48 protein-coding genes, 3 pseudogenes and 1 riboswitch (2 of these 52 only partly in view) are annotated in these 57,503 nt (G+C 65.6%); of the genes and pseudogenes, 25 read left to right on the top strand and 26 right to left on the bottom strand.

Annotated elements, in window-relative coordinates:
* The 3 genes from C380_RS01285 to C380_RS24200 form a co-directional block, all read right to left on the bottom strand.
* Positions 1-1,111, bottom strand: partial view of an HlyD family type I secretion periplasmic adaptor subunit gene (locus C380_RS01285; protein ID WP_015012085.1) — the 5' portion only. Its footprint begins 218 nt before the window's first position; 1,111 of the gene's 1,329 nt are visible here — the first part of the coding sequence; it begins with the start codon at positions 1,109-1,111; its stop codon lies off the left edge, out of view.
* 137 nt (positions 1,112-1,248) lie between these two features.
* Positions 1,249-3,438, bottom strand: a complete 2,190-nt coding sequence (locus C380_RS01280) for a type I secretion system permease/ATPase (RefSeq protein ID WP_051022623.1) — start codon at positions 3,436-3,438, stop codon at positions 1,249-1,251.
* 64 nt (positions 3,439-3,502) lie between these two features.
* On the bottom strand, positions 3,503-3,835 hold the full coding sequence (locus C380_RS24200) for a hypothetical protein (protein ID WP_083871643.1): 333 nt from the start codon (positions 3,833-3,835) through the stop codon (positions 3,503-3,505).
* Between the two features lie 290 nt (positions 3,836-4,125).
* Here C380_RS24200 and C380_RS24195 point away from each other — a divergent pair.
* The 3 genes and pseudogenes from C380_RS24195 to C380_RS01260 all read left to right on the top strand — a co-directional run.
* A pseudogene (locus C380_RS24195) lies at positions 4,126-4,577 on the top strand (ATP-binding protein); the annotation flags it as partial.
* Positions 4,578-4,760: 183 nt separating this feature from the next.
* Entirely contained in the window at positions 4,761-5,261 is a 501-nt protein-coding gene (locus C380_RS01265) for a MarR family winged helix-turn-helix transcriptional regulator (RefSeq protein WP_015012081.1), read from the top strand.
* A 204-nt stretch (positions 5,262-5,465) separates the two neighbouring features.
* Complete coding sequence (locus C380_RS01260; RefSeq protein WP_015012080.1) at positions 5,466-6,542, top strand: hypothetical protein; 1,077 nt, start codon at positions 5,466-5,468, stop codon at positions 6,540-6,542.
* Between the two features lie 42 nt (positions 6,543-6,584).
* On the opposite strand, the gene C380_RS01255 is transcribed toward C380_RS01260, so the two are convergent.
* On the bottom strand, positions 6,585-7,469 hold the full coding sequence (locus C380_RS01255) for a 4-hydroxyphenyl-beta-ketoacyl-CoA hydrolase (RefSeq protein WP_015012079.1): 885 nt from the start codon (positions 7,467-7,469) through the stop codon (positions 6,585-6,587).
* Between the two features lie 159 nt (positions 7,470-7,628).
* On the opposite strand from C380_RS01255, the gene C380_RS01250 reads away from it, so the two are divergent.
* The 6 genes from C380_RS01250 (at position 7,629) to C380_RS01225 (ending at position 15,926) form a co-directional block, all read left to right on the top strand.
* Positions 7,629-8,411, top strand: a complete 783-nt coding sequence (locus tag C380_RS01250; RefSeq protein WP_015012078.1) for a crotonase/enoyl-CoA hydratase family protein — start codon at positions 7,629-7,631, stop codon at positions 8,409-8,411.
* Positions 8,412-8,450: 39 nt separating this feature from the next.
* The gene (locus tag C380_RS01245) at positions 8,451-10,328 is read left to right on the top strand and encodes a feruloyl-CoA synthase (RefSeq protein WP_015012077.1); all 1,878 of its coding nucleotides are present in this window, start codon (positions 8,451-8,453) and stop codon (positions 10,326-10,328) included.
* A gap of 25 nt (positions 10,329-10,353) precedes the next feature.
* The gene (locus C380_RS01240; RefSeq protein ID WP_015012076.1) at positions 10,354-11,118 is read left to right on the top strand and encodes an SDR family NAD(P)-dependent oxidoreductase; all 765 of its coding nucleotides are present in this window, start codon (positions 10,354-10,356) and stop codon (positions 11,116-11,118) included.
* A 101-nt stretch (positions 11,119-11,219) separates the two neighbouring features.
* Positions 11,220-12,209, top strand: a complete 990-nt coding sequence (locus C380_RS01235) for a Bug family tripartite tricarboxylate transporter substrate binding protein (protein ID WP_015012075.1) — start codon at positions 11,220-11,222, stop codon at positions 12,207-12,209.
* A 122-nt stretch (positions 12,210-12,331) separates the two neighbouring features.
* On the top strand, positions 12,332-14,059 hold the full coding sequence (locus tag C380_RS01230) for an acyl-CoA dehydrogenase family protein (RefSeq protein ID WP_015012074.1): 1,728 nt from the start codon (positions 12,332-12,334) through the stop codon (positions 14,057-14,059).
* 151 nt (positions 14,060-14,210) lie between these two features.
* Positions 14,211-15,926 carry a tannase/feruloyl esterase family alpha/beta hydrolase gene (locus C380_RS01225; protein WP_015012073.1) on the top strand — a complete coding sequence of 572 codons (1,716 nt, stop codon included), beginning with the start codon at positions 14,211-14,213 and terminating at the stop codon, positions 15,924-15,926.
* Positions 15,927-15,991: 65 nt separating this feature from the next.
* Here the strand turns inward: C380_RS01225 and C380_RS01220 are convergent, their stop codons facing one another.
* Positions 15,992-16,441, bottom strand: a complete 450-nt coding sequence (locus tag C380_RS01220; RefSeq protein ID WP_015012072.1) for a carboxymuconolactone decarboxylase family protein — start codon at positions 16,439-16,441, stop codon at positions 15,992-15,994.
* A 755-nt stretch (positions 16,442-17,196) separates the two neighbouring features.
* On the opposite strand from C380_RS01220, the gene C380_RS23915 reads away from it, so the two are divergent.
* On the top strand, positions 17,197-19,041 hold the full coding sequence (locus tag C380_RS23915) for an AAA family ATPase (protein WP_015012071.1): 1,845 nt from the start codon (positions 17,197-17,199) through the stop codon (positions 19,039-19,041).
* Positions 19,042-19,262: 221 nt separating this feature from the next.
* On the opposite strand, the gene C380_RS25205 is transcribed toward C380_RS23915, so the two are convergent.
* Positions 19,263-19,424 carry a hypothetical protein gene (locus tag C380_RS25205; protein ID WP_015012070.1) on the bottom strand — a complete coding sequence of 54 codons (162 nt, stop codon included), beginning with the start codon at positions 19,422-19,424 and terminating at the stop codon, positions 19,263-19,265.
* Between the two features lie 417 nt (positions 19,425-19,841).
* Complete coding sequence (gene pobA / locus C380_RS01210; RefSeq protein WP_015012069.1) at positions 19,842-21,014, bottom strand: 4-hydroxybenzoate 3-monooxygenase; 1,173 nt, start codon at positions 21,012-21,014, stop codon at positions 19,842-19,844.
* Positions 21,015-21,117: 103 nt separating this feature from the next.
* Here pobA and C380_RS01205 point away from each other — a divergent pair, with 103 nt between their 5' ends.
* The 3 genes from C380_RS01205 to C380_RS01195 all read left to right on the top strand — a co-directional run bounded on the left by C380_RS01205 (position 21,118) and on the right by C380_RS01195 (position 22,938).
* The gene (locus C380_RS01205) at positions 21,118-21,999 is read left to right on the top strand and encodes a helix-turn-helix domain-containing protein (protein WP_015012068.1); all 882 of its coding nucleotides are present in this window, start codon (positions 21,118-21,120) and stop codon (positions 21,997-21,999) included.
* A 94-nt stretch (positions 22,000-22,093) separates the two neighbouring features.
* On the top strand, positions 22,094-22,471 hold the full coding sequence (locus tag C380_RS01200) for a VOC family protein (protein WP_015012067.1): 378 nt from the start codon (positions 22,094-22,096) through the stop codon (positions 22,469-22,471).
* 38 nt (positions 22,472-22,509) lie between these two features.
* Positions 22,510-22,938 carry a VOC family protein gene (locus C380_RS01195; protein WP_015012066.1) on the top strand — a complete coding sequence of 143 codons (429 nt, stop codon included), beginning with the start codon at positions 22,510-22,512 and terminating at the stop codon, positions 22,936-22,938.
* 8 nt (positions 22,939-22,946) lie between these two features.
* On the opposite strand, the gene C380_RS01190 is transcribed toward C380_RS01195, so the two are convergent.
* Positions 22,947-23,396, bottom strand: coding sequence for an Lrp/AsnC family transcriptional regulator (locus C380_RS01190; RefSeq protein ID WP_015012065.1), 450 nt, complete (start codon positions 23,394-23,396; stop codon positions 22,947-22,949).
* Between the two features lie 101 nt (positions 23,397-23,497).
* Between C380_RS01190 and C380_RS01185 the strand changes: the two genes are divergently transcribed.
* Entirely contained in the window at positions 23,498-24,118 is a 621-nt protein-coding gene (locus C380_RS01185) for a LysE family translocator (protein ID WP_015012064.1), read from the top strand.
* Positions 24,119-24,217: 99 nt separating this feature from the next.
* Complete coding sequence (locus C380_RS01180; protein ID WP_015012063.1) at positions 24,218-24,760, top strand: EVE domain-containing protein; 543 nt, start codon at positions 24,218-24,220, stop codon at positions 24,758-24,760.
* A gap of 424 nt (positions 24,761-25,184) precedes the next feature.
* Here C380_RS01180 and C380_RS01170 read toward each other — a convergent pair whose 3' ends face one another.
* The 12 genes from C380_RS01170 to C380_RS01115 all read right to left on the bottom strand — a co-directional run bounded on the left by C380_RS01170 (position 25,185) and on the right by C380_RS01115 (position 40,423).
* Positions 25,185-25,895: a hypothetical protein gene (locus tag C380_RS01170; RefSeq protein ID WP_238544064.1), complete on the bottom strand. Its 711-nt coding sequence runs from the start codon at positions 25,893-25,895 to the stop codon at positions 25,185-25,187.
* Between the two features lie 187 nt (positions 25,896-26,082).
* Positions 26,083-29,847: a molybdopterin cofactor-binding domain-containing protein gene (locus C380_RS01165; protein WP_015012060.1), complete on the bottom strand. Its 3,765-nt coding sequence runs from the start codon at positions 29,845-29,847 to the stop codon at positions 26,083-26,085.
* A complete protein-coding gene (locus C380_RS01160) occupies positions 29,844-30,350 on the bottom strand; it encodes a (2Fe-2S)-binding protein (RefSeq protein WP_015012059.1) in 507 nt (168 codons plus the stop codon). The genes C380_RS01165 and C380_RS01160 overlap by 4 nt, the downstream gene beginning before the upstream one ends.
* 21 nt (positions 30,351-30,371) lie before the next feature.
* Entirely contained in the window at positions 30,372-31,544 is a 1,173-nt protein-coding gene (locus C380_RS01155; RefSeq protein ID WP_015012058.1) for an ABC transporter substrate-binding protein, read from the bottom strand.
* Between the two features lie 131 nt (positions 31,545-31,675).
* A complete protein-coding gene (locus tag C380_RS01150) occupies positions 31,676-32,419 on the bottom strand; it encodes an ABC transporter ATP-binding protein (protein WP_043565892.1) in 744 nt (247 codons plus the stop codon).
* Between the two features lie 2 nt (positions 32,420-32,421).
* Positions 32,422-33,204 carry an ABC transporter ATP-binding protein gene (locus C380_RS01145; protein ID WP_015012056.1) on the bottom strand — a complete coding sequence of 261 codons (783 nt, stop codon included), beginning with the start codon at positions 33,202-33,204 and terminating at the stop codon, positions 32,422-32,424.
* Positions 33,201-35,108, bottom strand: a complete 1,908-nt coding sequence (locus C380_RS01140) for an ABC transporter permease (RefSeq protein WP_015012055.1) — start codon at positions 35,106-35,108, stop codon at positions 33,201-33,203. Before C380_RS01140 ends, C380_RS01145 begins: the two co-directional genes overlap by 4 nt.
* 167 nt (positions 35,109-35,275) lie before the next feature.
* Positions 35,276-36,487, bottom strand: coding sequence for an ABC transporter substrate-binding protein (locus C380_RS01135; protein WP_015012054.1), 1,212 nt, complete (start codon positions 36,485-36,487; stop codon positions 35,276-35,278).
* A gap of 80 nt (positions 36,488-36,567) precedes the next feature.
* On the bottom strand, positions 36,568-37,152 hold the full coding sequence (locus C380_RS01130; RefSeq protein ID WP_015012053.1) for an amino acid synthesis family protein: 585 nt from the start codon (positions 37,150-37,152) through the stop codon (positions 36,568-36,570).
* A gap of 55 nt (positions 37,153-37,207) precedes the next feature.
* On the bottom strand, positions 37,208-37,849 hold the full coding sequence (locus C380_RS01125) for an amino acid synthesis family protein (RefSeq protein ID WP_015012052.1): 642 nt from the start codon (positions 37,847-37,849) through the stop codon (positions 37,208-37,210).
* A 21-nt stretch (positions 37,850-37,870) separates the two neighbouring features.
* A complete protein-coding gene (locus tag C380_RS01120) occupies positions 37,871-38,791 on the bottom strand; it encodes a UPF0280 family protein (RefSeq protein ID WP_015012051.1) in 921 nt (306 codons plus the stop codon).
* A 12-nt stretch (positions 38,792-38,803) separates the two neighbouring features.
* Complete coding sequence (locus C380_RS01115) at positions 38,804-40,423, bottom strand: hypothetical protein (RefSeq protein WP_043565889.1); 1,620 nt, start codon at positions 40,421-40,423, stop codon at positions 38,804-38,806.
* A 175-nt stretch (positions 40,424-40,598) separates the two neighbouring features.
* Between C380_RS01115 and C380_RS24190 the strand changes: the two are divergent.
* From C380_RS24190 to C380_RS01095, 5 genes and pseudogenes are all read left to right on the top strand, one after another.
* Positions 40,599-40,691: pseudogene (locus tag C380_RS24190) on the top strand (ferredoxin); the annotation flags it as partial.
* A gap of 270 nt (positions 40,692-40,961) precedes the next feature.
* A pseudogene (locus C380_RS24180) lies at positions 40,962-41,198 on the top strand (ferredoxin family protein); the annotation flags it as partial.
* A gap of 66 nt (positions 41,199-41,264) precedes the next feature.
* Positions 41,265-42,041, top strand: coding sequence for a ferredoxin--NADP reductase (locus C380_RS01105; protein ID WP_015012048.1), 777 nt, complete (start codon positions 41,265-41,267; stop codon positions 42,039-42,041).
* A gap of 50 nt (positions 42,042-42,091) precedes the next feature.
* On the top strand, positions 42,092-42,808 hold the full coding sequence (locus C380_RS01100) for a TetR/AcrR family transcriptional regulator (protein WP_015012047.1): 717 nt from the start codon (positions 42,092-42,094) through the stop codon (positions 42,806-42,808).
* A 68-nt stretch (positions 42,809-42,876) separates the two neighbouring features.
* Entirely contained in the window at positions 42,877-44,064 is a 1,188-nt protein-coding gene (locus tag C380_RS01095; protein WP_015012046.1) for an amidohydrolase family protein, read from the top strand.
* An 84-nt stretch (positions 44,065-44,148) separates the two neighbouring features.
* On the opposite strand, the gene C380_RS01090 is transcribed toward C380_RS01095, so the two are convergent.
* A complete protein-coding gene (locus C380_RS01090; protein ID WP_015012045.1) occupies positions 44,149-44,934 on the bottom strand; it encodes a glycine zipper 2TM domain-containing protein in 786 nt (261 codons plus the stop codon).
* A 318-nt stretch (positions 44,935-45,252) separates the two neighbouring features.
* Entirely contained in the window at positions 45,253-46,254 is a 1,002-nt protein-coding gene (locus tag C380_RS01085; protein WP_015012044.1) for a YihY/virulence factor BrkB family protein, read from the bottom strand.
* Positions 46,255-46,554: 300 nt separating this feature from the next.
* On the opposite strand from C380_RS01085, the gene C380_RS01080 reads away from it, so the two are divergent.
* The 4 genes from C380_RS01080 (at position 46,555) to C380_RS01060 (ending at position 51,241) form a co-directional block, all read left to right on the top strand.
* Positions 46,555-47,328, top strand: coding sequence for an SDR family oxidoreductase (locus C380_RS01080; protein ID WP_015012043.1), 774 nt, complete (start codon positions 46,555-46,557; stop codon positions 47,326-47,328).
* Between the two features lie 70 nt (positions 47,329-47,398).
* Entirely contained in the window at positions 47,399-49,090 is a 1,692-nt protein-coding gene (locus C380_RS01075; protein ID WP_015012042.1) for a long-chain fatty acid--CoA ligase, read from the top strand.
* 107 nt (positions 49,091-49,197) lie between these two features.
* Complete coding sequence (locus tag C380_RS01070; RefSeq protein WP_015012041.1) at positions 49,198-50,367, top strand: serine hydrolase; 1,170 nt, start codon at positions 49,198-49,200, stop codon at positions 50,365-50,367.
* Positions 50,368-50,686: 319 nt separating this feature from the next.
* Entirely contained in the window at positions 50,687-51,241 is a 555-nt protein-coding gene (locus C380_RS01060; protein WP_015012040.1) for a shikimate kinase, read from the top strand.
* 28 nt (positions 51,242-51,269) lie between these two features.
* Here the strand turns inward: C380_RS01060 and C380_RS01055 are convergent, their stop codons facing one another.
* Positions 51,270-52,454: a GGDEF domain-containing protein gene (locus C380_RS01055; protein WP_043565038.1), complete on the bottom strand. Its 1,185-nt coding sequence runs from the start codon at positions 52,452-52,454 to the stop codon at positions 51,270-51,272.
* A 207-nt stretch (positions 52,455-52,661) separates the two neighbouring features.
* Complete coding sequence (locus C380_RS01050; protein ID WP_015012038.1) at positions 52,662-53,609, bottom strand: LysR family transcriptional regulator; 948 nt, start codon at positions 53,607-53,609, stop codon at positions 52,662-52,664.
* A 158-nt stretch (positions 53,610-53,767) separates the two neighbouring features.
* Here C380_RS01050 and C380_RS01045 point away from each other — a divergent pair, with 158 nt between their 5' ends.
* Positions 53,768-54,169 (top strand): RidA family protein, encoded by a 402-nt coding sequence (locus C380_RS01045; RefSeq protein ID WP_015012037.1) that lies wholly within the window; start codon positions 53,768-53,770, stop codon positions 54,167-54,169.
* Positions 54,170-54,241: 72 nt separating this feature from the next.
* Here the strand turns inward: C380_RS01045 and metH are convergent, their stop codons facing one another.
* Complete coding sequence (metH, locus tag C380_RS01040) at positions 54,242-56,992, bottom strand: methionine synthase (protein WP_369750477.1); 2,751 nt, start codon at positions 56,990-56,992, stop codon at positions 54,242-54,244.
* A gap of 20 nt (positions 56,993-57,012) precedes the next feature.
* A riboswitch (S-adenosyl-L-homocysteine riboswitch) is annotated at positions 57,013-57,114 on the bottom strand.
* A 42-nt stretch (positions 57,115-57,156) separates the two neighbouring features.
* Positions 57,157-57,503, bottom strand: partial view of a hypothetical protein gene (locus C380_RS01035; RefSeq protein WP_043565037.1) — the 3' portion only. It continues 418 nt past the right edge of the window; only the last 347 of its 765 coding nucleotides appear in the window; the start codon falls outside the window, past its right edge; its stop codon occupies positions 57,157-57,159.

Genomic DNA, 57,503 nt, shown 5'->3' with positions numbered 1-57,503 from the left:
CCTTGCCTTCCAAGGCACCATAGGTCGCAAATTCGTAGGCTGTGAATTTCACCACGGCTGGCTGCCCAGGCACGAGGAAGGCAATGTCGCGAGGAGACACTTTGGTTTCCAGCAATAGTGTGTCGTCACTGGGCACAACTTCCAGGATCTGCTTGCCCGGCTGGACCACACCACCCACGGTATTGGCCAGAAGCTGCTTGACGATCCCACGCACCGGAGATCGGATTTCTGCCTGCCGAACCTTGTCCGCCAGGCCTTCGCTGCCTGCATTGAGGGCACTGAGTTTTCCTCGGGTTTCCGACAGTTCGCTGCGCGCCTGGTTACGAATGGCCAAATCCACTTCCTCCAGCTTGCGCTGGGCTTCCAGGATTGCGGACTGGATTCGCGGGATCTGCGCACTGGCCATGTCACGTTCACCGCGAAAACGCGATACGTCGCGCTCCAGCCGAAGCAGCTCGACCTCGGATACAGCCCCAGTACGCGCCAAAGGCCGGGTGACTTCGAGCTCCTTGGCCGTGAGCTGGTAGCTCTGGGCAGCCTGCTGCTGCTTGGATTGGACTTCTGCGAGTTCCTGGCGCCGTTGTGCCAGTTGCTGCCTGGCCACGCCCACCGTTGCATCTAATTCGGCCCGGCGCGATTCATACGCCGCACGCTCTTGCTCGACCAAGTCTGGCGCCACCTGTTTCAGCTCGTCCGACACAGAAAAGGGTTTGCCCGAGGCCAGTGCTTCCAAACGCGCAGCGCGTGCCTGGAGTGCATAGGCCTGCGCCTGGTTTTCACGCAACGACGATGCAAACCGGATCGGGTCAATCCGCAGCAAGACCTGACCCGCCTCGACACGCTGGCCCTCACGCACCAGGATTTCTGAAACGATACCGCCGTCCAGGCTCTGTATCTGCTGCACCTGCTTCGACGGGATCACCCGGCCTTCGCCACGCGCCACCTCGTCGATGCGCGCCAGCGCAGCCCAGACAAGCAGCAGGATCAGCACCAGCAGCGTGACCCACACGGCCAGACGGGCACCCCGCGCACGCTGCTCATGGATCGCCCAGGCAGCATCTGCGTCAAAGTCACGGTCATCGTGCAACTCGGAGCGCTCCGCTCCGTCCATCCATCGATCAAATGCCCGGCCCACACGATCCGCAACGCGTCCCCACCAGCGGCTCAAGCGACGGCTGAACGCGCCTCTCCCCTGAGGGGCGCCTGCAGCAGTCGGGGGGGCAACTGGGTTTGGTGTCATATCCTGCATCACGATGCCTTGCCGATACGGCCCCGCTGGAGTGCCTCGACGACCTGCGCCTTGGGCCCGTCAGCGACGATCTGACCCGCGTCCAGCACGATGAGACGATCGACCAGGTCCAGCAAGGACGTTCGATGGGTGACCAGGAGCATCGTCTTGTGCCGCGCATACGCCGCCAGGCGGCTCTTGAGGCGCTCCTCGCTTTGGTGGTCCATGCTGGACGAAGGCTCATCCAGCAACAGAATAGGCGGGTCTCCCAGCAAGGCGCGTGCGATGGCAACAGCCTGGCGCTGGCCGCCGGACAATGACTCGCCACGTTCACTAATCAACATGTCGTACCCCTGCGGGTGGCTGTTGGCGAACTCGTCCACGCCAGCGACGTCGGCAGCGGCAAGGATTGCGGCGTCATCCATGAAGGCGGTGCCCAAGGTGATGTTGTGCCTCAAGCTGCCATAAAACAAGCTGATGTCCTGGGGCACAAACCCGATGGCGCGGCGCAATTCCGCCGGGTCCAGCTGACGCGTATCAATGCCGTCCACCAAGACCTGCCCACGCGTGGGTTGCCACAAGCCCAGCACGAGCTTTTCCAGTGTGGTCTTGCCCGAGCCCACGCGGCCAATGACTCCGACTTTTTCGCCGGGCTGGATTTTCAGAGTAATGCCCTGGAGCACCGACTGTTCACGCTCCGGGTAGCCGAAATGCACATCCTTGAACTCAATTCCTCCCCGGAAATGCGCACGATGCACAAAAGGTGCATCGACAGGGCGCTCCACGGGCATGTTCATGGTCTGCTCCACCGACTCCAGCGAGGTGCGCGCCTGGTGGTATTGGGTCAGCAGGGCGGCAACTTGCCCAAGTGGCGCCAACGCACGCCCTGAAAGCATGGAGGCGGCGATGATGCCCCCCATGGAGATGCCAGCATCCTGCAACTGGTACACCCCAACGATGATGACCGCCACGGACACCAGCTGCAGCACGAACTGTGCAAAGTTGACATTGCCGGACGAGAGCAGCTTCAGGCGGGACCCCACCTGTGCCAAAAACATCGTTGCCCGCTCCCACTGGCGCTGAACGGCGCCTTCGGCGCCCAGCGTCTTGACTGTTTCAAGGCTCACCAGACTTTCCACCAGCACAGCATTGCGCTGCGCTGCGGCGCGGTAGGTAGTCTGGGTCAGGTCGTGCATCTTGTGCTGCACCAGCAGCGACACCACCACCACAATCACGATGCCGAAGAGCGGGGGGACCACGACCCAGGGAGAAATCCACAGCATCGCTGCAAGGAACAGCACGACAAACGGCAAATCGACCAAGGTGGTCAGCGTGGCCGACGCTATGAAATCGCGCACGGATTCGAAACTGCGCAGATTGGAGGCAAAGGAACCCGCAGAGGCAGGGCGCGCGTCCATGCGCACCCCCAGCACCTTTTCCATGAGCTGGGAAGACAGCTGGATATCCACGCGCTTGCTGGCCGAATCCACGATGTAGGCACGGATGGTGCGCAGCACGAAATCGAACACCAGAATCAGGAAGACCCCGACCGCCAGCACCCACAGTGTCTCTACAGCACGGTTCGGTACGACCCGGTCATAGACATTCATGGAAAAGAGAGGAATCGCCAGCGCGAACAGATTGACCGCAAGCGCGGCCAGCAATGCATCGCGATACAGGCGCCAGTTCTGCAAAATGGCACCCCAAAACCAGTGGCGCTCACGCAAGGCCCGCACCTGGGGCGCCCGGGCCTCGAAGCGAAACCGTGGACGAACCAGCACCGTCACGCCTGTGTACTCGGCAGCAAGGTCCTCGACGGCGATCTCCTGCGCCGACTCCCCGAACTCAGGGCGGCGAATACGCAGACGGTCGCCAGGCAACCGCTCCAGCACCAGGCACGCCTGACCATCGCGCAACAGCGCAATCGCTGGAAGCTGTGCGGCGCCGAGTTGTTCGAGCTTGCGACGGACCAGCCGGGTGGCGAGGTGGGCACGCGCAGCGGCACGGGGCAATAGGGACGGGGAAAGTCGGTTGTCCACCAAGGGAAGACCTGCGGTCAGGGCCTCAGCAGTCCAGGGCTGGCTGTGGATCTTCGTCAACGCCACTAGGCAATCGAGCAGCGGGTCTTCGTGAAGCAAACGCTCATCAGCAAATCGGACCGGGGGTGCCGTGGAAGAGCCGGCAGAAGCAAACGCGTGAGAGAAATCCATGTCGGGCAGCAAGCCCCCGGTCTGCCCGGGTTTATCGTGAAAGTAATCGGAAAGGCGATGCGCGCTAAATAACGTCGTCACCCGATAGCAAATCGAGTCCGTCGCGCAAGCGACCGCGCAGACCTTTTCGGGCAAGCAGCTTGCGCTGCGCTTCGTGAGGAAGATCTGTCAACCGCAGCACGTTTTTAGCAATGAGTGTATCGATCACATCTTCAAGTACCCGGATGAATTCAATATCCAAACCATCAAAACTAGGTGTACGCTCAGAAGCAGGCGATCCCGCAAGAAATTCACGAATCTGCAGATCGTCTGCATCCCGCCACTCATTCGCAGAAAAGCGGGCAGTACCAAAAATTGCAATAATGGCGCCGGAACTATTGCGCTCGACAAAAGGCATGAGGGTCGGGATCAAAAAAAGAATGCCACAACAGCTTTCTATAGACCAAAGACTGTACACACTTTCCAAAACTCCAATCTAGGGAAGGTGTGCAAAAACGCGTCTACGCTGCCTTCCAATCCGGTGTGAGCATGGCCCACCTCCAACTGATCTTGCGTCGGACCACGTAGAACAGCTTGGTTGGAGCCTCATCCCCAAGAAATAGCCCCTCGTTTTTGATCAGCTTCCTCAGCCCCATGCTCGCCAACTCGACAGCATGGGTAGCGTAGATGACCTATGACAGCGCCAGCGCCCATCAGGGTGTGCTCTTCCTCGATGAACTCCCCGAATTACCTCGCGCTGCGCTCGAAGCCCTGCGCGAGCCGCTGGAGACCGGCCACATCACCATCGCCCGGGCGGCGCAACGTGCGGAGTTTCCGGCCCGGGTCCAGATGATCGCGGTGATAAATCCGTGCCCCTGCGGCTTTCTGGGCTCCACACAGCGTGCCGAGCGCTGGCGCGCCAGGGCTGTACCAACCAGGCGCTGCAGGGCCAGGCCATCGACGCCCGCCTGCACCTGGACGATACGGCTGCCAAGTTCCTCAACACCGCTGCCGCGCGCCTGGGCTGGTCGGCCCGCAGCACGCACCGGGCGCTGAAGGTGGCGCGCACCATCGCCGACCTGGCGGGCGCGCCCACCACCGAGGTCAGCCACGTCGCCGAGGCCGTGCAATACCGCCGCGTGCTGCGCAGCCCGGCGTGAGCGGCGCTGGCGGCGTGGCACGCCCAACCGGAGCGGTGGTGCGGGCAGATATCAATTTGATAGCACCTAGCGCATGTTTCACTAGCGCCTGCGGCTGATTTCGATCAAAAAGAGGCGCTGCAGCACCTAGCGGGCACTGCGGGCCGGTCGCGGGGGCCCGGGCGCCCGGCACAATCTCCCCCCATGTCCAGCGTCCGTTCCTCCAAAAAATCCCCCTCGGTTCCCGCCCCCGCAGACACCGCAGCGCCCGCCAGCGAGCCCGTGGACACCGGCTTTTTGCGCACGCTGGTGGGCTACAACACGCGGCGCGCGGCGCTGTCCATCATTGCCGTGTTCATGGAACGCATGGCCGTGTACGACCTGAAGGTGGTGGATTTCTCGGTGCTGTCGCTGGTGGCGCACAACCCGGGCATCACCTCGCGCCAGCTGTGCGCCACGCTCAGCGTGCTGCCGCCCAACATGGTGGGCTTGATTGCGGCGCTGGAGCGGCGCGGCCTGATCGAGCGCCGCCCACACCCCAGCGACGGGCGTGCCATGGGCGTGCACCTGACGCCTGCCGGGGTGGAATTGACCGCGCAGGCCGAGCAGACGGCCGCGCAACTGGAAGAAGACGCTACCAACCGCCTGACGACGGCCGAGCGCAAGACGCTGATCCGGCTGCTGCAGAAAGTCTATGACGTGTGAGGCTCCTGCCACAACGCCGTCTTTTCCATGAGAACTCCGCTGCACTGACTGGGATGGCCCATGCATATACCGAGGACACGCTTTCTTTTGCCAGGATGCCGGTTGACGAGATGGCTTTCGGCGGCAGCGTGGTGGGCGGCTGGTTGCCTCATCGCCGCCCATGCGGGCACCCATCCACCCACCGGTACGTCCCGGGTCGTATCGATGCTGCCAAGCACCAGCTACGTCCTCCAGGCGGGGGATTTCGGGTTCAGCGATACCGGTGATTCGCCAGCCGATGCCTTTATTGCCGTCAAGATCAACACCCTGCCCTCTTTGGGCACTCTGACGCTGGATGGTGTCGCAGCCGTCGCCGGACAGTTGGTGGCCGTCAGTGACATCACCGCAGGAAAACTGGTCTACACCCCCTTGGCGGGCGCTACTGGAACGCCTTACGCGAGTCTGGACTTCCAGGTTCAGGACAACGGCTCCGGCAACAGCAATTCCGTCACGCTGCTCACCAATCAGGCGGTGATCGCGACAGCGCTGAACACGACCCAGACCGCCACTGTGGCATTACCCACACCCACCTATCCCGCCTTGCAGGTGCAGGGGCAATATTTGTCCGGCACCAACTCCTGGGGAACGTTTCAGCCGGGTGTAGTCACGGCGACTTCCACATTGTTCGGTGCGAGCGTGACTTTTCCGACGCGATACCTGGACGCCGTGGGGTCACCTTCAGCGCGCACTTCGCGATGGACATTCCAGACGGCATCCGGCCCCACTGCGGCCGCCGCTTTGGCCACCACCAACCGCACATTCACCTACGTGGTGGGTGTCGCGGGCCTGGGCGGGGCCGCCTGGGAAGACTTGAGCATCACCTCGGATGTCATGCTGACGGTGGTAGGAAACGGAGACGCGTTCAACACGAACGCCTATTCCCTGCTGGACGGCGTAGATACCAATGACGCCCTGGGCCTGACAGGCCATGTGATCTCCACCGCCACACCAAAAACTACCTCGCAGGGCTACACGTTCTTCTCACTGCCAGCGAATGTGTCCAGCGTTACGCTGACGGAGGCTGGCGACGACCCCCATGGCGTGGTTTTGGGGGTCGTGGAAACCACGTTGGTCACGCTGGACCCAGCGCCCAAGAATTTGGCATTCCACGTGGCGGCTGCGGCGCCGGCCGGACAAGCAGCCGCCATCCCGAGCTTGTCCCATGGGGGTTGGTTGCTGCTTTCGGTGGCGCTCGCGGCAATATCTGCACGGCGTGTCGGACGGCTGCACAAGCGCCACTGACACGCCCAACCGGTACTGCGTCGGACTCAGGCAGCGCCCGCGTCAGACGGGCGCAGGCGCCGGCTTGTCCAGCCCCAGCAAGCGCACCGCGTTGCCCTTCAGGATGCCGGGCATCACCTCGGGCTTGAAGCCCGCTTCCTGGAAGTCCTTCATCCAGCGCTCGGGCGTGATCAGCGGGTAGTCGCTGCCGAACAGCACGCGGTCCTTCAGCAGCGTGTTGGCGTACTGCACCAGCTGCTTCGGAAAATACTTGGGACTCCAGCCCGACAGGTCGATCCAGACATTGGGCTTGTGCGTGGCGACCGACAGCGCCTCGTCCTGCCACGGAAAGCTGGGGTGGGCCATGACGATCTGCATGTCGGGGAAGTCGATGGCCACGTCGTCCAGGTGCATGGGGTTGCTGTACTCCAGCCGCAGGCCGCCGCCGCAGCGCATGCCGCTGCCAATGCCGCTGTGGCCGGTGTGGAAGATGGCGGGCATGCCGTATTCGGCAATCACCTCGTAGATGGGCCAGGCCATCTTGTCGTAGGGGTGGTAGGCCTGCACCGTGGGGTGGAACTTGAAGCCCTTGATGCCGAACTCTTCAATCAGGCGGCGGGCTTCGCGCGCGCCCATCTTGCCCTTGTGCGGGTCGATGCTGGCGAAGGCCGTCATCATGTCGCTGTTGGCCTTGGCGGCCTCGGCGATCTCTTCGTTGGGGATGCGGCGGCGGCCCATCTTGGACTCAGCGTCCACCGTGAACATCACCAGGCCAATCTTCTGCTCGCGGTAGTAGGCCACCGTTTCGGCAATGGTGGGGCGGCGGCCGTTCTTGAAGTATTTGTCGGCGGCGCGGTCGTATTCCTCGCCGTAGTTGTCAAACGGGTTCCAGCAGCTCACCTCGGCGTGGGTGTGGATGTCGATGGCGATCAGATTGGCGTGGTCCATGCGTGTCTCCTGGGTTGGCGCCCGCCAGTGCGGCGTCAGACCCCAGCATGCGCCACGGCGCGTGACGCAGATCAAGGGTAAACACCAATAAAAAACGGGCTTGGCTTGCTTGAATTGGTTATGAACTATAACCACAATTCAACCAACACGAAAGCCTCTATGACCCATCCAGACATCCATTTCGAGCTGCGCGGCGACCACCAGGAAGTGGCCGTGATCCGCCTGACCCGCGCGGCCAAGCGCAACGCGCTGAACGACGGCCTGATCCTCGCGCTGCGCGACCTGTTCGAAAAAATGCCCAGCACAGTGCGCGCGGCCGTCATTGATGGCGACGGCCCCCATTTCTGCGCCGGTCTAGACCTGTCGGAACTCAAAGAACGCGACGCCGGCCAGGGCCTGCACCACTCGCGCATGTGGCACGCCGCGCTGGAGCGTGTGCAGTACGGCCCCGTGCCGGTCATCGCTGCGCTGCATGGCGCCGTGGTGGGCGGCGGGCTGGAGCTGGCCAGCGCCTGCCACATCCGTGTGGCCGACGAGTCCACCTTCTACGCGCTGCCCGAAGGCTCGCGCGGCATCTTCGTGGGCGGCGGCGGCGCGGTGCGCATCCCCAAGCTCATCGGCGCTGCGCGCATGACGGACATGATGCTCACCGGCCGCGTCTACAACGCGCAGGACGGCGAAAAGGTCGGCTTTGCGCAGTACCTCGTGCCCGAAGGCCAGGCCTTTGCCAAGGCCTTCGAGCTGGCCGTGCGCGTGTCGCAGAACGCCCCGCTGACCAACTACGCGCTGATGCACGCTCTGCCCCGCATTTCCGAGCAGCCCGCCGACCAAGGCTTCTTCACCGAAGCCATGATGGCGGCCATCGCCCAGAGCGCACCCGAAGCCAAGTCCCGCCTCGCCGACTTCCTGGAAGGCCGCGCCGCCAAGGTCCGCAAGGACTGAGCCCGCCCCCAGTCACCCCTTGCCCCTGCTGGAACCCCTATGAGCGACCTCTCCACCCCCACCGCCCCGGCCCGCTACCGCCCCGTGACCTTCGGCGTGACCCGCGTCAGCCTGCGTGAAGGTGCGCCGGGCGTGCGTTACCTGCAGGCGGACCTGCCCCTGGGCGCCTTTGCCCGCCGCGTGACGGACTACCTGGTGCACTGGGCCGAGACCACGCCCGACCACAGCTTTCTGGCACGCCGCGAGCAACTGCCCGGCGGCAAGACGGGTGACTGGCAGCATGTGAGCTACGCCCAGGCGCTCGACGCCGCGCGCAGCATCGGCCAGGCCCTGCTGGACCGCGGCCTGAACGCCGAGCGCCCCGTGGTGGTGCTGAGCGAGAACACCATCGAGCACGCGCTGCTGGCGCTAGGCTGCATCTACGCCGGAGTGCCCTACTGCCCCGTGTCGCCCGCCTACGCCACCGTGAGCCAGGACTACGACAAGCTGCGCCACGTCATCGACACCCTCACCCCCGGCCTGGTGTTTGCCGCCGACGGCGCGCGCTACGGCAAGGCCATTGCGGCCACCGTGGCGGCCGATGTCGAAGTGATCCTGGCCCAGGGCGCGCTGGAGGGCCGCAAGGCCGGCACCTTCCAGAGCCTGCGCCACACCACCGCCACCCCGGCGGTGGACGCCGCCATGCACGCAACCGGCCCCGGCACCATCGTGAAGTTCCTGTTCACCAGCGGCTCCACCAAGATGCCCAAGCCGGTCATCAACACCCAGCGCATGTGGTGCGCCAATCTGCAGCAGATCTCGCTGTCGCTGCCCGTGCTGGCCGAGGCATCGCCCGTGCTGGTGGACTGGCTGCCATGGAACCACACCTTTGGCAGCAACCACAACTTCGGCCTCACGATGATGCACGGCGGCACGCTGTACATCGACGACGGCAAGCCCACCGCTGCGCTGATTGGCGAGACCCTGCGCAACCTGCGCGAGATCGCGCCCACGGTGTACTTCAACGTGCCCACCGGTTTTGAAATGATTGCCGAGGCGATGAAGACCGACGCCCAGCTGCGCGCCAACCTGCTGTCGCGTGTGCGCCTGTTCTTCTACTCCGGCGCCGGCCTGGCCCAGCCCGTGTGGGACAGTCTGCACGCCACGCAAGAGGCCGCCATTGGCGAGCGCATCGTGATGTGCACGGGCCTGGGCATGACCGAATCCGCCCCCTCGGCCATGTTCTGCAACAGCCCAGACGTGCGCTCCGGCCACATCGGCGCGCCCGTGCCTGGCATGGTGCTCAAGCTGGTGGAGGTGGACGGCAAGACCGAGGTGCGCTACCGCGGCCCCAACGTTACGCCCGGCTACTGGCGCTCCGATGCCGCCACACGCGACGCGTTTGACGACGAAGGCTACCTGTGCACCGGCGACGCCGTGAAGTGGATCGACGAGAACAACATCCACCGCGGACTGGCGTTTGACGGCCGCATTGCCGAAGACTTCAAGCTCTCCACCGGCACCTTCGTGAGCGTGGGCCCCATGCGCGCCAAGATCATCGTGGCGGGCGCGCCTTACATCCAGGACGTGGTGCTCACCGGCCTGAACATGAAGGAAGTCGGCGCCCTGCTGTTCCCCTCCTCCGCCTGCCGCGAAGTGGCCGGCCTGGGCCCGGACGCCCCCTGGGCCGACGTGGTGGCCCACCCCGCTGTGCGCCAGCGCATCGAGGCGGTGCTGGACGGGCTGGCCCGCGAGGCCACCGGCAGCGCCAGCCGCGTGGCCCGTGCGCTGCTGATGGCCGAGCCACCGTCCATCGACAAGGGCGAGATCACCGACAAGGGCTCCGTCAACCAGCGTGCCGTGCTCAAGCACCGCGATGCGCTGGTTACGGCCCTGCACGACGGCACGGCCCCGCACATCCTCAAGCCCGGCGTTTGACACCCAGCACCCAAGGACACACACCATGCAGATTCAAGGACAAGCCGCCCTCGTGACCGGCGGCGCATCGGGCCTCGGCGAGGCCACCGCACGCGAACTGGCCCGCCTGGGCGCCAAGGTGGCTGTGCTAGACCGCAACGCCGAGCTGGCCGAAAAAGTTGCTGCTGAAATTGGCGGCGTAGCCTGCACCTGCGACATCACCGACGCCGCCAGCGTGACCGCCGCGCTGGAGAAGGCTGCCGCCGCCCACGGCCCTGCCCGCATCCTCATGAACGTGGCGGGCGTCGGCAGCGCCAAGCGTGTGGTGCAGCGCGACGGCAGCGCCGCGCCGCTGGAAGACTTTGTGCGCGTGATCAACATCAACCTCATTGGCAGCTACAACGTGAGCCGCCTGTTTGCCGCTGCCTGCAGCAAGCTGCCCACGCTGGACAACGGCGAGCGTGGCGTGATGATGTTCACCGCATCCGTCGCCGCCTTTGATGGCCAGGTGGGTCAGCAGGCCTACAGCGCCTCCAAGGCGGGTCTGGCCGGCATGACGCTGCCCATGGCGCGCGACCTGGCGCAGCACGCCATCCGCGTGTGCACCGTGGCGCCCGGCCTGTTTGCCACGCCGCTGATGAAGGAGCTGCCCGAGGCCGTGCAACAGTCGCTGGCGGCCAGCATCCCCTTCCCACCACGCCTGGGCAAACCCGAAGAGTTTGCCGAGCTGGCTTGCCATATCGTGACCAACGGCCACCTGAACGGCGAAGTCATTCGCCTGGACGGTGCCCTGCGCATGGCGCCCCGGTAAACAAAGAGCGCCCCACGTCAACCATCAATAACAAGAGGGCGCGCAAGCGCCCCAGCTTGACCCCCGAGATTTCCGTCAGACACACACCAGGAGACATCAGCATGACCACCACCCGCCGTCAATTTGTTCAGGCCCTTGGCGCCAGCGCCGCGCTGGGCGCCTTCCACCCCTTTGCCGCCAACGCCCAGGTGGACCAGGTGAAGGTGTACTTCGGCTTCCCCGCCGGCAGCTCGGGCGACACCGTGGCCCGCCGCGTGGCCGAGAAGTGGGCTGGCAGCGCGTTCAGCAAGAACCCGGGCGTGGTGGAAAACAAGCCCGGCGCGGGCGGCCGCATTGCGCTGGAGACGCTCAAAGCTGCGCCCGCAGACGGCTCAGTGCTGGCCGTGGCGCAAGTATCGGCCCTGGCCAACTACCCGCACATCTACAGCAAGATGAACTACACCGACAAGGACTTCGCGCCCGTGTCGATCGCAGCCATCATGCACCACGGCCTGGCTGTGGGCCCCATGGTGCCCGCCAGCGTGAAGAACGTGAAGGACTTCCTGGCCTGGGCCAAGGCCAACCCCAAGGACGCCAGCTACGGCTCGCCCGGCGCGGGCTCCACGCCCCACTTCCTGGGCGCACTGCTGGGCATCAACAGCGGTGTGGACCTGCGCCATGTGCCTTACCGTGGCTCCATCCCTGGCGTGACGGACGTGGTAGGCGGCCAGGTGGCGGCCATGGTCACACCGCATGGTGACTTCATCGCCAACTACAAGGCCGGCAAGCTGCGCATCCTGGCCACCTCGGGCCCCAAGCGCTCGCAGTACGTGCCCGACGTGCCCACGTTTGCCGAACAAGGCTTCCCTGAGCTGACCACCGAAGAGTGGTTTGGCTTCTACGCCCCGGCCGCCACGCCCAAGCCGGTGATCGCTGCTGCCAACGCCGCCATCAACGCCGCGCTGAAGGAAAAGTCGGTCATCGACAGCCTGGCCATCGTGGGCCTGATGCCCCACGGCTCCACCCCTGAAGAACAGGCCCGCTGGCAAAAGGCCGAGTACGACAGCTGGGGTCCGCTGATCAAGAAGATCGGCTTCACCGCAGAGTCCTGATCCCTCCTGCGCCGCAGGTCCGGACTGACCCCAGTCCGGGCTGCCGCATGGCAAAAATACAAGAAATCAGCCGCTAGCGCCCATTCAACGAGCGCAGACAGCTACCAATAAGAGAGCAAACCATGCAAGCCCGCAAGACCCTTGCCGACATCCAGCACCTGCTGACCACCGTGCTGAAGGCGCCCACGCGCTGGCAGGGCCTGGCGCCGTTTGCGGATACCGATGGCGACCTGGCGGCCCAGGTGCTGGACGAAGCGGCCAAGTTTGTAGACAGCGCCATCGCCCCGCTGCAGCGCAGCGGCGACGAAGAAGGCTGCCGCTTTGACGGTGGACGCGTGCACACCCCCGCAGGTTTTCGCGATGCGTACCAGGCCTTTTGGCAAGCCGGCTGGCCGTCGCTGTCTTGCGCGCCCGACGATGGCGGCCAGGGCCTGCCTGCGGTGCTGGAGTGTGTGCTGTTTGAATGGCTGGCCGGTGCCAACCACGGCTGGACCATGGCCCCTGGCCTGCTGCACGGCGCGTACGAATGCATCAAGCACCACGCCAGCGACGAACTCAAGGCGCAGTACCTGGAGAAGGTCGCCACCGGCGAATGGCTGGCCACCATGTGTCTGACCGAAGCCCATGCGGGTAGCGACCTGGGGCTGGTGCGCACACGCGGCGTGCCCCAGCCCGACGGCAGCGCGCGGGTCAACGGCAGCAAGATTTTTATCTCTGGCGGCGAACACGACCTGACGGACAACATCGTGCACCTGGTGCTGGCGCGCCTGCCCGATGCACCGGCAGGGCCCAAGGGCCTGTCGCTGTTCCTGGTGCCCAAGGTGTTGCCCGATGGCAGCCGCAACGCCGTGGTCTGCGAGCGCATCGAAGAAAAGATGGGCCTGCACGGCAGCCCCACCTGCGTGATGCGCTTTGACGACGCCACCGGCTGGCTGGTGGGCGAGCCCAACAAGGGCCTGAACGCCATGTTCGTGATGATGAACGCCGCCCGCCTGCACGTGGGCCTGCAAGGCATTGGCCTGCTGGAGGCCGCGTGGCAAAAGGCCAGCGCCTACGCCGCCGAGCGACGCCAGATGCGCGCCCCCGGCGCCAAGGACACCAGCCTCATTCAGGACCACCCCGCCATCCGCCGCATCCTGCACACACAGCGCGCCTGGATCGACGGTGGCCGCGTGCTGGCCTACCACACGGCCCTGCAGCTCGATGTGGCCAAGCACGGCACCGACGCGGGTGAACGCGCCGCCGCGCAGCGCTGGTGTGCGCTGGTCACGCCCGTGCTCAAGGCCGCGCTCACCGACCAGGCCTTCCACGGCGCCAGCGCCTGCCTACAGGTGTTTGGCGGCCACGGCTATGTGCGCGAATGGGGCATCGAGCAGATCGTGCGCGACGCGCGTGTGGCCATGATCTACGAGGGCACCAACGAAATCCAGGCCATCGACCTGCTGGTGCGCAAGGTGCTGGCCGATGGCGGCCAGGGCCTGGGCGCCCTGCTGGGCAGCCTGCCCGGTGCAGCGCCCAGCCCCGCCGCCAGCACGCGCCGCCATGCCCTGGTGGAAATCACGCAGACCCTGGCAATTGCCGCCCAGTCCGACCCCGAACTGCCCTACTGGGTGGCCGACGATTACCTGCGCGCCGTGGCGCTGGTGCTGCTGGAATGGGCCTGGGCCCAGATCAGCGCCGCCCGTCCCCACCGCACCGAGCAGTCCACTGCCGCCACAGACCGCTGGACCCCACCCGCCCAGGCCTTCGCCCAGTGGGTGCTGCCCGAATTCGACCTGCGCACCACCATCCTGCGCCAGCGCATTGCCCACGCGTTTGAGCTCAGGCCCCAGGAGGCCGCAAGCGCATGATTTACATGCGCCAGCAGCTCCTGATTCAGTAGCAAAACACCTTCCATCGATCTCCCTCCCACAGCGTGTTGAGGCCACGTTGCGGGGTTCCTTGCGCCTCAAAAAAACCACTGGAGACAACACCATGCGCTTGAAGATGAGAAGAAACCGGATGCGTGCCCACCAACCCCTGGCGCTCTCGGCCGCAGCCGCCGCCTTGCTCATGGGCTGTGGCGGCTCGTCCGATGCCGCCCTGCCCCAGCTCTCCGCCGCCACACCGGCCACCCTGCAGTCCTGCGTGACGCTCGCCAGCAGCTTGGCGTTGCCCGACACGCGCATCACCTCGGCCGAGCAAGTGCCCGCAGGCCCCATCACCGTGCAGGGCGTGACCACCCAAGCGCCTGCGCACTGCCTCGTCAAAGGCAAGATGAAAGAGCGCACCGGCCCCATGGACGGCGCCAGCTACGCCATCGGCTTTGAAATGCGCCTGCCCGTGGAGTGGAACGGCCGCTTTCTCCACCAGGCCAACGGCGGCCTGGACGGCAGCGTGGTCACCGCGCTAGGTTCGGTGAGCGGTGGTGCCCCCGTGGCACCCGCCCTGGTGCAAGGCTTTGCGGTGCTCAGCTCTGACGCAGGCCACAGCGCGCCCACGCCCTTCTTTGGCGTGGACCCGCAGGCCCGTCTGGACTACGGCTACCAGGCCGTGGGCACCCTTACCCCCATGGCCAAGAACCTGATTAAGAGCGCTTACGGCAAGGCGCCCGACCGCTCGTACCTGGCCGGCTGCTCCAATGGCGGCCGCCACGCCATGGTCGGCGCGTCGCGCTATGCCGAGCAGTACGACGGCATCCTGGCGGGCAACCCCGGCTTTCACCTGCCCAAGGCCGCCACCACGCAACTGTGGAAGGCCCAGCAATACGCCAAGGTGTCAACCAAAGACGCCACCACCGGCCTGCCAGACCTGACCACCGCCGTGAGCCCGGCCGAGTTCAAGCTCATCAGCAGCAAGATCGTCGCCAAGTGCGACGCACTGGACGGCGTGGCCGACGGCCAGGTCAACGACGTGGCCGCCTGCCAGGCCGCCTTCAACCTGCAGACCGACGTGCCCACCTGCACCGGCGCACGCGACGGCAGCTGCATCACCAGCGAGCAAAAGGGCGTGCTGGCCAGCATCTTTTCCGGCCCCAAGAACAGCAAGGGCGAAGCGCTGTACACCGGCACCTGGTGGGACCCTGGCGTTGCGGGCGCCAACTTTGCGTCGTGGCACTTTGGCTCGCCCGCCACGCGTGATGCCGGAGCGGTGGCCTTCATCTTCACCTCGCCCCCATCCACCGTGGCAGCGTTCACCGCCATCCCCGGCATGCAGTACGCGCTGAACTTCAGCATGGAGACCGACTACCCCAAGATGTTCGCCACCACGGCGCAATACACCGAGTCGCCCTGGTCGTACATGACCCCGCCCAATGAGACGGACCTGAGCACCCTGAAGAACCGGGGCGCCAAGATGATCGTCTTCCACGGCGTGGCCGACGGCGTGTTCTCGCCCATGGACACCGCCCACTGGATGGACCGCCTGCAGGCCAACCACAGCGGCAAGGCCGACGCCTTTGCCCGCCTGTTCCTGGTGCCCGGCATGAATCACTGCTCCGGCGGCCCCGCCACCGACCAGTTCGACATGCTGTCCCCGCTGGTCGCCTGGGTGGAACAAGGCAAGGCCCCCGACAGCGTGACCGCCAAGGCACGCGGCGCAGGCGCCAACGTGGTCAACACCGAGCTGCCCGCCAGCTGGTCCGCCAACCGCACCCGGCCACTGTGCGTGTACCCGAAGGTGGCGCGCTACAACGGCACGGGGGATGTGGAGAGTGCAAGCAGCTTTAGCTGCAAGTGATCCATTCAGCGCTTGAAAAGCGGGAAGCCCGGCGCAAGCCGGGCTTCCCTTTTTTTCTTTTCCTTCTACGCCTTGGCGCGAGGCTTCATGCGAAAACTGACACCCATGCGGTTGATGGCATTCATGGTGGCAATCGTGAGCGTCAGATCCACCAGGTCCTTCTCGCCAAACACGGCCAGCGCGGCCGCATGGGCCTCATCAGAAGCATGGGTCTCGCTCACACGCGTCACCTCCTCGGCCCAGGCCAGCGCGGCGCGCTCCTGCTCGGAGAACAGATACGCCGCCTCATGCCACACAGGAACCAGCACCACCTTCTCCACCGACATGCCTTCGGCCAGCAAGTCGCGCGTGTGGATGTCGATGCAGTGCGCGCACCCGTTGATCTGCGACACGCGCAGAAAGACCAGGTGCGTCAGCAAGCTGGGCAGGCCCGTGCCCTGGGTGACGAAGTGGTGCAGCGTCCCGATGGCCTTGGCACCCTCGGGCGATACGTTGAACCAGACAGCGCGATTCATACAGCAGTTCCTTTACGTTGAATGTTGGGCGGAGGGCGTTATCGGCCTCCTGCTACCAAGACGTGTGACGTGAGGGTGCTGTGACAGATGCGGGAGAAATAGCAGGCCGAGGCATGCGGAGCAGGTGCCAATGTGTTCAACACCGAGCGCCCCACGAGCTGATCCGCATCCGAACTCGTCCGCTGTGTGCATCCGAATCTGGCACTCACAACGGGCCGGGTGACTTAGAGAGTGCGAGCAGCTTTCGCTGCAAGTGATCGTGGGATTCGCGCGGCGCTGCAGTTTTTAGACTTTACTGCCCGGGTTACACGCTATCTAAAAGCGATTCGCGCAGATTCGCCACCTGCTCTGCAGCGGTTGCAGTCGGTCGCAACTCTGCAGCGGTTGCAGTCGTTGAATGCAGAACCAAAAAATTGAAGTTGATGACACAACGCAGACGCTGGGCCCAGTAGTTTGCGATAACTCGGGAGGCCAAAGAGTGCCGACCTGGCTTCGCCGGGCGCGAATTCGGGTGTCGTTCATTCCGCTAAACCTTCAAGGATCTGACGCGTCAAGGCACATTCTTTTGTGCCGTCTAGCTGGTGATCCGTGGCAGTATCTAGTTCGACCACTATCATGCGGGTTCCTGTGCGAGCAGGCGGACTGGGCCCAGTGATTGTTCCTGCGGGTTGCGGGTTTGACGATCACGAGTGCGATGTTCTTCACCAGATCGTACATGCGGCAATACCGATACGACAACAAGGCGGGAGCAGTGGATGGCGAAGATTGCGAAGGTGACTCTGAAGAGGTTCAAGCAGTTGAAGGAGTTTGAACTTGATCTCACTGAAACCACCGTCCTCATCGGCGCCAACAACTCAGGAAAGAGTAGCGCCCTTCAGGCACTGCACTTTGCCGTCTCAGTCGCGCAGACCGCGAAGCTAGTTGGCGACGGAGTCAAGTGGGGTGCAGACAAGTTTGAGCTGTCGTTTAACCCGTCGCAATTGCTCTATTCACCCATCGCGGACGTTCTGTCTCTTGCTCATGGCGGACAGCTTTATGAAAACGCCAACGGGCAGATCGAAGTCGAAGTGATGATGTCCGACGGCAACGCATGTCGCATCGCTGTCAGGCGAGGTCGGAACCGGAATATTGCGGTATCCCTTACCGGGAAGCTTGTGGGCGAGCGGCTCATGAATCTTGACCGCCCTTTTACGGTATATGCGCCAGGACTAGCGGGAATAGCTAAGGAGGAGCGCTATATGTCGCCCGGCGTCGTCAGACGTATCGTGGCGCGCGGCGACGCCAATCTGGTGCTGCGAAACGTACTCTTGATGATCGCTGATGCTCATTCACGAGAACAAGCCGAAATTCAGCGCAGATTGAGGGATAGCCACGACAAGTTGAAGGCCGAAGGGAAAAACGCCCCGCATTGGCTCATCGAGTTCAACAAGTGGCGCGGTCCCCTCCACCGTTTTCAGACCGATATGGGGGCGCTCTTTCCTGGCATACAGGTTGAGGTCGAGTTCGACAAGGAGAGGGACGAGAATATCCAGGTTTACTTCACACGTCCTGGAATGCCTCGCCTGCCTATCGACGCGGCAGGAACGTCAATCTTGCAAGCGAGTCAAATCCTTGCCTACATCGCTCTCTTCCAGCCCGAAGTCCTCATTCTCGACGAGCCTGACTCGCACCTTCATCCGAACAACCAACGTGCGCTGTGTGAGCTGATTACAAGCTTGGCAGAGACGCGCGGCTTCCGTGCTCTGTTCAGCACGCACTCACGCCACGTTTTAGACGCATTGCGAGATTGCGCCCAGGTTGTGTGGGTCAGCGAGGGGAAGAAGGTTGACTACGACTCTGTGTCTACGCCTGCAATGCTGATGGAGCTCGGCGCACTTGACACAGTGGATTACTTCGCAAAAGGGCACTTCACATGTCTGGTGGCGACGGAAGACAGCAAGAAAGAATCATTGGACGCCCTGAAGGCTTTGCTGAGCAGCAATGGGTTCCCCGTTCAGGAGCTTGATGTCCGACCCTACGCTGGTTGCTCGAAGCTAGATGCTGCCAAGGTGCTCCGGAATTTCCTGCTCGACAAGGCGCCGAACGTGAGCTTCCTGCTGCACAGGGACCGAGACTATCTTGAAGACGACACGGTTGCCAAGCTGGAAGGTGCCCTTGCGAACATGAACGCGAACGCCTTTGTAACTGCTCACAGCGACGTGGAGGGCTACTTCCTGAATGCCGCGCACGTCGCGCACCTCAATCCAGCGCTAACGGTGGAGAGAGCGCAACAGCTTATCGACGAGGCCACAGCTAACACGCGCGAGAAATCGATCAACGCGCTAATAAACATCAGGACGCAGATTGCCATCGCCAACCGCAACGGGGGACCGGCACACAACGCGGGCGAACTTGCGATGAAAGCGATCGCAGACTATGACGGAAACTCTACCAAGTGGCGTCGAGGCAAGATCGTTCTTGGAGAACTGAAATCCCTACTTCACAAGGAGCTAAAGGCGCATGCCGTTCTGCTAGCTTCTTCGAATCACCTCAGCTGCCCAGAGTTACAAGCTATCAAGTCTGCGATATGGCCGGAACCTGCTTTTGCAGCGGCTCAGTGAGGCTTGGACTGCCGGCTATTCATTGGTACGGCAACGCCCCCAGAAGACTGCTTGCAGTCGATCGGTTTCGTAAGCTCAGTGGCGGCTTTCAGCCTCAAGCAGCCAGACCACAGTGCGGAGGTCCCGAAAAATCGTGGACTGAGTTGGGATCAACTCAGAGCCGGAGTGGCTGAAATTTAGTTGGGTTGATGCAGCCACGACCTTCCCAGCAATCAGCGCGCCTACTCCGGCGCGTTCAGTGCCCGTCCAGGCACGCCGTGACGCTTGCTGGCTTCTTCTTTCGCCTTCTTCCCTTGGTCGTAATGCCACTTGATGGCAAAGAACATGCCGGTGCCGAACACGGCAACCTTGAACACAATGAAGACTATCGGGACCCAATCCATCTTGGAGATTTTCCTGGCTGTTGATCGGCACTCTTTTACGCGAAGTGCACTGCCTAAAACGCTGCGTCAGCAGCTTCTTCGTGTTCAAGCCATCGTCGAATTGCACATCGACAGCACTGGGCAAATGATCTGAAAACTTGGTGTGATGCTATCGGGCCTGGTATGCGGGCGTAAGCATCAGTTCCGCCTAAATTTTGCGTAGCAGATGGAGATTGCCGTGCAGGGCGGTTGCATGGAAAGCGGCTTTGTCATTGGGTCCCGCAAGGGGGCCGCAGTGCGCAGGCCGTAGGGCGCGCCGCGTGAGCAGACGGAGCGCCGGTTGCACGCAACGCCTACCGGGCACACACAAAAGAAGAAGCCTGCATGAGAGAACCCCATGCAGGCCTTTGATTGGGTGTCAGTGCTATTGCTGGGTGACTAGAACGGCAACCCCACATAGTTCTCCGCCAACGACCCCAGCGCCTTCTCGGACGAGAACAGGTACGCCAGGTCCGTGTCCTGAAGCTTCTGGTCGTAGGCAATCGAATCCGGGAAGGTGTGCAGCATGGTCGTCATCCACCAAGAGAAGCGCTGGGCCTTCCATACGCGGGCAAGGGCTTTTTCGGAGTATTTGTCGAGGCCTGTGCTGTCGCCATTTTGGTAGTGCGCGACCATGGCGTGGTACAGGTAGTAGATATCCGATGCGGCACTGTTCAGGCCCCGTGCGCCGGTGGGCGGCACGATGTGGGCGGCGTCGCCGGCCAGGAACAGGTTGCCGTAGCGCATGGGCTCGGCCACGAAGGAGCGCAGGGGGGCGATGGACTTTTCGATGGAGGGGCCGGTGATGAGTTGGGCGGCCACCTCGGCGGGCAGGCGGCGCTTCAGCTCGGCCCAGAAGGCTTCGTCGGACCAGTCTTCCACGTTGTCGGTCAGCGGCACCTGGATGTAGTAGCGGCTCAGCACCTGCGAGCGCAGCGAGCACAGCGCAAAACCGCGTTCGTGCTTGGCGTAGATCAGCTCGGGCGATACGGGCTTGGTGCGCGAGAGCACGCCCAGCCAGCCGAAGGGGTAGACCTTTTCATACTCCTTGAGCACGTCGCGCGGGATGGACTTGCGGCTCACGCCGTGAAAGCCGTCGGCGCCGATGACAAAGTCGCAGTCGATGCGCACCACCTCGTCGCCACTGCGGTAGGTCACATACGGGTTGGCGCTTTTCAGGTCGTGGGGCTGCACGTCTTCGGCGTTGTGGATGACGACGCCCTTCATGCGGTCGCGCGCTTCGTACAGGTCGCGTGTCAGCTCGGTCTGGCCGTAGACGACCACCGAGCTGCCGCCGCTGTACTTGTGCAAATCGACCCGGTCCATTTGGCCGTCGTGGGCAATGATGAAGCCGTCGTGGATCTCGCCTTCCTTGTCCATGCGCTCGCCGCACTGGGCCTCGCGCATGAGGGCGGCAAAGCCGTGCTCCAGCACGCCGGCGCGGATGCGGCCCAGCACGTATTCGCGGCTTTGGCGCTCCAGCACGATGGTGTCGATGCCCTTGAGGTGCAAGAGCTGCGAGAGCATGAGGCCCGAGGGGCCTCCGCCGATGATGCAAACCTGGGTTTTCATAGCGTCTCCAGTAGTGGTTGGTGTGTTCATGACATGGGTCAAACGGACCACCCAAAGATACGTGGCACAGTCGCCGCGTTGAATGGACGGATGGAGCCAGAACATGCACTTTTCGAACATCGATGGCATCCGCTCTTACAGCCTGTTCGGCGAGTCGCAGCACCTTCCCGATGTGCTGCACTGCGAGACGATTGCCGAGCGATCGGCGCTGCACGACTGGGAGCTGGCGCCGCACCGGCACACGCGGCTGCACCAGGTGCTGCTGATCACCTCGGGCGGGGGTGTGGCGCACCTGGATGGCGAGCGGATTGCGCTGTTTGCCGGTGCGCTCATCAACGTGCCGCAGGGGCATGTGCACGCATTCCGCTTTACGCAGCACACGCAGGGCTGGGTGGCCACGCTGGCCGATGAATTGATGGACGAGATTTTTGTGCGCGTGGGCGATGTGCGGCGCGACCTGGCGCGGCCCGCCGTGGCGCCTGCGCCGCCACAGCTGCACCAGGCCATGGGCCAGGTCTGGCAGGAGTTCTCGGGCCGGGCCAAGGCGCGTGCGCTGGTGCTGCGGGGCCTGAGCGCCACGCTGCTGGGCTGGGTGGCGCGCGCGATGGAAGACCACAGCCCGGGCGACGCGGCAGCGCCAGAGTCCAGCCTGGTGCAGCGGCTGGAGGCGCTGATCGAGGCGCATTTTCTGGAGCACTGGCAGGTGGCCGACTACGCGCGGGCGCTGGCCGTGTCGCCCACGCACCTGAGCCGCGTGGCGCGGGCTGCCACGGGCATGTCGGCCCAGCGGCTGATCGAGGCACGGCTGATGCGCGAGGCGCGGCGCAACCTGGCCTACACCCACCTGGGCGTGGCCACCATTGCCTACACGCTGGGCTATGCCGACCCGGCGTACTTCACCCGCGCCTTCACGCGCGATGCGGGGCTGTCACCGCGTGCGTTTCGGGCGCAGGTGGCGGCGTCAGCGCCCGCTACGGCGATGTGATGCCGCGTGACAGGCTGCTGACACGCCGCTGTCAGCAGCCCCCGCTCACCATCGGGGCTTCTTACTTTCGTTCTTTCACACACAAGGAGCCCCCATGAAAAACGCCATCGCCTGGTTTGAGATCCCCACCACCCAGTTGGACCGCGCCCAGGCCTTTTACGAAGCCGTGCTGGGCCAGCCCATGCGCCGCGAGAACATGGGCCCGAGCGAAGGCGCCGTGTTTGCCTACGACCCTGAGGCCGATGGTGCAGGCGGCGCGCTGATGATGGGCCCCACGGCGCCCCAGGTGTCGGGCAGCGGCACGCTGGTGTACCTGGACGCATCGCCCTCGCTCGACGCCGCGCTGGACCGCGCGGTGGCCCAGGGCGGCCGCGTGGCCCTGCCGCGCCAGGCGCTGCCGCCGGGCATGGGGTTCTTTGCGCACATCCATGACCTGGATGGCAACCGCGTGGGTCTGCACGCGCTGGCTTGAAGCCAGAACGCACCGACGGTCTACGAAAGGAGCACAGCATGGAAGCGCAAGAAATCCACCGGGGCAGGCTGTTTGACCATGTGCAACTGGTCGTGCGCGACCTGGCGGCCAGCCAGGCCTTCTATACGGCGGTGCTAAAGGCCCTGCAGGTGCCGATGGGCGGGGCGGACGAAGGCTACTTCTGGGCCGACGAGCTGTTTGTGTCGGCGGCCGACGGCCCTGCCGCGCAAGGCCACCTGACAGGCCGCACGCACCTGGCGTTTCAGGCCCGGGACCGAGCGATGGTGGATGCGTTCTACCAAGCCGCGCTGGCCCACGGCGGCACCGACAACGGCGCACCGGGCGAGCGCGCCTACCACCCCGGCTACTACGCGGCCTTTGTGCTGGACCCGGATGGGAACAACATCGAGGCCGTGTTCCATGGCGACGCGCAGCGCAGTGCGGCGTCGGTGAAGATCACGTTCTGAGGTGTGGGTCAGCCCGCCTCCGGCCGGGCCAGGCCGCGCAGCGGGATGGGCGTGGAGAACACGATGGACGTGCGCGTTTCGCCATAGCCGTTGATGTCGCCCAGAAAGCGCTCCAGATCGGGCAGGTCGCGCGCCACGACCTGCATCACGTACGAATCGTTGCCGCTGACGTGGTGGCACTCAAGCACCTGGGGCGACTGGCGCAGCTTGTCGATCAGCGCCTTCTTGCCGGGCTGCGGCACGTTGATGCCCACCACGGCCCGCACGCCGTAGCCGACCTTGGCGGGGTCGATGTCGGCATGCACGCCACGCACCACGCCCGCTTCCTGCAAACGCCTCAGGCGCTCCAGCGTGGCGGGCACCGACAGGCCCACGGCCTCGGCCAGTTCCTTGAGCGAGGCGCGGCCATCGGCCTGCAGCGCGCTGATCAGGCGCCAGGCTTTGTCATCGACTTCCATACAAGCCTTTCTCGATGGGCACAGAAAAAAGCGAAACCCAATTCTGGATTCGCCGAATTTTCTGCATTCTCCATCGCCAGACGCCGCCCTAGCATCGGTGCATGGACTTCACTTCAATCACCGTGTTTCTGCAAGCCGCCGTCATCGGCGTGCTCATTGCGGCCCCTGTGGGCCCCATTGGCCTGCTGACCATGCAGCGCACCCTGGAGCGGGGCCTGGCGGCCGGGCTGGCCACGGGCCTGGGCGCCGCTATGGCCGATGCGGTGTATGGCGCCGTGGGCGCCTTCAGCGTGCGCTGGCTCATCGACGGGCTGACGCAGGCCAGGACGCCGCTGGCGCTGGGCGGTGGCGCACTGCTGCTGGTGCTGGCGTGGCGCACCTGGCACGCGCCAGTGGCCCACAACGCCGCACCAGCACGCGACGCGCGCGGCCTGCTGGGCCTGGCGGCCGGCACGTTTGCGCTGACGCTGGCCAACCCGGCCACCATCGTGTCGTTCATTGCGGTGTTTGGCTCGCTGGGCGGCGGCCGGCCCAGCCTGCCGTCGCCGCTGTGGATGGTGGCAGGTGTGCTGGTGGGCTCTGCCGCCTGGTGGCTGCTGCTGACCAGTGCGATTGCCTACCAGCGGCAGCGCTTTACGCCCGCCTGGCGCCTGCGCATCAACCGGGCGTCGGCCCTGCTGCTGGGCGGGTTTGCGCTGTGGCAGTGGGGGCAGCTGGTCTGAGGCGTTGCGCTGCGCACAGGGATGCTGCAAAGGTACTGACACTGCGGTGTCAGCAGCAGGCCCGCACCATCGGTGGCTTCTTTGACCAGGAGCTTTTTCATGACCGACGCCCTGCTGCAACACCCCCTTTGGCCGGATGCCGAGCCTGCGCGCAACGACATACCTGTATCGGCAGCGACCTCTGCAGCCGCCACGCGCCGCAACTGGATCGCCGTGGCCTGCGCCCAGCACGCCCGCCGGGGCTGCGCCACGCCGGGCGCGGGCTACATGCAGGTGTGCCATGGCAAGGTGGCGCCGCTGCAGCGCATACGGCCCGGCGACCGTGTTGCGTACTACGCGCCCACGGTGACCATGGGCGGCAAGGACCGGCTGCAGGCCTTTGTCTCCATCGGCATCGTGTTGCCGGGGTCGCCGTATGCGTTTGATATGGGTGGCGGGTTTGTGCCGTCGCGGCGGGACGTGGCCTATGTGCCTGCACGTGAGGCGGCGATTGCGCCGCTGCTGGACGCGCTGGAGTTTGTGGACGACCGCCAGCGCTGGGGCAGCAAGTTCCGGTTTGGGCTGTTGGCCGTCAGCGAACACGACATGCGCCTGATTGCGCAGGCGATGCAGGCCGAGCTGCAATCACTATATTTTTTATAGCGTCTCAGGTAATGGGCACTAGCGCATCCGGCCCAGAAGGCTTCAAACGGATCGCGAACAGCCCCGTGGGGCCCTCGAACAGCCCGCAGGCGGGCGTCAGCACACCGCCATCAGCGTGTCCACCACCCGGCGTTGGGCGGCGGTCAGGGCGGTATAGCCTTCACGCAGCAGTCGCAGCACGATCGCGTGGATTTCAATTTCGCTAGCGGGCATGGTCTTCTCCTTGAACGGCAACAGTGGGCGGCCGCCGCGTGGCTGGCCGATGACATGAGTGCCTGCCACGACACAAAGAGGCGGGCGCCCGGGCCTGCCCCACCATGGACCAAGCCCCGATGCCACTGTGCCGAGGTGGCAGCGTAGGCGGTAGCGCGATAAACGGGGAAGTTCGAGGCTTTTTTCGCGCGCCGCTCTGCAACCAAGGGGCCTATGGAGAGGTGGCCCCGGGCGCGTAGGCGTCGATGACCGGAGGCTCGCTGTCCCCCGCTGCGGTGCGGGCCAGCTTGAACCAGGTCCAGGTCTCCACATCGGGCGCGTCGTAGCTACCGTAGGACTGCCCGCCCCACGAAAAGTACGAGCCCTTGTTGCCGGTGGTGAGCGTGCGCTTGCCCACAGCCAGGCCGCCGTCTTTGAGCAGCGCCAGCCTGAACCCCTGCAGCTTGCCAGAGGTCCCGGGCTCATTGCCGGACGGCGCGGGCTGCGGAGCCAGGTCGAGCATGCCGGAGCTGCAGCGGGCCTGCGCGCCGCTGTAGGTGACCAGGCTCCACTGCCGGGTGAGCGAGGTGCGCACGTTGCGCGCGCGGTTGATGGTGCGCGTGCGCAGCGTGGTTTCGCCGCGCTGCTGCTGCACCCAGACCTGCATCTCGGCCGAGCCGGTAAAAAACGGCAGGCTGCCCCGCACACCCGAAGGCTGCACCGGCGGCCAGGCGTACACGCCATGCAGGGACGGGCAACCGAACCAATTGCTCTGCACTGGGCCAAACGCCGCAGGCGGCTTGGGCGACCCTTGCACCTCCGGCCCGCAGGCCGTGAGGGCCAGGCAACACAGGGCCAACGTTGCGGCGCCGCCGATGCGCTGCACGCTCCGGTGGGTGGTGCGCAAGGCGCCGTGCGATGGCCAAGGGACGGCAGGTGTCATGGTGTCTGGGCGGTGGTGCAGCCCGATTGTCGGGCTGAACACGGGCCCTACGGATGATCCATCTGCTCCATTTTTGATAGCTGCTTGCGCATATTCCACTAGCGCATCAGCACCAAAAGGCTCCAAAACGTGCTGACGCTCCCCCAGGCATGGCCTGGAGGGTCGTCAGAACCGTCTAAGAGCTGCTCTAAGGATGCGCAGGCCCCGCCCGCACGCGGGCCAGTGCCTCGGGCACATCGCGCCACGCCGGGCGGCCGGGGGCGTAGCGCTGGCGCATGTAGCCCGCCAGCTCGGTGATCTGCGCGTCGCTGAGCGCGTGGCCGAAGCCGGGCATAAAGCCGATGTCCCGCGCGGCGGGCTCGCGGATGCCGTGCACGATGACCTGCAGCAGGTTGTCGGGCCGGTCGCTGTGCAGGTTGCTGTTGAGCGCCAGGGGCACGTTCACACCGAGCAGCTTGGGGCCGTCGCCGTCGTGGTGGCAGGCGGCGCAGGCACCGTTGAACAGGCGCTGGGCCTGGCCGGGCTGCGGGGCCAGCGCGGCGGCCTGGGCCACGGCGGCTTGGGCGCGCTGTTGTGGGTCTGACACAGGCTGTGTGGCTGGCTGGGTAGCAGCGTCCGTCGCGGTGAACGAGGCCAGGTAACTCGCCATGGCGCGAATGTCGTCGTCAGGCAAGTGGGCCAGCTCGCGTACCACGGGCGCCATGGGGCCGGAGGCGCTGCCGTGCTGCGGGCTGTGGCCGTGGCGCAGGTAGCCATACAGCGCATCGGCCGTCCAGGGCACGGGCGCTTTCGACAGGCCGGTAAGCGCAGGCGCCTCCCAGCCATCCACCATGGCGCCCGAGAGGAACGCAGCGCCACCCAACTCGGCCCCCAGCGCGTTGCGCGGCGTGTGGCAGGCGCCGCAGTGGCCCACGCCCTGCACCAGGTAAGCGCCCCGGTTCCATTCGGGCGGGCGGGTCGGGTCTGGCTTGAACGGGGTCGCGTCGTGGAACAGCGCGTTCCAGCCCGCCATGAGCGGGCGCACGCTGAACGGAAAGGTCAACTCGGTCTTCGGCACCTCGGCCCGCACGGCGGGTTGCGCCATCAGGTAGGCGTACAGCGCGGTCAGGTCATCGTCGCTCATCTTGGCGAACGACGTGTACGGGAACGCGGGGTACAGGTGTTTGCCATCGCGCGAGATGCCTTCGCGCATGGCGCGCTGGAAGGCGCTGAAGGACCACTGGCCGATGCCGGTCTCGGCGTCGGGCGTGAGGTTGGTGGTGTAGACCTTGCCGAATGGCGTTTCCATGGCGCGGCCGCCCGTGTTGGGCGTGCCGCCGGGGGCGGTGTGGCACACCGCGCAGTCGCCCGCAGCGGCCAGCAGGCGGCCGCGTTCGATGGTGGCGGCGTTGTAGACCGACGCACCCGCCGTCTGCACCACGGGCGCGATGGAGGGGCGCCAGCCCAGCAGCGCTGCGCCCATGGCGATGCCACCGGCGACCAGGGCCAGCGCGCGTGCCCAGGGGCTGCGTTTGGCGGGCCATGTGGCGCTGGCGGGCACGGTGGACAAACTGGGGGATGGCAGCTCCAGCGTGGGCAATACCTGTGCCTGCTCAGTGGGTGCGGTGCTGCTTGCAGCCGCCTCGCCTGCGCCGCCGGGCAAGGGGTTGAGCCCGGCACGCACCGCCTCGGGTGTGAAGGGCGGTGCGCGAAAGCGCACACCCGTGGCGTCAAAAATCGCGTTGGCAATCGCCGCCGTGCCCGGCACAGAAGACGACTCGCCCGAGCCCAGCGGCGCCTCGTCTTGCCGGGGCATGTGCATGACCTCGATGACCGGCACCTCGCGGAAGCTCAGGATGGGGTAGCTGCCCCATTCGCGGTTGTCCACGGCCTGCTTGACGGGCTCGAACGTCACCTGCTCCTTGAGCGCCCGGCTGGTGGTCTGCAGCACGTTGCCGTGCACCTGCTGCTCCACACCGACGGGGTTCACCATCAGGCCCGCGTCGTGCCCCACGACCACGCGGCGCACGTGCACCTCGCCGGTCTTCTTGTTGACCTCTACATCGGCCACCCAGGCCGCCCAGGCGGCGCCAAAGCCGGGCCATTTGCTGTGGATGTAACGGGCGTAGGCAAAGCCCTGGCCTTGGACCCATTCACCGCTGTTGTCAGCATCCAAGGGGCGCTGCTGCGGGCCGGTGCGGCGAATCCAGCCCGCCTTTTCGGCCGTGGCCTGCACCAGCTCGGCAGCGCGCGGGTCGTTCAGCAGTTGCAGGCGAAACTGCACCGGGTCCACCCCCGCTGCCGTGGCCAGTTCGTCCACATACGACTCGTGCGCAAACGAATTGGGCAGCGCCGACACGCCCCGCAGCCACGATGCGCGCACGATGGGCGGCATGTCGTTGACGGCCACGCGCAGGTTGTCGTACTGGTAGGGCGGGCGCGCAGTGCGGTCGCCCATCTCGTAGGCCTGGGCCACGGGCTCGATGGTGCGGGTGAGCAGCAGGGCCAGCGTGGGCGCGCCGTTGGAGGGGTAGGACGTTTCAAAGTCGTACGCCGCCACGGTGCCATCGGCCTTGAGCCCACCGCGCACCTGCATGAGCTGCGCCGTGCCCTTGGGCTCCCACAAATGCTCTTGCTCGCGCGTGAGCTGCACGCGCACCGGGGCGCCTACGGCGCGTGACAGCAGCGCGGCATCGGCCGCCACATCATCGGCGCCGTTGCGGCCGTAGCAGCCTGCGGCCTCCATGCGGATGAGGTCGATGTCCACATCGGGCAGGCCCATCAGGCGGGCCAGGTCGGCGCGCAGCACATGGGGGTTTTGCGTGCCCGCCCACACGGTCATGCGCGGGCGGCCGGTGCTGTCATCGCTGCGCCATTCGGCCACCGCGCACGATGGGCCGATGGAGCCGTGCATCTGGTACGGCCACACGTATGTGCGCGGCATGGGCTGGCCGTCGGCGGACAGCGCGGCCAGGGCGCCCTCCACATCGCCCTCGTCCACCAGGCGGCGCTGCGTGGCGGGGTTGGCGCGGATGGCTTGTTCCAGCGCCTCGGCGCTGTCCTGGCGAGGAAAGCCGGGCCAGTCTTTCCAGCGCACCTTCAGCTCGCGCAGCGCCTGCTCGGCCTGTTCCTCGCGCTCGGCCACGATGCCCACAAAGTCGCGGATCACCACCACGGCGCGGATGCCGGGGATGTGGGCGATGGACTGCTGGTCTACCGATTCGAGCGTGTTGCCGATGAAGTCGCCATGGTCGGCCCCCGCATACGGAGGGCGCACCACGCGGCCGTGCAGCATGCCGGGCACGCGCATGTCGTGCACAAACACCAGCTCGCCACTGACCTTGGCAGGGATGTCCACACGCGGCACGGACTGGCCGACCACGGTGTAATCGGCGGCGGCCTTGGTGGGCGTGGCGTCCACCAGTTCCAGCGTGGTGTGTGCGCCCGCCAGCAGCGCGCCGTAGGCGAGTTGGCACGACGGGTCTGCCGTGACCTGCACCACACCGGCACGCACCTGCAATTGATCCACCGGCACGCCCAGCCGCTCTGCGGCCTGCGCCACCAGCCAGTGGCGCGCCTGCGCGGCGGCGGTGCGCAGGGGCTTGGCGTGGATCTGGATGGATGCACTCGCGATGGTGGCACCCTGGTTGGGCGCGCGGGTGGTGTCGCCCAGCACCATGTTCACCTGCGCCAGCGGCACATCGAGTTCTTCGGCCACGATCTGCGCCAGCGCGGTGCGGATGCCGGTGCCCAGGTCCACATGGCCGTTGAGCGCGGTCACGCTGCCGTCGTCCCACACGGCGATCAGTATCTCCACGCCCTCGGCCGGGTTGCCTGCCACCAGCGCGGGCTGGCCCTTGACGGGCGGTGGCGCGGGCGGTGGGTTGCGCACCACCAGCAGCACGCCCTGGGCGGCATGGAAGTCGGCGCGGGTGAGCGGGCTATGGGCGCGCAGGGATGGAGGCGTGTTCATGCCTGGGCCTCGCGCATCAGCTGGGCCGCGCGCAGCACAGCGCGGATGATTTCGACATGCGTGCCGCAGCGGCACAGGTTGCCCGACAGCTCGCGGCGCACGGCTGCTTCGTCGGGGTCAGGGTTGCGCTCCAGCAAAGCCACGGCCATCATCACCATGCCGTTGAGGCAATAGCCGCATTGCGCGGCTTGTTCATCCACAAAGGCTTGCTGCACCGGGTGAAGTCCCTCGGTAACGCTGCAACGCCCGGGCAGCCCCTCCAGCGTCGTCACCTCACGGCCTGCCACGCCCTGCGCCGGGATCACGCAGGCCCGCGCGGCAATGCCATCGACCAGCACCGTGCAGGCGCCGCACTGCCCCAGGCCGCAGCCGTATTTGGGGCCGTTGAGGGCCAGGTCGTTGCGCAGCACGTGCAGCAGCGTGGCGCTGGCCAAGGTGCTCTGTGGCAGGGCACACGGCTGGCCATTGACGACAACCGGGGAAGGTGAAGCGGGCGCGTGCATGTCTCGGTAGGTTGTTCTCAGTCAGCGTCGCAGCGACCCGCTGCGCGTGTACATCTCCAGGTCCACAAAGTTGGAGCCATTGTGGTTGCCCGGGCCATACACCAGCGGAAAGTCGCCGATCTTGGTGGTGCCCATGTCTTCCATGGCCTTGATGAAGCCTTCGCGCGTGAGCGCTTTGCCTGCGCGTTTGACACCTTCCACAAACACGCGTGCGGCGATGTAGCCCTCCAGCATGGTGTAGCTGTCGATCTTCTCGCCCGCGTCCGCGCGGTCCTTGCGGTAGTCGGCCACGATGGCCAGACGGCTGGCCTGCGGCGAGGGCACGATGCTGGCCGTGACCAGCCCTTCGATGCCGCCGTTCAGCCGCTGCGCAGAGCCCGGTGCGTCGGTGATGCCCACCGAGATGGTGTACAGCGGCGAGGCTGCGCCCGCCGCGCGGTAGTCGCGCAGAAACACCTCCACCATCTTGCCCGCCATGATCATCACCACTGCGCCCGGCTGGGCCTTGGTGAGCTGCGCGACCTGGGGCTTGGCGTCGGTGGCGGCGATCTCCATGGGCACGGAATCCACCACCTTCACCTTCAGGCCCTCGGCGATCTGCAGGCAGGTGTCGAGGTTGGATTTGCCAAACGCGCTGTTCTGGTAAATGACGGCGATGTTGTTGATGCCCAGCGTGGCGAGGTGGCCCACGATCTTGCGCAGCTCGGTCTCGTAGCTGGCGCGTACATGGAACAGGTAGCGGTTGTGCGTGGTGCGGAAGGACGTGGTGCCCACCAGCGGCGCGAACATGGGCACGCCTGCTTTCTCCGCCAGGGGCATGGCGGCGATGAGGTTTCCGGTGGCCACGTAGCCGATCAGGGCGAAGACCTTGTCTTCGTCAATGAGCTTGACCGTGTTCTCGGCCGTCTTCTTGGGCTCGTAGGCGTCGTCGTGCGACACCAGCTCCAGCGTGCGCCCGTTCACGCCGCCGGTCTTGTTGACCTTGTCGAACGCCAGCGCAATGCCCGCCTTGTAGTCCACCCCGAAATCCTTGGCCGGGCCGGTAAACACGGCCGACTGCCCTACCTTGATGCGGGTGTCTGTCACCCCGGTCTCGGCGGCTGCCGGGCCTGCCCATGCCAGCCCTGCCACCGCCAGGCCCACCATGGCGCTGCGGCGGTCGACGCATCCATCCTCCACTCCTCGACACTTCATGTAGTGCTCCTTACATCAAAAGGCAAAGTTTCCGTGTGAGCACAAACTTCATGCAAGTGCTTGCAGAGGTGTTTTTTGTAACCAACGGCACACGTGGGCCACACACCACAGGTGTACGTTGGCAGCGGGGGTCAGACGCTGAGGTAGGCGCGCCGCACCTCTTCGTTGGCGGCCAGCTGTTCCATGCTGGCCTGGTAACGGATCTGACCCTTTTCGAGCACATAGGCGCGATCGGAGACCAACTCGGCAAAGTGCATGTTCTGCTCGGACAGCAGGATGCTCACGCCCTGCTCTTTCAGCTCCAGGATCATGTGCGCCATCTGCTCCACGATGACGGGCGCCACACCTTCAGAGGGCTCGTCCAGAAGCACCAGATAGGGGTTGCCCATGAGCGTGCGGGCCACGGTGAGCATCTGCTGCTCGCCGCCGCTCATGCGGCCGCCGGGGCGCTGGGGCATCTCGCCCAGGTTGGGGAAGAGCTTGAACAGGCGCTCGGGTGTCCACACTGGCGCGGCCGTGCCGTCGGGCCAGGTGCGGGCGGGCTGGCGGCCCACTTCCAGGTTCTCCATCACCGTGAGGTCGGTGAACACGCGGCGGTCTTCGGGCACAAAGCCCAGGCCCAGGCGCGCGGCGCCGTGCGGGTCGCTTTTGGAGATGTCGCGGCCCATGAACTGGATGCTGCCCTTGCGCTTGGCCAGCATGCCCATCAGCGTCTTGAGCGTGGTGGACTTGCCTGCGCCGTTGCGGCCCATCAGCGCAACCACTTCGCCCCGGCGCACGTCCAGGTCCACGTCGTACAGGATTTGCGCGGCACCGTACCAGGCCTGCAGGCCCTTGGCCTGGAGCAGCAGTTCTTTGGGGTTGTGGGTCGTCATGGTCATGCCGCCTCCGCATTGGCTGCGGCTTTCTTCTCAAACGTCTTGCCGGTGCCGAAGTAGACCTCCTGCACCTTGGGGTGGTCGCGCAGCTCCAGCGGCTTGCCCTCGGCAATCAGTCGCCCGCGCGCCAGCACGATCATGCGGTCGGCATAGGCAAACACCACGTCCATGCTGTGCTCGGTGAAGAGCACGGCCATGTGGCGGTCGATCACCAGCTGCTTGGTCAGCGCCATGAGTTCGTTGCGCTCCTTGGGCGCCATGCCGGCGGTGGGCTCGTCCATGAGCAGGAGCTTGGGCGAATTGGCCATGGCAATCGCCAGCTCCACACGCTTCACATCGCCATAGGCCAGCACGCTACAGGGCCGGTCGGCCTGCGACTTCATGCCCACTTGGTCGAGCAACGCCAGAGCGTCTTCGCGTTTGTGGTCGGCAGCCCTGCGCCATAGGGAGAACAGCAGACCGTCGTTGGAGATCAGTGCCATCTGCACGTTCTCCACCACCGTCAGCGACGCAAAGGTTTCGGCGATCTGAAAGGTGCGGCCCACCCCCATGCGCCAGATGTCGCGCGGCTTGCGACCCACCAGCTCCTGCCCGTTGAGCTGGATGGAGCCGACATCGGCAGGAAGCTGACCGTTGACCATATTGAAGGTGGTGGACTTGCCCGCGCCGTTAGGGCCGATGAGTGCCAGCAGCTCACCCGCAGCGAGTTCGAAGTGGATGCCATCCACCGCCTTGACGCCGCCGAACGATTTGCCCAGACCGTTGACTTTGAGGAGGCTCATGCCGTGCCCTCCTTGGTGTTCTTGGCGTCACGCATGTTGTCAAAAATCTGTTTGATGGGGCCCGCGATGCCCTGCGGAAACAGCAGCACCAGGATGAGGATGATGGCGCCCAGCATGGCGCGCCAGTAATCGGTGTTGCGCGCCACGGTGTCGTGCAGCCAGGTGAAGGTGACCGCGCCCACCACGGGGCCCGCCAGCGTCTGGATGCCGCCCAGCAGCACCATGACCAACCCATCCACCGATTTGCCCACGGACAGAGACTCCGGCGAAATGCTGCCTTTGGAGAACGCATACAGCGCCCCTGCCAGCCCCGCCGCCGTGCCCGCCACCACAAACGCTGCCCACTGCATGCGCTTGACATCGATGCCAATGGCATCGGCCCGCAGCACAGAGTCACGCCCCGCGCGCAACGCATAGCCAAACGGCGAGAAGAGCACGCGGCGCAGCCACCACACCCCTGCCCCCACCAGTGCCAGCGTGAGCCAGTAGTACATGCGCTTGTCTGCCAGCCAGGCCGCAGGCCACACGCCTGTGAGGCCGTTGCTGCCCCCCGTGAAACTGTCCCACTGGTAGGTGATGGCCCAGGTGATCTGGGCAAAGGCCAAGGTCAGCATGGCCAGGTACACACCCGACAACCGCACTGCAAACCAGCCGTAGACAAACGCCCCGGCGGCGGCCACCAGCGGCGCCACCACCAGTGCGAGCTCCATGGGCAGCCCGAGTGAGCGCACCAGCAGGGCCGCACCATAGGCGCCCAACCCGAAATAGGCGGCATGGCCGAAGGAATGCATGCCCGCAGGCCCCATGATGAAGTGAAGGCTGGCAGCAAACAGCGCCGCAATCAGCAGGTCGATCAGCAGCACCGTGGTGTACGGCGACTGCGCGGTCAGCACCGGCGCTGCGGCCAGCAGCAGGCCCAGCACCGCGGCCGCCACCAGGTAGGCCTTGCCAGGCCGACGCAGCGGCTCCTCCTGCATGCCCACGTAGCGGCTGGGTGCCTGCGGCCGGCCGAACAGGCCCCACGGGCGCCAGACCAGCACCACCGCCATCACCAGAAAATCCACTACCAGCGTCAGCTTGGAAAACGAAACACTCAGCCCAAACACGTCAACCACACCCAGCCAAATGCAGATGGCCTTGATCTCGGAGATCAGCAGGGCTGCGGCGTACGCGCCCGGGATGGAACCCATGCCACCCACCACCACCACCACGAAGGCGGCACCGATGGTGTGCAGGTCCATCTCCAGCGTGGCGGGCTCGCGCGGCAGCTGCAGTGCGCCACCGAGCCCCGCCAGCATCGCGCCCAGCGCGAACACGGCCGTGAACAACCAGGCCTGGTTGACGCCCAGGGCGCTCACCATCTCGCGGTCTTGTGTTGCGGCGCGCACCAGCGTGCCAAACCGGGTGCGCGTGAGCAGCAGCCAGACGGCGCCCAGCACCAGCGGACCGACCACGATGAGGAACAGGTCGTAGCTGGGAAACTGCCGCCCCAGCAAGCTGACGGAACCCGAAAGGCCCGGCGCGCGTGGGCCCAGCAGTTCGTCGGGGCCCCAAAGCCACAACACCGCGTCCTTGATGACCAGCACCAGGGCAAACGTGGCCAGCAGCTGGAACAGCTCGGGCGCCTTGTAGATGCGGCGCAGCAGCACCACTTCGATCAGCGCCCCGAGCACGCCGACGATCAGCGCGGCGAGTGGCAAAGCCACCCAGAAGCCCAGGGCACCGCTCAGGCGCTCGACCAGCGAATACGCGACGTAGATGCCCACCATGAAGAACGAGCCATGGGCAAAGTTCACGATGCGCGTCACGCCAAAGATCAGCGACAGACCCGCCGCCACAAGGAACAGCGACGACGCGCTCGCCAACCCGTTGATGAGCTGGACGATGAAACCCGAAAAACTCATGTTCGATAAACCCTCAAGTCATCACCACCCGTGTTGCGCATCACTCGCAGCACATGAAAGAAGCCAGGCACGCCCCAGCCAGCGCCACCAGAAATCCGGCTGTGCCGGACCGCCGGTAGCGTCTGCCGGGACCGAGGCGCGGCGGGCGCCTCAGACCTCAGAGGGAATCAATCAGCGCTTCGCGACTTCTTCACGTCGGCAGCGGACGGCTGGTACTTGGCATCGGCGCCATCCAGGTAGACGTAGTCCACCATCACGCCCTTGCCGCCTTCGTTCTTGGTGCGACCGACAAACGCGCCCATGGTGGCCTGGTGGTCTTCAGGACGGTAGGTGATCTTGCCGAACGGGGTGTCCACCTGCAGCCCCTTGAAGGCAGCGACCAGCTTGTCGGTGTCGGTGCTCTTGGCCTTGGCAATACCAGCCGCAGCCGACTTGATCATGCTGTAGCCCACCACCGAGCCCAGGCGCGGGTAGTCCTTGAACTTGGCCTGGTACGCCTGCTCGAACGCCTTGTGTGCGGGGGTGTTGATGCCGTACCAGGGATAGCCGGTCACCAGCCAGCCGTTGGGGGCCTCGTCTTTCAGGGGGTCCATGTATTCGGGCTCGCCCGTCAACACGCTGACCACCTCGATGCCCTTGAACAGGCCGCGCGTGTTGCCTTCGCGCACGAACTTCGACAGGTCCGCGCCAAACAACACGTTGAAGACAGCGTCGGGCTTGGCATCCGACAGCGCTTGCACCACGCTGCCCGCATCCACCCGGCCCAGTGGCGTGGCTTGTTCGGCCACAAACTCCACGTCGGGCTGGGCGGCCTTGAGCAGTTGTTTGAACGCCGCCACGGCAGACTGCCCGTATTCGTAGTTGGGGTAGACCACGGCCCAGCGCTTTTTCTTCATCTTGGCGGCCTCGGGCACCAGCATGGCGGCCTGCATGTAGGTGCCGGGGCGCAGGCGGAAGGTGTACTGGTTGCCGCCTTGCCAGGTCATCTTGTCGGTCAGCGGCTCGCCCGCCAGGAAGAAAAACTTCTTCTGCTTGGCGAAGTCGGCCACCGCCAGACCGGTGTTCGACAGGAAGGTGCCCGCCAGCACGTCGACCTTCTCGCGCGACACCAGCTCTTCGGCCACGCGAACGGCGTCGCCGGGGTTGGCGTTGTCGTCGCGTGTGATCAGTTCGATCTTCTTGCCATTGACGCCGCCCGCAGCGTTGATCTCATCGACCGCCAGCTCCATGCCTTTCTTGTAGGGCTCCAGGAAGGCGGGCTGCGCTTTGTAGCTGTTGACCTCGCCAATCTTGATCACGCCCTGGGCAAACACAGGGGCCAGGGTGAGGGCCAATGCAGCCGCAGCCGTGGCACGCATGAGGTTTCGTCGCATCGTCATGGGGAGACTCCTGAAGGATGGTTGGAGAGAGATCGAACGGGGGTAAGACAGGACAGGTGTGTGTTGTGCGCGCGCCGGGCTCAGCGCAGGCCGTCAACACCCTTGATTTCAGAGGCCATGAGGCCGCCGACACGTGGCAACGGCCGCCCGCTGTCCGTCACGACAACGGCCACCACGATTTCATTGGCGCGCGGGGCATCGGCCACACGGGCTTCCATGGCGTCGAAATGGCTGCGCACATAGGCGGCGTCCTTATGGCCCAGGGGCACGTCGATGGCTGTGCCCAGGCCGCCCATTTTCTTGCTGGATGGCACCAGAGCGGCGCCCTTCTCGACCGCCACACGCAGGGGGGCGCCCAGCTTGGGGTGCAGGATAGCGGCGGCGTGCTCCAGCTCGCCCGCCTCGCCCACGATGGCGGCCTTGCCGTAGCTCTGGGCCTGGCCGGGTTCAATGCCCAGGGCCTGCACGCAGCGAGCGCCCAGAAGGCCGCCCAGCTCCTCACCGATGGCGGTGAGTTCGTCAAGGTTCTCCACATAGCGGCCTGCACAGGGGTTCTCGATCACGGCCATGGCCAGCGCCTTGCGCACCGGGGGTTGAACGTCACGCCCCATTTCCACGCGGACTTCGTCGGTCTGGACGATGATCTTTCGAATCTTGGCTGGCATTTTTTTTCTCCTTAGGGTCTTGTCTTGTTCGAGGGTGTGCGGGCTGGCGTGCGGCTCAGCGCAGACCGTTCCACTGGCTGATGTCTGCCGCCTTGAGCCCGCCGACGCGGGCGTGGATGCGCGGGCCCGTGGTCATGGCGAGTATGAACACGATCTCATCGGCAGAGGGCGCGCCCGGAACACGCACTTCGATCGCGTCGAAATGGCTGCGCACGTAGCTGGCGTTGATGTGGGTCAGCGGCACATCCAGCGCCGCGCCGGGGCCGCCCACCTTCTTGGTGGAGGGGACGATGGACAACGCGTTGGCGGGCTGCCCCGTTTTCTCTTCGGCCTGGCCCTTGGCGTAGGCGTTGCGGTCGCCCTTCCAGCCCAGCAGTTCGCGCATGGCGTAGCCACCGGGCACATGCCACAGCGCGCCGTGTTCCAGCTCACCCGCCGCGCCCACGATGGCACCCTTGCCATAGGTCTCGATGCGCTCGGCGGGCACGCTCATGGCCTTCAGGAGGCGCTGGGCCATGTCCAGCCCCACATCCTGCAGCGCGTCCATCATGGGGAGGATGTCGGGCTCGTACCGGCCCGCAAACGGGTTGGTCAGCACCGCACCGATGGCACCACGCAGCAGCGGCACGTCGGCCACCGGCCCGAATTCGTGCCGGATTTCCTCAAGATAGGTGAAAACGCGTCGTATCTGGATCATTCTGGAGACCTGTGCAATTCGTTAAGCAAATACTGAACCAACTTCCGATTCCACCGCTGCATGCCGGGGCCACACCGCATCCGCCAGCGCCTGGGGCGCCGAGGTCGCCACAAACTGCCCCTGGCACGCCAGCAGTGCAAACCACAGCAGGCCGCTGGACTGCAATTCTTGCGCTTTTTGCAGCCCCTGGTGCAAGGCCCGGCCCACCAGCTCTTTGGGCAAGGCAGGGACATCCACGGTGACAGGGATGGCACCCAGGTCACTGTCGTCCCGCACCTGCCACGCGGGCCTGCGGACAATCCGCGCATCGGCCACATTCACCGCGTTGGCCACGATGGTTGCCGCTGCATCGGCCTGCGCCGCCGTGCGCGCCAGCACCGTCACGCTGTCGGCAATGCCGAGCGACTGGCTGCGCCCGCGCCAGCCACTGGTGGCCACACCGCGCACCGGCATGGCGCTGTCGATGCGAATCTGCCCATCCAGCACCAGGCCGTTGCGCAACTGTGCAGCATTCAGCGCAGCAATGTCAGCGTACACCCCCACCGTGACCGACTTGCCGGGCGCCAGGTGCAGCGCAATGTCGCCGCCGTTGTTGACCCAGGCGCGGTCTATGCCCGGCTGCTCGTAGCAGGCCAGAATCTCCTGCGCCACCGCGCCCGCCACCGCCGCCATCGATGTGATGAAGCCTGCGCGATAAGTGCTGCAGGCGGCCCACATGCGACGCGCCACCACGCCCTGCACCGCGCAGTGCGCACCCACCGGCGCCCGCAGGCCGGGGAGTTCATTCACCAGCTCCTGCAGCAGCCCTTCAAAACGCTGCCACGCACGCTCGTGCGCCAGGGCCACGGCGTCGCGCGCCCCTTCGGCCTGGAGGATGAGGTCCATCGGGCCATGCTGAAAATGCCAGCGGCCGTCGGACAGGAGCTTGCGGCAAGCGTTCACGGTGCGATCCACTCAACCCAGCAGAGGCGGGCGACCCAGCGGCCACGGGTTGGCCGCGGGCAAGGTTTGCCACACGCGCGCCTGCGGAGCCCCGTCGTTGTGCCACGCACCGCGCTCCAGCACGTCGCGCAGGCTGCGGATCTGTTCGATGTGCCCGCCCAGCGCTTCGTAGTCCGCTCGGCGCATGCTGAACTCGATGGGCGCCACGATGGCGGGCGTGGGCACGGTGCCAAAACTGTTGTCGGGCATGCGCAGCACGTCGGCCATCACGGTGATACCGCCGCCCGGCCACACATAGGCCGGGGCACCGCCACAGGTCACATTGACCAGCGCGTTCTTGATGGAGCGGGTGAGCAGCACCGGGTTCTCGGTGACGCCTGCGCGCAGGCTGCCGCCTGCACCGCCGAGGAACAGCACGGAGGCCAGCGAGGGCTCGCAGTTTTCGCCGATGCGGTCCACGATGCGGCGCACTTCGGCGGGCATCTCGGCCTCCACCGGGTGGAGTTGCGCGTCCAGCACGTACCAGGAGGCATGCTCCCCGGTGGTGGAGGTCATCAACAGGCGCAGCCCCGGCCAGGCGACGGATTCGTCCCAGCCCTCGATGATGGACAGCGGGTCGGCAATGTCGGTGCCGCCCCAACCGGTGCCCGGGTTGGCCACCTGGAAGTAACGGCCCGGCGTGGACTTGCGCCCGCGCATCTGGATGCCCGAGGGCTTCATGTCCAGGCAACGGCCCGCCTGGTGCTCGGTGAGCACGCCGGTGATGTGGTCGTCCACCACCACCACCTCGTCTGCATGGCCAAAGAACTGGCGCGCAAAGATGCCGATGGCCGCAGAGCCGCAGCCCACACGCATGCGCTGCTCGGCCACGCCATTGACGATGGGCGCGCGGCCGGCCTGGATCACGAGCTGCGAGCCGCCGTCGATGGTGAACTCCACGGCCTGCTTGTTGCCCAGGGCCTGCATCATCTCGGCGGTGATGCGGCCTTCTTTCTTGGTGCCGCCTGTGAGGTGGTGCACACCACCCAGCGACAGCATCTGCGAGCCGTATTCGGCCGTGGTCACATGCCCCACCACCTCGCCCTTGCAGCGCACGTTGGCCTGCTCGGAGCCGAGGAAGCGGTCGGTGTCGATCTTCACCTTGAAGCTGCAGTAGCTGAAGATGCCCTCGGTCACCACGGTGACCATGTCCACGCCGTCGGTTTGGGAGCCCACGATGAAGGGCGCAGGCTTGTAGTCCGGGTAGGTGGTGGACGAGCCCACGCCCGTCACGAACACTTCTTCCGACAGCAGCAGGTCGCCGTTCCATGCGGGTTCAGGAGCCACCTCCGTCCCTCCACCTTCTGCAGCCTCGGCGCGGCCCGCAAAGGGCACCAGCGTGGCCTCGCCGGATTCCAGCGTCTTGCGCAGCAACACCACCGGGTCCAGCCGCACCAGCACGCCCGCCTGATTGGCGTAGCGGTCGCAAGCGCCTGCGCGGCCTTCGGAAATCTGGCACAGCACCGGACACGCATTGCACTCGACCTTGGCGGCGTTCATGCGGTCATTGCGCGGCCGGGCGCGCTCCAGCACCTGCGGCAGCTCCGGCGCATCCATGCCCGGCAGCCCATCAGTCTTGGTGTGTTCAGTCATCGTGGCGACCCATTCATTGCTTTGTTGCAAGTGCTTGTATGCGCATTGCATTTTGTGTAGCATTCACTTAACTTAAATGTTGTGAACACTACATTTCATGTCAATGTAGCGGAATCAACCAGACTCTGCAATGGTGTTTTCGCACCCCCAAAAACGGTGCACGAGGAGCCCCAAAATGACGCACGTTGTGACGGACGCATGCATTCGGTGCAAGTACACCGACTGCGTCGATGTGTGCCCGGTCGATTGCTTCAAGGAGGGGCCTGGGAACCTGCTCAAGGTCTTGTCGGGGATCGCGTTGGAATGCAATCGGGATGAGTGGATGCTTCGGATGCGCCGCATGGGCTCATGCCCATGCAAGCGGCCGGGGCGTCCAATCACCCGATTTCATTCCAACCCTTCGGGCAAGTCCCTTTTCGGGCGGCCTGCAGCGTTGCGGCGCTTGCCAATAGCACGGGCTATTGGCTGCACACCGCGCCTTGCATCACACCCCGAAAAGGGACTTGCGCGACCCCGAAAAAACCTTGAGCAGGTTCCATCCCTGGTCATTGACCCAGACGAGTGCATCGACTGCGCGGTGTGTATTCCGGAGTGCCCGGCCAACGCCATCTATGCCGAAGACGACCTGCCCGAAGGCATGGAAATCTTTCTGCAGTTCAACAAAAAGCTGGCGCCCACGCTCCCCACAATCACCAAAAGAAAAGCGGCTTTGCCAGATGCGGAACAATGGAGGGTTGTGAGCCACAAGCTTTCAGGCCTGAACATTGCGCTGTAGAGCGCATGGGGCCCTGCTCTTCAGCCAAATTCCTTATTTGCTTCCAACTTTTCCATCTAACGCACCATGAGCGCCTTTCTTGACGAACGCGTCCTGACGGTCCACCACTGGACGGACCGCCTTTTCTCCTTCACCACCACGCGCGACACCGCGCTGCGCTTCTCCAACGGCCATTTCACGATGATTGGCCTGCGCGGCGAAAACGGCAAGCCCCTGCTGCGCGCCTACAGCATCGTGAGCCCCAACTACGAAGAGCACCTGGAGTTCCTGTCCATCAAGGTGCCCGATGGCCCGTTGACCTCGCGCCTGCAGCACATCAAGGTGGGTGACACCATCGTGGTCGGCAAAAAACCCACGGGCACGCTGCTGATCGACTACCTGCTGCCTGCCAAGCGCCTGTACATGCTCTCCACCGGCACGGGTGTGGCACCGTTCCTGAGCCTGATCCGCGACCCCGAGACCTACGAGAAGTTCGAGGAAGTCATCCTGGTGCACGGCGTGCGCGAGGTGAAGGAGCTGGCCTACCACGACTACATCACCGAAGAACTGCCCAAGCACGAGTTCTTGGGCGAGATGGTCAGCAAGCAGCTCAAGTACTACCCCACCGTGACGCGCGAGGCCTTCAAGCACCAGGGTCGCGTCACTACGATCATCGAGAACGGCCAGCTCGCGCGCGACCTGGGCCTGCCCGCGCTCAACCCCGCCGAAGACCGCGTGATGATCTGCGGTAGCCCCGAGATGCTGCGCGACCTCAAGCACATGATGGAAGAGCGCGGCTTCAATGAAGGCAACACCACGAAGCCTGGCGACTTCGTGATCGAGCGCGCGTTCGCAGAGCAGTGATCCCCGGCGGGCCCCACTCCCGGGGCCCGCGCCATCCACCAGGACCCGCCATGTCTGCCACTCCCACCAAGACCCGGACCGCGTCCCCTCGCACAGCCTCTGCCCGCAAGACGGGCGTGCGCGAGCAGGCCGCACAGACCACGCGCGACAACATCCTGAAGGCGGCGACCAAGGTGTTTGCCCGCTACGGCTACGAAGGCGGCAGCGTGGAGAAGATCTCCAAGGCGGCCAAGTCCTTCGACCGGATGATCTACTACTACTTCGGCAGCAAGGAAGGCCTGTTCATCGAGGTGCTGGAGGAAACCTACCGGCGCATGAACGATGCGGAGTCCAAACTGGACCTGGACACCGCCAAACCGGTCGAAGCACTGCAGGCTGTGATCCGCTTTGTGGTGGGCTACTACCGCAAGAACCCCGAGTTCATCACGTTGCTCAACACCGAGAACCTGCACAAGGGCAAGCACATCTCCAAGTCGATGCGAGCCCGTGAATATTCGTCGCCCGCCATCGAGGTGATCCGGCGCGTGCTCGAAAGCGGCCAGGCGCAGGGCCTGTTCCGCAAGGACGTGTCGGCGCGCGATGTGTACCTGCTGATCGCAGCCACGGGCTACTTCTACATGTCCAACCGGCACACGCTGTCGGCCTTTCTGGGCGAAGACCTGGAAACGCCCGACGCGCTGGCGCACTGGGAGTCGTTCGTCATCGACACCGTGCTGCGCACCGTGGCGCCCGGCCCCCACCTGCCCAAGGGCAGGGCAGCGGCCTGAATCAACAAGAGATTTTTCCCTGCGGAGTGCCGCGTGGCGCCCCGCCCACCACCCCACGAGGAGAATCCATGGCAGAAGTAGCAGCAGGCGGCAAATCGGGCAAGGTCGTCATCCAGAACATCGGTCTTTTGTTGTCGGGCGACCTGGACCGGCCCATCCTCGACGCCGACACCATCGTGGTGAATGACGGCCTCATCGTGGCCGTGGGCCGCTACAAGGACTGCGATACCGACCACGCCAACACCGTGATCGACGCACGCCAGACCTGTGTGGCGCCGGGCCTGATCGACAGCCACGTACACCCGGTGTTTGGCGACTGGACGCCGCGCCAGAACCAGATCGGCTGGATCGACTCGACCATGAACGGCGGCGTGACCACCATGGTCTCGGCCGGCGAAGTGCACCTACCCGGCCGCCCCAAGGACATCGTGGGCCTCAAGGCCCTGGCCATCACCGCGCAGCGTGCGTTCGACAACTTCCGCCCTGGTGGGGTGAAGGTGATCGCGGGCGCCCCGGTCATCGAAAAAGGCATGACCGAGCAGGACTTCAAGGACATGGCCGACGCGGGCGTGACGCTGCTGGGCGAAGTGGGCCTGGGCTCCGTCAAGGCGGGCTACGAGGCCCAACAGATGGTGGCCTGGGCGCGCAAGCACGGCATCCAGAGCACCATCCACACGGGCGGCCCGTCCATCCCGGGCTCGGGCCTGATCGACAAGGACGTGGTGCTGGAGGCGGATGCCGACGTGATCGGCCACATCAACGGCGGCCACACCTCGCTGCCCTGGAAGCATGTGTGCGAGCTGTGCGAGAAATCGTCCCGCGCGATCGAGCTAGTGCACAACGGCAACGAGAGGATCGCCATCCAGGCCGCGCGCGCAGCCATGGAGCTGAAGTGCCCGCACCGCGTGATTCTGGGCACGGACGGCCCGGCGGGCTCGGGCGTTCAGCCCCTGGGCATGCTGCGCATGATTGCGCTGCTGTCGAGCTTTGCCGACATCCCCGCCGAGCTGGTGTTCTGCTTTGCCACGGGCAACACGGCGCGCATCCGCAACCTGAACTGTGGCCTGATCGAGGTGGGCCGCGCGGCAGACTTTGTGTTCATGGACCGCGCCCAGCACACCGCTGGCGCCACGCTGCTCGAGAGCGTGCAGCTGGGCGACATTCCGGGCATTGGCATGGTGATGATCGATGGCCTGGTGCGCTGCGGCCGCAGCCGCAACACGCCGCCTGCGACCGAGATTCCGGTGGTGCTGTAACCCGCCAACCAGCCACCAGCAACCAACAGCGACAAAAACAAAAGCCCGCATTGGCGGGCTTTTGTTTAGAGGGAAGCGACGGACTCAGTAGGTGTCCGACACCCGCACCGCCCCTGGCTGGGGCTGTGGCTGCGCATAGGGGTCTGCCGCCCGGGCCGAGCCGCCCTGGTCCACGCGGAAGCCCTTGCCCTGCAGCACCACGGGCGTGCCCACTGCCGTGGGTTCTGCGCGCTGGAAGTGGCGCAGCGAGCCGTCTTCCATGCGCACCGCCACCTGGTACACCGTGTGGGTGCGGGTGCGCTCTTCGACCTTGTGGCCCACGTAACCACCGCCCACGGCGCCCAGCACAGTGGCGGCGGTGCGGCCGCTGCCCTTGCCGATCTGGTTGCCCACCACGGCACCCAGCACGCCACCGGCCACAGCGCCTACGCCCGTAGCAGGTGCGGCTTGCTGAACCGCCTGCACCGATTCAACGCGGCCACAGCTGCGGCACACGGGCGCCGCCGCACGCACGGGCTGGGCCACACCCCCGGGGGCCATGCCGCCCGCCATGTCGCCCGATCGGCCTGCGCTGCCGCCCGGTTGCGCACGGTAGTTTGCTCCGCTATTCATAGCGCTCTGGGAAGGTGCGACAGGCGCTTGGGCGCGTTTTTCTTCAATGATCTCGGACTCAGGCGTGCGGGGGGCCGCTGCCAGGGTGGCCGGGGCCGCCGCCGGTGCCCTGTTTTGCATCACCAGGGTGGCGCCCAGGGCCAGCACGCTCACGCCCAGTACGCCAATGGCTGCCCACATCCACTTCAGGGCCGGGCCGGCAGGGGCTGCAGCGGGGATGGAAGCGGGCGGGGTGGGAGAAGAAACCGTCAGGTTCATGGTCATTTCCTTGTTCGTATCGGAGAAGTCCGCAGGGGGCGGGTGTGCACAGAAAACGCTGTGCGCCCGCTACGGGATGGAGCCGTGATGTTTCAACGGACCAGATGAGCGAAAGGTACACAGCGCCGGACGCTGCGATGTGGCCGGTTTGTAAGCGGCAGTAAGCAGCGGTAAACCTCTTTTGTCGGCATTTGTGCCCAAGGTCTTGGCGCAGAGCCCCTGCTGCCCCAGCCTGATAGCGCACCGGGCGCCGTTGCGACATCGGCCTCGGCGAGGCCTGTGCCAACCCATGTGTGTTCTGGGCGCTGTTGCCAACATTTACAGCTCCTGCACCCGCGCCCGGGCGGATGCGGCCCACCGTGCCAAGGCCGCTGGGCGGCGCGGGCCGGAATGCAAGGCATCCTCCAGCGCCTGCGCACAACTCGCAGAAAACAGCAGGATGGCCGACGAAAAGTAGATCCACATCAGCAGCACCACCAGCGAGCCCGCCGCCCCGTAGGCCGACACCACGGCGGCGGTGGACAGGTACCAGGCCAGCAGCTGCTTGCCCACCGTGAACAGCGAGGCCCCCACCACCGCGCCCATCACCAGGTAACGCAGCGACGGCTTGGGGCCCGCGCCGATGCGCATGAGCCCCACAAACAGCGCCACGGCCAGCCCGAAGGCAATGGCTTCATTGACGAGCTGCAGCAGCGGCGCCAGGGGCGCCAAGACAGGCAGGTGGCCTGCGGCCAGATGCTGCCCGGCCCAGCCCGCCAACAGGTGGATCAAGGTGGACAGCGCCAGCGACACCAGCAGCAAGAACCCCAGCGCCAGCACATAGGCCAGCCCCCGCAACCGCAGCGACGCCATGCGCCACCACGCGGCGCGCTGGGGCGGCGTGTCATCGTCTCGGCGCCACAGCCGCTCCAGCGCGGACTGCAGCTCCACAAACACCCCGGTGGCGCCCGAGACCAGCACCACAAATCCGATGACCGATGCCAGCCGCCCCTCTGACGGCGCCTGCGCGCTGGCCAGGGCCTGGCGCACCACGTCGGCCACCTGCTGGCCCATCACCGACTGCACCTGGGCGACCAGGCTGCTCTCCAGATAGCTGCGGTCCACCCACCAGCCCAGCACGCCCACCAGCAGCAGCAACAGGGGCGCCAGGCTCAGCATGCCGTAGAACGACATGGCCGCGCTCATGCGCAGCCCGTCGGCGTCCAGCCACATCTGCGCGGCACGCCAGAACGGCTGCACCAGGCGCCACAGCGGCTGCAGGGGCTGGGCCATGCGGGCAAGCCAGGGGGTTGTCGCCAGGGGCGCGGAAGACTCGTTCATCCCTGCGAGCCTAGGGCCAGGGCGCGCATCCGTCCATCCGTCGTGGCCGCAAGTGCGGGTAGGCGCCATCCCACACGCGGCGGGCAAGGCGGCAGCGCGCAGAGTTTCAAAGGTGACAGCGGCGGTTTTACACCGGGCGGACGCGGGGCTAGCATGAAGCGCTGACCGACCAGCTTGCACGGCGGCCACCGCCGCCTTCCCTGCCCCCCTTCGCCCCACCCGGCGCGCCACGAGCCACCGGGACCCGGGATCGGGCATTCATTCACCTTCACCCTCTCTCTGCACGAAAGCGTTTTCTCCATGAGTGTCAAGCAACTCTTCGATCTCACCGGCCAGGTCGCCCTGGTCACCGGCGGCTCGCGCGGCCTGGGCCTGCAGATGGCCGAAGCCCTGGGCGAAATGGGCGCCAAACTCGCCATCACCGCGCGCAAGGCCGATGAGCTGGCCGAGGCCAAGAAGCACCTGGAAGGCATGGGCTACGAGGTGCTGACCGTGGTGAACGACCTGCAAAAGACCGAGGACATCCCCGGCCTGGTGGACCAGGTGGTCGAACGCTTTGGCACCATCGACATCCTCGTCAACAACGCAGGTGCCACCTGGGGCGCCAAGGCCGAGGACTACCCCGACGCCGCCTGGCACAAGGTGATGGACCTGAATGTGAGCGCACCTTTTTTCCTGTCGCGCGAGGTCGGCAAGCGCTGCATGATCCCGCGCGGCAAGGGCTCGATCATCGTCACGGCCTCGGTGGCCGCACTGAAGGGCACGCCCCCGGGCATGAACACCATTGCCTACAACACCTCCAAGGCCGCCGCGCTGCACTTTGCGCGCACGCTGGCGTCCGAATGGGGACACTACGGCATTCGCGTCAATGCGATCTGCCCCGGCTTCTTCCCGAGCAAGATGGCCAGCGGCCTGATTGAAAAGCTGGGCCCTGCGATGATCGAGCGCACGCCCCTGCGCCGCATTGGCGGCGAAGAGGACCTCAAAGGCGCGGTGGTGTTTCTGGCGTCCAATGCCTCGCGGCACATCACGGGTGAGTCCATCGTGGTGGATGGTGGCGCCAGTTTGATTTGAAGCCCGCTGGGGCGCGACCTGCTTCGTCAGGTCTGCGCCCCGCACGAACCAACCCAGCGTTCCGTATCCCATGTCCGACCGCCACCTCGCCCACTGGCCGCCCGGCCTGCCCTGCCACCTCACGCTGCCGCAGACGCACCTGTTCCACAACGCCGAGGTGTCGGCCGCGCGCTACCCGGACAAGCCGTTTCTGGTGTTCTACGACACGCTGGTGACCTTCCGCCAGTTCCAGCAGCAGGCCGAACACATCGCGGGCTTCTTGCAGCAGGTGTGTGGCGTGAAGGCGGGCGACCGGGTGCTGCTGTACATGCAGAACAGCCCGCAGTGGATTCTGGCGTTCTACGGCATCCTGCGCGCCAACGCGGTGGTGGTGCCGGTGAACCCCATGAACCGCACCGACGAGCTGCGCCACTACGTGCACGACAGCGGCGCGACCGTGGCCTTTGTGCCGCAGGACCTACATGGGCAGGCGCAGCCGCTGGTGGATGCTGCTGGCGGCCCAGGCAAGCTGAAGCACCTGATCGTGGCCGCCTACAGCGACTACCTGCAGGTGCCCACCGACCTGCCCGTGCCCGCGTTTGTCAGTGCCCCGCGCCAGGCGATTGATGCCCCCGGCGTCACGCTGTGGAGCGACATGCTGGCGCAGCAGCGCACCCCGAGCCCCATCACCACCGGGCCCGACGACCTGTGCGTGATGCCCTACACCTCGGGCACCACGGGCCACCCCAAGGGCTGCATGCACACGCACCGCAGCGCCATGAGCACGCTGGTGGGCGGCGTGCAGTGGTTTGCGCGCACGCAGGATGCGACCTACCTCGCGGTGCTGCCGCTGTTCCACGTCACCGGCCTATCGGGCAGCATGAACGGCCCGCTGTTTGTGGGCGCCACCGTGGTCGTGCTGCCGCGCTGGGACCGCGATGCCGCCGCCCAGCTCATCCAGCGTTACCGGGTCACCATCTGGCAGGCCATCTCGACCATGGTGGTGGACTTTCTGGCCAACCCGCGCATCGCCGACTACGACATCAGCAGCATCCAGGCCATACGCGGCGGCGGCGCGGCCATGCCCAAGGCCGTGGCGCAGCAGCTAAAGGACCTGACCGGGCTCGACTACGTGGAGGGCTACGGCATGTCTGAAACCATGGCCGCCACCCACATCAACCCACCCCACCGCCCCAAGCCGCAGTGCCTGGGCATCCCGGTGTTCGACGTGGATGCGCGCGTGGTGGACCCGGCCACGTTCGCCGAACTGCCCCCGGGCGAGATTGGCGAGATCGTGGTGCACGGCCCGCAGGTCATGCAGGGCTACTGGAACAACCCGCAGGCCACCGCCGACAGCTTTGTGACGCTGGACGGCAAGCGCTTTTTGCGCACCGGCGACCTGGCGCAGGTGGACGAGGACGGCTACTTCTTCATGGTGGACCGGCTCAAGCGCATGATCAATGCGTCGGGCTTCAAGGTCTGGCCCGCCGAGGTCGAGGCCATGATGTACGCCCACCCTGCGATCCAGGAGGTGTGCGTGATCGCCGCCCACGACGAGCGCCGGGGCGAGACCGTGAAGGCCCTGGTCGTGCTGCGCGACGCCTTCAAGGGCCAGGTGAGCGAGCAGTCCATCATCGACTGGAGCCACGAACACATGGCCGCCTACAAAAGCCCGCGCATTGTGCAGCTGGTGGACAGCCTGCCCAAATCCGGCACGGGCAAGGTGCAGTGGCGCGAGCTGCAGGAGCAGGAGCGCAGCCGCGCCGCCAATGCGACGCCCTGAAGCCACCATGGAAGGCCTGCGTCATGCGCTCTGTTTTTGATAGCTACTAGCGCAATATGCACTAGCGCAACCAGCCAAAATCACCTCAAAACCCACTTCCCACTGCCATGAACCCCACTGCCCTCGCCCGCCTGCGCTCCGTGCTGCAAACCCATGTGGACCAGGGCCTGCTGCCCGGTGCCGTGGCCCTCATCCACCACCAGGGCCACACGGTGCTGCACACGGCGGTGGGCCACCAGCGCCCGCCCAGCGCCGAATCGGCGGTGCCCGCCATGGCGCCGGACACGTTGTTCCGCATTTATTCCATGACCAAGCCCATCGCCTCGCTGGTGGCGATGATGCTCATGGAAGAAGGCCGCCTGCTGCTGTCGCACCCCGTGGCGCACTACCTGCCCGCGTTTGGCGGCCAGCGCGTGTACGACGAAGCCACCGGCACCACCGCCCCCGTGCAGCGCGAGGCCACGGTGCACGACCTGCTGCGCCACACCGCCGGCCTCAGCTACGCGTGGGAGGCCGGCACCGTGCCCGACGCCTACCGCGCCGCCCGCGTCGGCTCGCGCCGCCACAGCAATGCGGACCTGGTCGCGGCACTGGGCCCGTTGCCCCTGGTCCACCAGCCCGGCACCCGCTGGGAATACAGCCGCGCCACCGACGTGCTGGGCGCCGTGCTGGAGGTGATCGAGGGCGAAAGCCTGGGCGCCATCCTGCAGCGCCGCGTGTTCGGCCCGCTCGGCATGCACGACACGGGCTTCTCGGTGCCCGCCGCGCAGCAGCACCGCCTGGCCGAAGCCTTTGAACGCGACCCGCAGACCGGCATCGGCATGCCGCTGATCGACGTGACCGCTCCTCCCGTGTTCGAGTCGGCCGGCGGCGGGCTGGTGTCTACCGCCAGCGACTACGCGCGCTTCTTGCAGCTCATGCTGGGCCGGGGCACCGCCCCCGGGCCCGACGGCACCAGCGGCAATGACGCCCCCGTTCACCTGCTGGGCCGCGCCACGGTGGACTTCATGACCGCCGACCACCTGGGCAGCCTGCCCGTGGCGGGCGACATCCTGCCCACCGGCTACGGCTTTGGCCTGGGCGTGGCCGTACGCACCGCCACCGGCCAGGCCACGCGCCCCGGATCGGCCGGGCACTACAGCTGGAGCGGCCTGGGCGGCACCTTCTTTTTTGTGGACCCGGCGGAAGACCTGTTCGCCATCCTGCTCACGCAGGCGCCCGGCCAGCTGCGGTATCTGTGCGAGCTGTATCCGGCGCTGGTGTACGCCGCGCTGTGATTCGGACACCCCCCTGAGCGCGCGCCACGGGGCAGCCGCCAGAGGCGGCAGCTCTTCAGGCCGTCCAAGCCTGCGCAGGCAGGCTTGGAGCCGCGGCCCTCAGCCCCCCGCTCTCGCGCTGCGCGCGGGCAGGGGGACGACGCCCTCGCTGCGGGGCGGCCCTGGCTCGGCGTCTCTGGCGGGAGTCGTGCCAGTTGCAGCGACTACGCTCCAAATCTGGCGCCAGAAGGGCAGGCTTACACTCAGCGTCCTGTTTCGGAACGCAGCGGTCTCACACACCGCTGGCAAGCCCGTCCCCCCAGACCTCTTTCTTGAACCTATGCAGATTCGCTGCGCACTGGTCGGCATGCCCGGCTCGGGCAAATCCACCGTCGGCCGGCAACTGGCCCACCGGGCGGGTGTGCCCTTCATCGACCTGGACCACCGGCTGGAACAAACCCTGGGCACCACCATCCGCAGCTTCTTCGAAGCCGAGGGCGAAGCCCGCTTCCGTGACATCGAAGCCCAGGTGCTGGCCGACGTGGCCCGCCAGCCCGGCGGCATGGTCCTGTCCACCGGCGGCGGCGCCGTGCTGCGCCCCGAGAACCGCGAGGTGCTGCGCCAGTTCGGCAACGTGCTGTACCTGCGCGCCTCGCCCGAAGAAATCTTCAAGCGCGTCAAACACGACAAGACCCGCCCCCTGCTGCAAGGCGGCAACCCCATGGACAAACTGCGCGACCTCCACGCCCAGCGCGACCACCTGTACCGCGAGACCGCCCACTACGTGATCGAGACGGGACGGCCGTCGGTGCACACGCTGGTCAACATGGTGATGATGCAGCTGGAGATGGCGGAGAGTGCGGGGGTTTCGGACAGGCCTCACGCCCCTACCTGAAGACGGCTTCCGGGGCCGGCACAGCCCGTCAGGCGGGCAATCCCCGGGCCTGCAGTGCCTGCGCCCACTCCACACGATTGCGGCCCAACACCTTGCCCCGGTACAGCGCCGCATCGGCAAGTTGCAGGTTCTCGTCCATCGCCTCCGCACTGTCGAACGGCTCCGAAATCCCGACCGTAGCCGTGCAACGAATGGCACCGTGCGCGCTGTCTGTGCGCACCCGGCTTTGCTCAATCGCTTCGCGCACGCGCTCCGCCAGCCGCAGGGCGCCAGCGCCGTCCGTATCGAAAGCGATGACCACAAACTCCTCACCACCCAACCGGCAGACCAGATCACCCTGACGGGCGGTGTGTTGAAGGACCTGGGCCACGCCGCACAGGACGAGATCGCCCACCTTGTGGCCATAGGTGTCGTTGATGCGTTTGAAGTGATCGACGTCCACGATCAGCAAATGCGCCGTCGCAGCGGGGCGTCCGCGGAAATGCGCTTCCAGCGCATCCATCAGGCCACGCCGGTTCAGCAACCCGGTGAGCGGGTCATGCACAGCCATGTCATGCAAGTCGTCTGTCAGACGATGCAAAACCAGCCATACCACTGAGGGTGGGAGCACTGTCCCCAGGAACGACATGTAGATGTAGAACGCCATCTGGAAGTCAGTGCCCATGTCCAGGTTTTCCAGTCCTCCTGAAAGAATCAGCACCAGCTTCGCAGCATTCAGGGCTCCCAAGCCACCAATCAAGATGGCGAACACGGCCATCTCGGCACGCAAATGCCGGGCGAACGTGCGGGTGCCATGAAGCAAGACCGCCGCCATGGCCAGAAAGAGCGCAGCGCACGCTGCCGCCAGCAATGCATAGCGGGCTTCAGACCCCAGCAGCACCTGCACCAACCACTGCGCCACCGTGTAGCTCCCGGCAAGGACCAGCAGGGGCAAAACCACAGGGACGGGGCGATCAAAAAACCTTGCGGCCCCCAGCGCGTAAGCCGCCGGGGCGCAAAGCGTCAAGGTATGGTTGATCACACTCATGGCGCCCCACCCCGCAGGGCCGTCCAGAAGCTGCAATAGGTAGGCGCAGCCCAGCAGGAGACTTCCGAGGGCAAAGATATCGATGCCCATCTTCTTGCCATGCAGCCGCGTACTGATCAGCATGAACATCCCGCTAAAGCAAAGAAGGTGCACACAAAGCATGCTGAGGACAACGGTGGCAACCATGGCTGAGCGCAAATGAAAGGCAACGGCTACAGAGCCGCAGAGGGGTATGAAACAACCCGCGAGGAACCCAGGTGAAAGCGCCTAGGGTGCGAATCTCGAATCACCGCACCGATGGCCACTGCAGCGTGGAGATGCATGACGCGTGAGGAGTTCGCTGGGTGCGGAAGAGGGTATGGCTGGCGATGGTAAGTGCGCGTCCTACACGGGTCAAGGCAAGGGATCTGCGAGAGGCACCCGCCGCGTTTGCTGAAGCGGCGCATGCCGCGCCATCAACCCCGCGACCCAGTCGATAAACACCCGCACCTTGGCGCTCACATGCCGTTGGGGTGGGTAGGCCACATACAGCGGCATGGGCGCAAGCGTCCAGTCTTGCAGCAGGGGCACCAGCTCACCCGTGGCCACGTGGGGGCGGGCCATGTAGTCGGGCAGCCAGAGCACGCCCAGGCCCGCCAGGCCTGCGGCCAGGTAGGCGTTGCCGTCGTCCACGGCGCAAACATCGTGGCCCTGGGCGCGCACGTGTTCGGTGCCACGGCGCATCTCGAACGGCAGGGGCTGGCCGGTGCGCGCCCACAAAAAGCCCACGGTGCGGTGGTGCGGGCCTTCCAGCGCCTGCGGATGCGCGGGCGTGCCCGCACGCTGCAGGTAGCTGGGGGCGGCGTACACGCGCAATTGCAGGTCGCCCACATGGCGTGCGACCAGCGCGGGGTTGGTGAGGGCGCCGCCGCGCACCACGCAGTCCACGTTGTCGCCCACCATGTCCACGGGCCGGTCGCTCACGCCCATGTGCAGGAGGATGTCGGGGTAATGCGCGTGGAACGCGGGCAGCGCGGGGATGAGGACCAGGCGCGCCAGGGGGCTGGGCACATCTACCCGCAGGCGGCCCCGGGGCGCGGCGGCGGCGGTGGAAACGCTGGCGTCGGCGTCGTCCAGGTCGGCCAGCAGGCGCACCACGCGCTCGTAGTACGCAGCGCCGTCGGGCGTGACCTGCACGCGCCGGGTGGTGCGGTGCAGGAGCTTCACGCGCAAACGGGCTTCGAGCTGCTGCACCAGCTGCGTGACGGTGGTGCGGCTCAGGTGCAGGGTGAGGGCGGCCTTGGTGAAGCTGCCGGATTCCACAACGCGGGCGAAGGCCTGCAGGGCGTCAAAACGGTCCATGGCGTGTAGTTGGTTGAGGCGCGCCGAACGGGCGACATGCCCGCCATTGTTTGGTGATCAGGAACAGTGGTGCGCAGATTAGCCTGTTTATCAGAACAACGCACGCTTCTACAGTGCCTGCATCGCAACCCTCTGCCCTGCAGAACGAAAGGATCTCCATGCCCCAACGTGATGTTGTCTTCCCCGCAGGCCGCCAGGCGCTGTACGAGCGCAACCGCTATTCGCCCGCCGTGCGGGCCAACGGTTTCCTGTTTGTCTCCGGCCAGGTGGGTAGCCGCGAAGACGGCTCGCCCGAGCCCGACCTGGCCGCGCAGGTGCGCATGGCGTTCAGCAACCTCAATGCCGTGCTGCAGGCGGCGGGCTGCACGTTTGACGATGTGGTGGATGTGACGATGTTCGTGGTCAACCCCGAGGCGAACTTCGCAACCGTCTGGGGCGTCGTGCCCGAATTCTGGGGCGAGGCGCCGCACCCCACGCTGACGGGCATCGGGGTGACCTGGCTGTACGGCTTTCAGTTCGAGATCAAGGTGATTGCGAAGCTGCCGGAGAGCGCGGTTTGATGGCCGATTTTTGAATCAAATAGGCGGCTAGCGCTTGTTGGTCAAGCGCTAGCAGCTATTTCATTCATAGCATCACAGGTTCGGCGCCAGCAGCCGCTCCAGCACCTTCTCATCCATGCCCCGGCGCTGGGCCATGTCGTGCAGCTGGTCTTCGCCGATCTTGCCGACGTTGAAGTACACCGCGTCGGGGTGGCCGATGTAGAAGCCGCTCACGCTAGCCGCAGGGGTCATGGCCAGGCTTTCGGTCAGGCCCATGCCGATCTCTTCGGCGTTCAGCACGCGGAACAGGTCGGTCTTGGCGCTGTGGTCCGGGCAGGCCGGGTAGCCGGGCGCGGGGCGGATGCCGCGGTACTTCTCGGCAATCATGTCGTCGTTGCTCAACTGCTCGCCCGCAGCGTAGCCCCACAGGTCGGTGCGCACGCGGTGGTGCAAGCATTCGGCAAAGGCTTCGGCCAGGCGGTCGGCCAGGCTCTTGAACATGATGGCGGAGTAATCGTCCAGCGCGTCGATGAAAGCCTTTTCCTTTTTCTCCACACCCAGGCCCGCTGTGACGGCGAACAGGCCCGCGTAGTCGGCAATGCCACTCTCCTTGGGGGCCACAAAGTCGGCCAGGCAGCGGCTGGGGCGGGTCACGCCGTCGATGGTGTGCTTTTCGGCCTGTTGGCGCAGGCCATACCAGGTCATGGCCACCTCGGTGCGGGTGTCGTCGGTGTAGAACTCGATGTCGTCGCCCACGCTGTTGGCGCGCAGCAGCGCCATCACGCCGCTGGCCGTGAGCCACCGGCCTTCGATGATCTTTTTCAGCATGGCCTGGCCGTCGGCGAACACGCGCGTGGCTTCCACGCCCACGATCTCGTCCGTGAGGATCGCGGGGTACGGGCCGGCCAGGTCCCAGGTCTGGAAGAACGGGCCCCAGTCGATGTACTTGGCCAGCTCAGCCAGGTCGAAGTTCTTGAACACCCGGCGGCCCAGCGCGCGGGGTACGGCAGGCTGGTAGGCCGACCAGTCGATCGGCGTCTTGTTGGCGCGGATCTTGGCCAGGGGCCACAGGGGCGTGGCCTTTTTGTTGGCGTGCTGGGTGCGCACTTTTTCGTAGTCGGCGTTCAGCTCATCCACATAGCTCTGCACGCCGTCGCCCAGCAGGCTTTGCGCCACGCTCACGCTGCGCGAAGCGTCGGGCACGTAGACCACGGGGCCTTCGTAATGCGGCGCGATCTTGACGGCGGTGTGCACGCGGCTGGTGGTGGCGCCGCCGATCAGCAGCGGGATCTTCTTGACGCGGAAGTGCTCGTCTTTCTGCATCTCGCCGGCCACGTACTGCATCTCTTCGAGGCTGGGGGTGATGAGGCCCGACAGGCCCACGATGTCCGCCCCCTCGACCTTGGCCTTGGCCAGGATCTCGTGGCAGGGGACCATCACGCCCATGTTCACCACCTCGAAGTTGTTGCATTGCAAGACGACGGTGACGATGTTCTTGCCGATGTCGTGCACGTCGCCCTTGACGGTGGCAATGACGATCTTGCCCTTGCTGCGCACGTCGCGGCCGGCCAGCTCGTCCTGGCGCTTTTCTTCTTCGATATAGGGAATCAGGTGGGCCACGGCCTGCTTCATCACGCGCGCGCTCTTGACCACCTGCGGCAGGAACATCTTGCCCGCGCCAAACAGGTCGCCCACCACGTTCATGCCGTCCATGAGGGGGCCTTCGATGACATGCAGCGGACGCCCGCCCTTGGCCAGGATCTCGCGGTAGGCCTCTTCGGTGTCTTCGGTGATGAAGTCGGTGATGCCGTGCACCAGCGCGTGCGACAGGCGCTCGCCCACGGTCTTGGGGTGCTCGGGCGTGCCGCGCCATTCAAGCTTCTTGCTCTCGTCCTTGGCGCCGCTCTTGGCCGTCTCGGCGATCTCCACCAGGCGCTCGCCCGCGTCCGGGCGGCGGTTGAGCACCACGTCCTCTACGCGCTCGCGCAGCGTGGGCTCCAGGTCGTCGTACACACCCACCATGCCGGCGTTGACGATGCCCATGTCCATGCCGGCCTTGATGGCGTGGTACAGGAATACGGTGTGGATGGCCTCGCGCACAGGGTCGTTGCCACGGAAGCTGAAAGACACGTTGGACACACCGCCCGAGACCTTGGCGCCCGGCAGGTTCTGCTTGATCCAGCGCGTGGCTTCGATGAAATCGACCGCGTAGTTGTTGTGCTCTTCGATGCCCGTGGCCACGGCAAAGATGTTGGGGTCGAAGATGATGTCTTCGGGCGGGAAGCCCACCTCATCCACCAGCACGCGGTAGGCGCGTTCGCAGATCTCGATCTTGCGGGCATAAGTGTCGGCCTGGCCCACCTCGTCAAACGCCATCACCACGGCGGCAGCGCCGTAGCGCTTCACGAGGCGCGCCTCGTGCTTGAACTTCTCCACGCCCTCTTTCATGCTGATGGAGTTGACGATGCCCTTGCCCTGGATGCAGCGCAGCCCGGCCTCGATCACCTCCCACTTGGAGCTATCGACCATGATGGGCACGCGCGCAATGTCGGGCTCGGACGCGATGAGCTGCAGAAACCGCACCATAGCGGCCTTGCTGTCGAGCATGGCCTCGTCCATGTTGATGTCGATGACCTGCGCGCCGTTTTCCACCTGCTGGCGCGCCACGGCCAGGGCTTCTTCGTACTGGCCATTCAGAATCATCCGCGCAAACGCCTTGGAGCCGGTGACGTTGGTGCGCTCGCCAATGTTGACGAACAGCGTGCCCTCGCCAATGGAGACGGGCTCCAGGCCGGACAGCTTCATGGGGGGCAGGGACGGGGCAGACGCGGACATAGGACTCACCTGTGCAGGGGCAGCAGAAAAACAGGTGAGCGTCGTTGCGGTGGGGCTTGAAAAGCTTGTGGAGTGCCCAAGCCTGACGGCTTCACCATGGCGGTGGGGCCGCTGCAACGCTCCTTGGGCAAGCGGCGGATTTTACCGGGTGAGACGAGCAGGCGGTCGCCGGGTCAGCGCACGGGCAGGAATTGCAAGAAGGTGCCGCCCACAATGCCCTGCACATAGCTGATGGCCGCGCGGCGGTACTTTTCGGTGGTGAAGGCGGCCAGCAGGTCCAGCCGCGCGATGATCTTGCCGAACTCGCGCTCAAAGCTCAGGTTGCGGCCCTGTGCGCCGATCTCGTCGGCCAGCAGCAGCGGCTGGCCCTGGGCGTTGCGGCGCTGCGCCAGCAGCCACACGGCGGTCTCGACGTTGCGCGCGGCGTTGTAGAGGTGCTGTGCGTCCATGCCGTCGAGCAAGAAGAACTCCGTCTTGCCGCCGTGGGCGGTGATGATCATGTCGGCCGTGGCATGGATGA

This window comes from Acidovorax sp. KKS102 (assembly GCF_000302535.1).
Classification (GTDB): domain Bacteria; phylum Pseudomonadota; class Gammaproteobacteria; order Burkholderiales; family Burkholderiaceae_C; genus Acidovorax.
This window is presented reverse-complemented; position numbering and strand designations above follow the sequence as displayed.

Bases quoted from the DNA above. Each gene is read 5' to 3' on its own strand.
- C380_RS01280 (WP_051022623.1), bottom strand. From the start codon at position 3,438: ATGGATTTCTCTCACGCGTTTGCTTCTGCCGGCTCTTCCACGGCACCC.
- C380_RS24200 (WP_083871643.1), bottom strand. From the start codon at position 3,835: ATGCCTTTTGTCGAGCGCAATAGTTCCGGCGCCATTATTGCAATTTTT.
- C380_RS01265 (WP_015012081.1), top strand. From the start codon at position 4,761: ATGTCCAGCGTCCGTTCCTCCAAAAAATCCCCCTCGGTTCCCGCCCCC.
- C380_RS01260 (WP_015012080.1), top strand. From the start codon at position 5,466: ATGCTGCCAAGCACCAGCTACGTCCTCCAGGCGGGGGATTTCGGGTTC.
- C380_RS01255 (WP_015012079.1), bottom strand. From the start codon at position 7,469: ATGGACCACGCCAATCTGATCGCCATCGACATCCACACCCACGCCGAG.
- C380_RS01250 (WP_015012078.1), top strand. From the start codon at position 7,629: ATGACCCATCCAGACATCCATTTCGAGCTGCGCGGCGACCACCAGGAA.
- C380_RS01245 (WP_015012077.1), top strand. From the start codon at position 8,451: ATGAGCGACCTCTCCACCCCCACCGCCCCGGCCCGCTACCGCCCCGTG.
- C380_RS01240 (WP_015012076.1), top strand. From the start codon at position 10,354: ATGCAGATTCAAGGACAAGCCGCCCTCGTGACCGGCGGCGCATCGGGC.
- C380_RS01235 (WP_015012075.1), top strand. From the start codon at position 11,220: ATGACCACCACCCGCCGTCAATTTGTTCAGGCCCTTGGCGCCAGCGCC.
- C380_RS01230 (WP_015012074.1), top strand. From the start codon at position 12,332: ATGCAAGCCCGCAAGACCCTTGCCGACATCCAGCACCTGCTGACCACC.
- C380_RS01225 (WP_015012073.1), top strand. From the start codon at position 14,211: ATGCGTGCCCACCAACCCCTGGCGCTCTCGGCCGCAGCCGCCGCCTTG.
- C380_RS01220 (WP_015012072.1), bottom strand. From the start codon at position 16,441: ATGAATCGCGCTGTCTGGTTCAACGTATCGCCCGAGGGTGCCAAGGCC.
- C380_RS23915 (WP_015012071.1), top strand. From the start codon at position 17,197: ATGGCGAAGATTGCGAAGGTGACTCTGAAGAGGTTCAAGCAGTTGAAG.
- C380_RS25205 (WP_015012070.1), bottom strand. From the start codon at position 19,424: ATGGATTGGGTCCCGATAGTCTTCATTGTGTTCAAGGTTGCCGTGTTC.
- pobA (WP_015012069.1), bottom strand. From the start codon at position 21,014: ATGAAAACCCAGGTTTGCATCATCGGCGGAGGCCCCTCGGGCCTCATG.
- C380_RS01205 (WP_015012068.1), top strand. From the start codon at position 21,118: ATGCACTTTTCGAACATCGATGGCATCCGCTCTTACAGCCTGTTCGGC.
- C380_RS01200 (WP_015012067.1), top strand. From the start codon at position 22,094: ATGAAAAACGCCATCGCCTGGTTTGAGATCCCCACCACCCAGTTGGAC.
- C380_RS01195 (WP_015012066.1), top strand. From the start codon at position 22,510: ATGGAAGCGCAAGAAATCCACCGGGGCAGGCTGTTTGACCATGTGCAA.
- C380_RS01190 (WP_015012065.1), bottom strand. From the start codon at position 23,396: ATGGAAGTCGATGACAAAGCCTGGCGCCTGATCAGCGCGCTGCAGGCC.
- C380_RS01185 (WP_015012064.1), top strand. From the start codon at position 23,498: ATGGACTTCACTTCAATCACCGTGTTTCTGCAAGCCGCCGTCATCGGC.
- C380_RS01180 (WP_015012063.1), top strand. From the start codon at position 24,218: ATGACCGACGCCCTGCTGCAACACCCCCTTTGGCCGGATGCCGAGCCT.
- C380_RS01170 (WP_238544064.1), bottom strand. From the start codon at position 25,895: ATGACACCTGCCGTCCCTTGGCCATCGCACGGCGCCTTGCGCACCACC.
- C380_RS01165 (WP_015012060.1), bottom strand. From the start codon at position 29,847: ATGAACACGCCTCCATCCCTGCGCGCCCATAGCCCGCTCACCCGCGCC.
- C380_RS01160 (WP_015012059.1), bottom strand. From the start codon at position 30,350: ATGCACGCGCCCGCTTCACCTTCCCCGGTTGTCGTCAATGGCCAGCCG.
- C380_RS01155 (WP_015012058.1), bottom strand. From the start codon at position 31,544: ATGAAGTGTCGAGGAGTGGAGGATGGATGCGTCGACCGCCGCAGCGCC.
- C380_RS01150 (WP_043565892.1), bottom strand. From the start codon at position 32,419: ATGACGACCCACAACCCCAAAGAACTGCTGCTCCAGGCCAAGGGCCTG.
- C380_RS01145 (WP_015012056.1), bottom strand. From the start codon at position 33,204: ATGAGCCTCCTCAAAGTCAACGGTCTGGGCAAATCGTTCGGCGGCGTC.
- C380_RS01140 (WP_015012055.1), bottom strand. From the start codon at position 35,108: ATGAGTTTTTCGGGTTTCATCGTCCAGCTCATCAACGGGTTGGCGAGC.
- C380_RS01135 (WP_015012054.1), bottom strand. From the start codon at position 36,487: ATGACGATGCGACGAAACCTCATGCGTGCCACGGCTGCGGCTGCATTG.
- C380_RS01130 (WP_015012053.1), bottom strand. From the start codon at position 37,152: ATGCCAGCCAAGATTCGAAAGATCATCGTCCAGACCGACGAAGTCCGC.
- C380_RS01125 (WP_015012052.1), bottom strand. From the start codon at position 37,849: ATGATCCAGATACGACGCGTTTTCACCTATCTTGAGGAAATCCGGCAC.
- C380_RS01115 (WP_043565889.1), bottom strand. From the start codon at position 40,423: ATGACTGAACACACCAAGACTGATGGGCTGCCGGGCATGGATGCGCCG.
- C380_RS01105 (WP_015012048.1), top strand. From the start codon at position 41,265: ATGAGCGCCTTTCTTGACGAACGCGTCCTGACGGTCCACCACTGGACG.
- C380_RS01100 (WP_015012047.1), top strand. From the start codon at position 42,092: ATGTCTGCCACTCCCACCAAGACCCGGACCGCGTCCCCTCGCACAGCC.
- C380_RS01095 (WP_015012046.1), top strand. From the start codon at position 42,877: ATGGCAGAAGTAGCAGCAGGCGGCAAATCGGGCAAGGTCGTCATCCAG.
- C380_RS01090 (WP_015012045.1), bottom strand. From the start codon at position 44,934: ATGAACCTGACGGTTTCTTCTCCCACCCCGCCCGCTTCCATCCCCGCT.
- C380_RS01085 (WP_015012044.1), bottom strand. From the start codon at position 46,254: ATGAACGAGTCTTCCGCGCCCCTGGCGACAACCCCCTGGCTTGCCCGC.
- C380_RS01080 (WP_015012043.1), top strand. From the start codon at position 46,555: ATGAGTGTCAAGCAACTCTTCGATCTCACCGGCCAGGTCGCCCTGGTC.
- C380_RS01075 (WP_015012042.1), top strand. From the start codon at position 47,399: ATGTCCGACCGCCACCTCGCCCACTGGCCGCCCGGCCTGCCCTGCCAC.
- C380_RS01070 (WP_015012041.1), top strand. From the start codon at position 49,198: ATGAACCCCACTGCCCTCGCCCGCCTGCGCTCCGTGCTGCAAACCCAT.
- C380_RS01060 (WP_015012040.1), top strand. From the start codon at position 50,687: ATGCAGATTCGCTGCGCACTGGTCGGCATGCCCGGCTCGGGCAAATCC.
- C380_RS01055 (WP_043565038.1), bottom strand. From the start codon at position 52,454: ATGGTTGCCACCGTTGTCCTCAGCATGCTTTGTGTGCACCTTCTTTGC.
- C380_RS01050 (WP_015012038.1), bottom strand. From the start codon at position 53,609: ATGGACCGTTTTGACGCCCTGCAGGCCTTCGCCCGCGTTGTGGAATCC.
- C380_RS01045 (WP_015012037.1), top strand. From the start codon at position 53,768: ATGCCCCAACGTGATGTTGTCTTCCCCGCAGGCCGCCAGGCGCTGTAC.